This window comes from Devosia sp. BK (genome assembly GCF_032907385.1).
Taxonomy (GTDB): Bacteria; Pseudomonadota; Alphaproteobacteria; order Rhizobiales; family Devosiaceae; genus Devosia.
Window position 1 is genome coordinate 1 of record NZ_JAIMBX010000003.1, and the last position, 57,671, is coordinate 57,671.

A 57,671-nucleotide genomic window follows, 5' to 3' on the forward strand; every position below is an offset into this window, starting at 1 on the left:
CCAATGGTACTAAGTCTCAAGACTTGGGAGAGTAGGTCACTGCAAGGTCTGCTAAAAACACATCCCTCTCTACGATAATCATAACAAAAGCCCCGGTTCGAAAGAACCGGGGCTTTGCTGTTTCTAATGCGATGAAACCGGAAGCACAGCGATGAACGCTGATTTTTCAGCCCAATGCGACAAGTGCTTTGCTCTATGCTGCACTGCGCTCGCTTTCTCTCGTGGCTCTCAATTTGCTCACGATAAGGCCGCCGGCCAACCCTGCCATAACCTAGATGCCGCCTTTCGCTGCACCATTCACGCGCGTCGGGAAGAGCTTGGCTATGAGGGGTGTGAGGCATTTGACTGCCTCGGTGCCGGTCAGCGAGCCTCGGCCATCTTTGCTGGTGAAAACTGGCGCCGCGATCCGACTATCGCGCGGCGCCTCTATGCCAGCTTTTCGCTGCTGCTCCGCGTTCAGGAAATGCGCCGGGCACTCGAGACCGCTGCGGACCTCGAAATCGGCAGGACGCTGCACGAGCGACGGCTTGCCCTCCTCGACACGCTGAACGCGCAGGGCGAGAGCCTTCGCGAAGACATTTCCGACGAGGCGAGCGCGACGCTCAAAGAGTGCCGCGCCTTCCTCAAGAGCCTCGCGCCGCTGCTTTCGGCCTAGGGCGTGTGGGGATTCCGTGATGCCGGACTGCAAACGGCGATTTTCTGCGCTTCCGTTGCTCACGTACCCGAACGTACGCTCCGCTCCGGTTCTCGAAAACCACCTTTTTCGCCTCGTCCTGACGTAAATCCCCAAACGCCCTAAACCAGCTTGCCGCTATCCAATGCGACCATGATCCAATCGCGATATTTTTGGTCTTTGCCTGAGATCTCGGGCGTCACTTTGCTCGCCTCTTCCATGAAAAAGCGATAGTCCCGCCCGCGTTCCTGGCCGGCTAAAGTGTGCATATCTTTGGCGACGTCGATGATCTCTGGCGAAAGTTCACCCAATTGCGTGCCGCGAATGGCCCAATTGACCATATCGTCGCTGGTTCGATCCTTTTCGGACCCGGCCAGAACCCGCACGGCATGGGCGGCAAAGAGGAAGCGATCACCCGTTGGCCGATCATAGCGCTTGTGTTGCTGATAGAGCGTCTCGACCAGAACCGGTGCCTCGGGCCTGCCGAGGCCAATATCTTCCACCGCAATGACACAGAGCCGCGACCAGAGCTTTTCTTCCATCTCCGGGCTCGTGCGAAACATCTCCCAGGCGAGCAGCAGTGCATTATCAACGAGTGCGCGCCGGATCGATTTTTGCAGCGCTGAAATCACCTCATCGGCTGCAAAGCCGCCAGCCGTGGTCGTCCGCTGCCATGGATCCTCTGGTTGCTTGACGGTGATGCTCATTTGCCCGCTGCCCAATCGCAAAGCTGGGTCCAAAGACGATTATAGCCGGCCCATTCGACGAAAGGCGGCGGGGCCCAATGCGGGCCGCAATCCGACGCGAAGGCAACGCTTCGGCCCTTGCCGAAGTCTCCTGCGACGATCAGCGGATCATTGCCGACACTTGCGACGACATCGCCACCTGTCTTAGCCGCAAAGCGGTTGTAACCCAGCAAAGCCGGCCACTCGGCCTCGAGCTCCGCCACGATAGCATGTCCCCCATTCTCGACCTTCGGCACGACGCCTTGCGGCGCCTCTACGCGATCATCGCCGCGCTCGATGGTCACTGGCAGCGCTTCTTCGATAGGCGAGCCCGCATATTGTGCCTTCGCGTCGATCCCCTGGAAGGTCAGGTAGCCGCCGACCATGACGAGACCGCCGCCCTGCGCCACATAATCGCGCACCGCTGCGAGCCGGTTTGGCAGAACTTTGGAGCGCGCAAACGTATCGGGATGGAGGAGCAGCGTACTGGCCCCGATATCAGAGAGGAGCACGCAGTCATAGGTGGCAAGGTCTTCGACCGTGAACGGAAAGTCTCGCGCCGCGACATGGGCGGGCTGATAGGTCACGTCCCAGCCACCGGCTTCGAGCGCTGCCTTGAGCCAGCGGACGCCCTCGGCATATTCGGTGGTCGTAAAGCTATCGAACCCCTTCTGGTGGATGGAATGCACCGTCCAGGATTCCCCAGCGATCAGAATGCGTTTGCTCATGGCATGGCCTCATGTTGGCGCGGGGCAGTGGTTTGCCGCCCGCGTGAAAAATTCAGGTTGGGTCGGCGTGCTGCGCCGGCGGCGCGACGGAATTACGGATGACGAGCTCGACCGGCAGCCGCGTTTCGTCAGGCGGCGGCGTCCCTTCGAGCAGCGCAAGCAAATGTTTGACTGCCAGTTCGCCCATGGCGCCGACCGGTTGGCGAATGGTCGTCAGCGGCGGATCGACGAGTGCGGCGAAAGCCATGTCGTCGAAGCCGACGAGGCTGATGTCGTTGGGGATAGAGAACCCGAGGGCTCGCACGGTCTGGATGACGCCGATGGCGATATAGTCGGAACAGGCGAGAATGGCTGTCGGCCGCGAGGGCGCTTCGAGCAAAACCGATGCGGCCGCCGCGCCATAGTCGCGGCTATAATCGCCGAGAAGGACCCAGCCGGGACGGATCGAAAAACCGGCTTCGTCCATGGCGCGGTTATAGCCGGCGAGGCGTTCGTTGACGCTCATCAGCCGATGCGGCCCGCCGATCAGCGCGATATCGCGATGCCCATGCTCGATGAGGTGCCGTGTCGCCAGATATGCTCCCTCGGCATTATCGACGAAAACGCGGGGCAGGTTGACGCCTTCGATATCTTCGTCGAGCACGACGACATTGGTGCGTCCGGCCAAGAGCGCGGCCAGCGTGCCGTCGTCGACGCGGTTGGTCATCATGATGAGGCCATCGACATGGCTATCGGCCATGCGCCTGATGGCCTTCACTTCCGCGTCCGTGTGGCCTTGGGTCGAGGTGATATAGACCGAATAGCCACTCGCATGCGCCTGGCGCTCGACCGCCGCCGCAAGCTCGGCAAAGAATGGGTTGGCTATATCGGGGGTGACGAGCGCAATCGCTTCGGATTTCCCGGTCGAGAGCCGCCGCGCCAGGAGGTTGGGGCGATAGTCGAGCTTGGCGATCGCTGCATCGATCCGGTCCCGCGTCGCCTGCGGCAGATCGATGCGATTGTTGAGATAGCGCGAGACGGCCGTCGGGGAGACGCCGGCTTCGGCCGCGACGTCGCTCAGGGTTGGCATGGTGCCTCCGCGCTTTGAGACGGCATCCGAGTCACACCGCCCATCCCATGACCATGACAGGCGCGTCGGGTGCGATCCGTGACAGCACTTCGCGGGTGCTTGCGGTATAGTCGACAGCGCCGCCGCGGACGGTCCCGAGGCTGGCGCCCAAAATGTCGGTATAGCCATAGCCATGGGCCAGAAGATCGATCTGCGCCGATTGCACCGGATGGATGGTCGGGTTGAAGGCGACGCTTTCAATGGCGGTGCCGGTGACCGCGGCGCCATCGCGTAGGTGCAGCGTCAGGGCGCCGGGGCATTTGCTATAGGGCGAATGGCTGCGCCGTCCTGCCGCGAGCAAAGTCTTGGCGGCGGGGGAGACGCTATCTTCCTCGAAGCGCAGATTGGGCCAGAGTTCGCGTCCGGGCACGGCGCCGCGCTCGCCGAGATAGGCCGGGTCGAACGGCCAGGGATAAAGGTCGCTGAGTTTGAGCGTGTGGCCCAACGGATCGATCAGCTCTAGCCGATCGCTAGCGGCATATTCAGCGAGGCATTGCCGGCAATGGGCGCAGGGATGGGCTTCGCCAATGGCGATCACGGCGATATTGGTGCCTCGGCTCATGGCGCGGGTGAAAACAAAACCCTCGCCATGGAGCGTATAGCCGAGATGCGTCGTCGGGAATTCGACATTGCCGCCGAGGATGAGATTGCCCGTCTCGGTTTCGAGGCCCACAGCGCCGACGTGAAAGTCGGAAATCAGCGGCTTAGCAATTTCTCGCGCTGCCAGATCGAGCAGCAGGCACATGAGATCGCGCTCGGACTGCAGTCCAAAGCGGCCAACGAGTTCGCTGACCACTGAAGCCGGAATGACCCCGCCTATATTGTCCTGCGGCTGCGATTTTGCAGGCGCGATTGCCGCAAGGATGGCATCGGCAATCGCCGCCTTTTCGGTTTCGCCGATCTTGCCAAGCCGCGCGGGGACAGCCGAGTCAGCGGCAAAAGGATTGACGCTCATCGGGTTTTTGCCGAGAAATTGTGCACAAGTCCTGTGCGGCGCAGGCTTGTGCAAATTGGGTGCGATAGCATTTGACAATCCCCTCGAAACCATCGTTAGATCGGCTATGTAAAGCGCTTTACCAACGATAGGTCAAATGGGTTCTACACTCCTCCGCAATGCGACCGTCCTGACTGTGGATGAGGTCAATACCGTTTATGCCGGTGGGTGGGTGGCATTTCTCGATGGTCGGATCAGCGGTGTCGGATCTGCGAATTTGTGCCCGAACCCCGATGATTTCGACGTGGTCCAGGATCTCTCGGGGCATTTGGTCATGCCCGGTCTCATCAATGCGCATACTCATTCGGCCATGGTGCTGTTTCGCGGCCGGTCGGAGGGGCAAAGTCTTCTCACCATGGAGGGCTGGTACAATTCCATCCGGGAGCCGGAGCTGTCGCTGGTCTCGTCCGATATCGGTCCGGCCGTTGCGCTCTCCTGCGCCGAGATGGCGCTGAGCGGTACGACGACGTTTTGCGATCAATATTTCTTCGCCGAGGAAATCGCCGCCGCCGTCAAGGATGCCGGGCTCCGCGCTGTCATCGCCTATGGCATTGTGCAATTGGGCGACAAGGAGCGTGGCGAGGAAGAACTTGCCAAGGCGACGGACTTTCTCCGCCAGCAGCGTTCGTCCGACGGTCGGGTCATTCCCTGGTTCGGCCCGCATGCGCCCTATGTCGATAATACGGAAGATCTGCTCCTTGCCGAAGTCGCCGTCGCCAATGAATTCGGCGTCGGCTTGCATCTCCATATGGCGTGTGGCCCCGAAGACAATGAAGAGACCGAGCGGCGCTATGGCACGACGGCGGCGGTTGCGCTCGAAAAGCTCGGCTTTTTCAATGGCCGCATCCACGCAGCGCATTGCCTTGATCTGAGCCCCGAGGACATCGCGGTTTTCGCCCGCGCGCCGCACGCTTCAATTTCCCACAATGCGACGGCCGGGCTTCGTTCCGGCCGCGAGGGCATTTGCCCGGTGGTCGATCTCAAGGCAGCGGGCGTCACTGTTGCTCTCGGCACCGACAATGTCGCGGCCAACAATGGCTATGACATGATCAACGAGATGCGGATCGCGGGGCTCGTCGCCTCGCATCGCGAAAGGACGGCGCAGCCAATCTCCAGTGCTGAGCTCGTGCGCATGGCCACCATCGAGGGCGCCAAGGCGCTGGGGCTCGACCATGAGATCGGCTCGCTCGAAGTCGGCAAGGCCGCCGATATCATCGCGATCGATATTTCTGGTGCAGGCTATTCCGAGACACCTGACATCGAGACGCTGCTGGTCTATTCCGGAAGCGGACGGGATGTGCGCCATGTCTTTGTCGCCGGCGAGCAGCTGGTGCAAGATCGGCAGCTCCTGCGTCGGCCCTTGTCCGAGATCAGGGCCGAGTACTCAAACACCTATAGGGATTTCTGGGACCGCGTCGCAGCGGCTCGGAAAGTGGCATAATGGCAAGAAAACTCATTCTCGATACCGATGGCGGCGTCGACGACGCGCAGGCCCTGATGATGCTGATCGCCAATGGCAAGACGCCGGACGCGATCACCACCGTCTTCGGCAATGTCGGTCTCGATGCGGCAACGCGCAATATTCTCACCGTGCTCGAAGTTGCGGGCAAAGGCTCGGTGCCGGTCCATAAGGGTGCCGATCGTCCGCTGACCCAGCCGGTGATCGACGCGAAATATATCCACGGCGAAGACGGTCTCGGCGGCGCCCCGCGCCCCGCAAAGATTCCGGAAGTCGCCAGCACCGATGGCGTCGGCTATCTCGTTGAAACCTTCCGCGCCGCCGCCAAGGCCGGCGAAAAGGTCGATATCCTGATGATCGGCCCGCTGACCAATATGGCGCTCGCCCTTCGCTTGGCGCCCGATATCGTTCCCGGCATCGGCCAGCTCACCATCATGGGCGCTACCGTCTATGGCCGTGGCAACACCACGCCGGCTGCCGAATTCAATATCTATGCCGATCCCGAAGCCGCCGCGATCGTCTTTGGTGCAGATGTCGAAACGCTCGTCGCGCCTTGGGAGCCCTGCGTCACCCATTTCATGACCGGTGATGAAGTCGAAGCGCTCCTTGCCGAAATTCCGGACAGCCCGGAAAAGACTTTTTCCGCCGCGCTTGTCGACCATGCGCGCAAGACCACTGTCGGCTATGGCGGGCCCGATCATTTCCGCTTCGTCGATCCGCTGGCCATTGCCGCTGTTATCGAGCCGGAGCTTGTGACCAAGACCATTCGTGCTTCCGTCGATGTGGCGCTTGCGCCGGGCATCGCGCGCGGCATGACCGTGGTCGATCCTTCAGGCCGCCTCGGCACGCCGATGGTGACCTTGATCGAGGAAGCAAAGGTCGATCGCCTCGTGGCGCTCTACCGCGCGTCCGTTGCCTACCGCGCCACCGCCTGACCCAAGCCTTAAGGGAGCTTCGTCAATGTCCACCCCAACCTTTACCCGCCGCGCCTTTGCCGGCCTCCTTGCCGCCGGTCTCATGACCTCGGTCTCGGCTGGCGCAGTTTTCGCCCAGGAATATACCAAGGAAAACCCGCTCAAGGTTGCCCTCGTCGTCCATGGCAATCTCGGCGACAAGAGCTTCTTTGATTCCGCCGCGGCGGGTCTGGATCGGGCCGAAGCGGAGCTCCCGGTCGATGTCACTGTCATCGAAGCCGGCAATGATCGTGGCCGCTGGCAGCCAGCCCTCGCCGATGCCACCGACCAGGGCTATGACGTCGTCATCGCCGGTACCTGGGAAATGACCGGCTTCATGGCCGAGCTCGCGCCGGACTATCCGGAAACCAAGTTCATCGTTTTCGACGACGCGCCTGATTTCACCGCCGGAAATCTCGGCAATATGCTCGCCATCAATTATCGCGTGTCGACCGCCGCCTACTTGGCCGGTTATGCCGCCGCCAAGATTTCGACCACCGGCAAGCTCGGCGAAATCCTCGGTGTCGAAGGCGCGACCATCCTCGAATTCGCACTCGGCTTCGAGCAGGGCGCCAAGGCCGCCAATCCGGATGTACAGGTGACCCGCGCTGTCGCTGGTTCCTTCACCGATCCGGCCAAGGGCAAGGAACTGGCGCTCGCCCAGTTCGCCCAAGGCGTTGACGTGGTCTTCCCGATTGCCGGCGGCACCGGCATCGGCGCGCTCCAGGCCGCCCGCGACGAAGGCAAGCTTGCCGTCGGCGTCGATAGCGACCAGGCCGAAATCTTTGCTCCGACGGATCCGGCCCAGGCCGATGTGATCTTCACCTCGGTCGAAAAGAAAGTTGGCGATTCCCTCTTTACCGCCCTGCAGCAGACGCTCGATGGCACTGCGCCCTATGGCACCAACCTGATCCTCGGCCTTGCCGATGGCGCCGTCGGCATCGCCAAGAACAGCTACTATGAAAAGCTCGTCCCCGCCGATGTCCGCGCCGAAGTCGACGCCGAGGAGGCCAAGATCATCTCCGGCGAAATCACCGTCGACAGCGCCATGAAGTAAGCGTTCCGGCCCCGCCTGTCCCTCAGGCGGGGCTTTTTCTATTCCAGCGAGGAGACGCCATGGCGCCGCTGCTCGAAGCCATTTCCATCGGCAAGACTTATCCCGGCGGCACCGTCGCTAACGACGGCGTCAATCTTACTATCGCGGCAGGCGAAGTCCATGCCGTCGTCGGCGAGAACGGGGCCGGCAAATCCACGCTGATGAAGATCCTTTTCGGCATCGAACAGCCCGATCGCGGCGAACTGCGCCTCGATGGCAAGCCCGTCTCCTTTGCCAATCCGCGCGATGCCATCGACAATGGTATCGGCATGGTGTTCCAGCATTTCTCGCTGGTGCCGTCCTTCTCGGTCTATGAAAACGTCGTGCTCGGCTCCGAGCCGCGCAATGGCATCAAATTCGACCGCCAAAAAGCGATCGAAGAGGTGCGCGCGCTTTCCGAAAAATTCCGCCTCGCGGTCGATCCTCTGCCGCCCGTTGGCCAACTCCCTGTCGGCCAGCAGCAGCGAGTGGAAATCCTCAAGGCGCTTTATCGGAACGCGCGCATCCTCATTCTCGACGAACCAACCGCCGTTCTTGCACCCCAGGAAGTCGAAGAGCTGTTCGTCGCCGTCCGCGCCCTCGTCGCGCAGGGCCGCACGGTCATCTTCATCGCCCACAAACTGCCCGAAGTCCTCGCCATTTCCGATCGCATCACCGTCATGCGCGCCGGTAAGACGGTCGGCTCGGTGAACGCCAAGGAAGTCACCGAGCAGAGCCTTGCCACCATGATGGTTGGCCGCGAAATTGCCCTACGTGTCGATCGCGCCAAGGGCCGCGGCGATCTCGCCTGCGAGGTCAAGGCGCTCAAGCTCACCGCCGAAAGCGGCGCCCCGATCGCCGAAGACCTCAACCTAAAAGTGCATCAGGGCGAAATCCTCGGCCTTGTCGGCGTCGAGGGCAATGGTCAGGCGGAACTCCTCGAAGCCATTGCCGGCCTCCGCGCAATCGCCGATGGCGTCGTCTATCTCAATGGCGACAAGCTCAACCCGCTCTCGACCCTCGAACGGCGCGAGCGGGGCCTTGCCAGCATTCCCGAAGACCGTATCGCGCGGGGCCTTGCGACCGGCGCCACCATCGCCGAAAACCTCGTCGCCACCCGCCTGGCCGACAAGCGCTATGTCCGCAATGGCCTCCTCGATTTGAAAGCCATCAAGGCCCAGGCCTTAAAACTGATCGAGCGCTATTCCATCCGCGCCGGCGGTCCCGGTTATCCCGTCGGCACGCTTTCGGGCGGCAATATGCAAAAGGTCGTCGTCGCCCGCGAACTCTCCGAGCAACCAAAACTCCTGCTGGTCAATCAGCCGACCCGCGGCGTCGATCTTGGCGCCACCCAGTTCATCTGGAAGTCCCTCACTGAAGCGCGCGATGGCGGCGCCGCGGTGCTTTTGAGCTCTGCCGATCTCTCCGAACTCCTCGCGCTGTCCGATCGCCTCGTCGTCTTTTATCGCGGCAAGATCGTCGCGGCCTTCGTCAATTCCGATGACCTCACCGCCGAAACGCTGGGCACCTATATGCTCGGCCTGTCGAGCCAGGATCCCGAAACCATGCGGGCAGCCCTCCAATGAGCCAGAACTCTCCTTCCCGCTGGGCCATGATTGGCCGCGAAACCGGTCGCGCCCTCACCGCCGTCGTCATTGCGCTGATCGTTGCCCTCGTCGTCATCCTTCTTACCTCGGCCGATCCCGGCGCCGCCTTCCAGACGCTGCTTACAGCGCCGCTTTCGTCCAACCGCACCATGGGGCTCTGGATCGACGACGTCGCCAAACTGACGCTGACCGGCCTTGCCTTCAGCGTCGTCTTTCAGGCCCGGCAATTCTCCATGGGCGTGCAGGGCCAGGTCTATATGGGCGGGCTCTTTGCCGCGCTCATCGCCATGTCGCCCATCGGCGCCACGCCGATGGCCATTCCCGTCGCCATGCTCGCCGCCATGTGCGCGGGCGCCGTCTATGGCTTCATCCCCGGCTATGCCAAGGCGCGGTTCGGTGCGAGCGAGATCGTCTCGTCGCTCATGCTCAATTACATCGCCATTCTTATCGTCAATTACCTGATCCGCGCCCACCTCGCGCCGCAGGGTACGGGCCAGTTGGCGACGGCGAAATTCCCCGATACCGCGATCTATCCCGCCATTCTCCCCGGCACGCGCTTCGATCTCGGGCTTCTGGTGGCGCTGGTGGCCACTTTCGTCGTCTGGTTCCTGCTCTACCGCACCAATTGGGGGCTCAAACTGCGCCTCGTCGGGCACAATCCGAAATTTGCCGAATATGCCGGCATCCGTTCGAGCTTCATCATGGTCTCGGCCATGACCGTCGCCGGTGCCTTTGGCGGCCTCTTGGGCTCCGTCTTCGTCCAGGGCCGCGCCTTCGGCAATCTGGCGCAGAATTTTGACGGCAATCTCGCTTTCGAAGGCATTCTCATTGCCATCGTCGCGCGCTCGCGGCCGCTTGCCGTGCCCTTCGTGGCGCTGGCTTATGGCTACCTCCGTCAGGGCGCCCAGCTCATGGGCATCCGCACCGATGTGCCCACCGAAATGATCTCGGTCGTTCAGGCCATCATCATCCTTCTCGTTGCCTCGTCCTTCTCGCTGCCGGGCAAAAAATTCTTTGCCAATCTCTTCGGCCATAAGACGACACCAGCCTCCGCAGCGGAGGCCGCGAAATGATCGAACTCCTGATGACGGTCTTTTCCGCGACCTTCTTCGTCACGGTCATCCGCACCACGACGCCACTGCTGTTCGCGACCCTTGGCGGGCTCATTTCCGATCTTTCTGGCGCCCTCAATGTCGCGCTTGAAGGCATGATGCTGATCTCGGCGCTCACCGCCGTCATCGTCTCGGTCTATGCGCCCTGGTATGTCGCCGTGCTGTCCGGCATCTGCGCCGGCGGCATGCTCGGCGCGCTCATGGCTTTCTTCCATCTGCGCTTGAAGGCCGACATCATCCTCGTCGGCTTCGCCGTCAATATTCTGGCGACGGGCGGCACCGTCTTCGCGCTCTCCCAGGCCACCGGCGGCGACAAGGGCACGTCGATCAATCTCCAGTCCAAGGCCGTCCCCGCGGTCAATCTCTCCTTCCTGGACGCGGTCCCCGTCATCGGGCCGACCCTCCGCAGCCTCCTGTCGGGCCATTCGATCCTTTCCTGGCTCGCGCTCTTCATGGTCTTTGCGGTCTGGTATTTCCTTTACCGTACGCCCTATGGCCTTTGGCTGCGCGGCGTCGGCGAATATCCGGCGGCCCCAGAAGCGGCGGGGATCAACGTCACCAAGGTGCGGGCTTGGAGCCTTGTTGCCTCGGGCGCTCTTGCCGGCATCGGCGGCGCGCAATTGGCCATGTTCAACTATATTGGCTTTACCCGTGACATGACCGCCGGCCGCGGCTTCATCGCGCTCGGCGCGGTGCTCCTCGGCGCCCGCCACCCGGTCGGGGCCATGCTTGCCGCGCTCCTCTTCGGCATTTTCGAAGCGCTTGCCGTTGTCATGCCCAATCTCTTCAATTGGATCCCCGGCGAAATGATCCAGACCATTCCCTTCGTGGTCACGGTCCTTGCCCTGATCCTTTTCAGCTATCGCGCCCAGCGCGCCCGCCAGATGCGGATCCTGACCAAGATATGACCCTCCCCGACGACCTCATCCTCTCCGCGACCGATGAGGTCGCCATCCGCCAGCATCTCCTGCTGGTATCTTTGGGCAAAAAGCCGGCCGATCTCGCCGTGGAAGTCGGTCGCCTCCTCGCCGTCCATGCCAATGAATGGATGGACAATCAGGAGATCATCATCGCCGGCCGCCGCGTCGCCTATGTCGGCCCGGTGGGCTCCTATCGCGGCGAGGTGGCCAAACGGGTTTCCTATCCCAGCTTCTCTGCCGTACCCGGCTTCGGCGAAGTCCATAAGCACATCGAATCCACCCACATCACGCCCGATTTCGAGGCCGAGCTCGTCCTGCCGCGCGGCAATACCTGGACCTGTGAAGCGAGCCACGAATTCGCCAACGTCAATGGGCCGAAAAATATCGAATTCTGGGAAAAGGCCCGACGCGCCGGCTCGCCTTTAAAAGTGTTCATTCAGCCTGGTTCAGCCGTGCCGCCAACGCCATGGGAGCAGTCGGGCGGCTATTTCGGCTATGATGAGCAGAAAGAATTCCTCTCGGAAAACCTCTCGGTCACCAGCCTCGACGAAGTCATGGATTGGCCCTCGGTCTGGGATCCCACCAATCCGGGCTACGCGCGCATGTGGGGCATGATCCGCGCGACGTTCGAAATGCGCGGCGTCGTCGAAGGCCACGGCAATGGCCTCACCGATCTCCACGACATTTCCGCCTTCGCCGCTGCCGGCCTCTCGTCGGATCACGAAGTCTGGGCGCTCGAAGAAACTTGGGACCGGCTGCTGCGTGGCCTTTTCACCGAACTCCGCCCCTTTTCTTATGACGCCATAATTCCCGGCCTCATCGAAAAGTGCCTCAAGGACTGGTCCAATATCGCCTTCACGACCGACGATCGCAGCGCCAGCGATACGCTGCGCGATGGCGCCACCGACCATAACGTCCGCCACGCGATCCACTATGGCTTGGCACCCGAAATCGCCATCCAATGCGCCACCATCAATCCGGCGCGGCATATGCGCATCGATCAATGGGTCGGCTCGATCACGCCGGGACGCTATGCCGACATAGTGCTTTTGCGCGACGTCCCCTCGATCGACATCGCCCACGTCTATTCCGATGGACGGCTAGTGTCCGAGGGCAAGACCTATACCGGCCCAAAAACCCGCATCGACTGGCCCGATTGGGCTTCGGGCTCCGTCAATATCGGCCGTACGCTGACCGCCGCCGACTTCGCTATCCAGGCCGAACCCGGCCGCACCACCATGCAGGCGGCGATCTCCCGCCCCTTCGCCTGGAACGAGGATTTTGCCGTCGAGACCCTCCCGGTAGAGAACGGCGAAGTGCAGCGCGATCCGGCAAAACTCATCACAAAATGGTCGATGACTGATCGCTACCGTGGCGATGGCGCGGTGGCGTCCATGTTCTGGACCGACGTCGGCCCTGCTGATCCCGAAACCGCCCTGTGCTGCTCGGTCGCCCACGATAGCCATAATATCTGGTGCATCGGCTCTTCGGACGAAGCCATGGCGAAGGCTGTTAATCGCCTCGCCGAAATCGATGGCGGCTATGTCCTCGTCCATCGCGGCGAGGTCGTTGCCGAACTGCGCCTCGAAATCGCCGGCCTCATGACCGCGCGCCCCGCCGAAGCGTTCGATGCCGATATGAAAGCCTTTCTTGCTCGCGCGGACGAGGTCGACTGGGTCTATGCCCCCGCCGCCATGAACCGCTGGAAACCGGGCTTTCCTGAATTCCTGATCTTTGCCACGCTCACCTGCTCGCCCTGGCGCTGGGTGCTCGTCGCCCCATCCGCGCTTTGCCCCGAGGGCTTTGTGAATGTACAAACGGGCGAGACACACAAAATAGTCTGGTGAACATGGATATCAGCGGCACAGGTATTATCGGGACCTTCTTCCATGCGCCGACGCGCGAAAAGCTTGAGGTGCTGGAGAATGTGCTGATCCGCGTCGATGACGCGGGCACCATCACCGATATTCACCCGGCCGGGGATTCCATGCGGACCCTCGTCGAGGCCGAGCTTGGCGATCGGCTCTATCGTCTGCCCGATGGCCATTATGGCCTCCCTGGTCTCGTCGATCTACATATCCACGCGCCGCAATATCCCCAGCTTGGCCTCGCGCTCGATGAGCCGCTCGAAGTCTGGCTGCAGAAATATACGTTCCCGCTCGAAGCCAGATATGCCGATCTCGACTTCGCCCGCGAGCGCTATGCGGTCCTCGTCAGCGATCTCCTCGCCACCGGCACGACGACGGCCCTCTACTTCGCGACCCAGCACGAAGCCGCGACAAAGCTCCTCGCCGATATCTGCATCGAAAAAGGCCAGCGCGCCCTTGTCGGCAAGGTGGTGATGGATGATCCCGCCGCCTGTCCCGAAAATTATCGCGACGAGAGCGCTGAAACCGCGGTGGCCGAAACCCGCGCCGTCATCGAGCATATCAGCAATCACCCCGATAACGGGGCAGGGCGCGTGCTCCCGGTGATCACGCCGCGCTTCATTCCCTCGTGTACCGATGAAGCCCTGGAGGGCCTTGGTGCACTGGCGGAAGAATGCGGCTGCCACGTCCAAACTCATTGCTCGGAAAGCGACTGGGCCCATGGCCATGTGCTCGAGCGCTACGGCAAAACCGACGCGGCTGCCCTCGACGCCTTTGGCCTTCTGACGCGCAAAAGCGTTTTGGCCCATTCCAATTTCCTCACCGACGAGGATATGGACCGCCTCGCCAATCGCGGCGCCGCGGTGGCCCATTGCGCCCTCTCCAACATCTACTTCGCCAATTCCGTCTTCCCGCTTCGGCACGCGCTCGAAAAGGGCGTCCATGTCGGTCTTGGCACCGATATTTCCGGCGGACCCTCCGCTTCGATGTTCGAAGCGGTGCGCGTGACGGTCCAATCCTCCCGCATGCTGGCCGAAGGCACCGATCCCTCGCTTCCGGCAAACGAGCGCGGCCGCCCCAACTCTGCCGTCGATCTCATCACTGCCTTCCATCTCGCCACAGCTGGCGGTGGCATCGCGCTCGATCTTCCCATCGGCCTCATCGCCCCCGGCTACCGCTTCGATGCCCTCGCTATCGACACCACTGCCCATACCGGCGCCATCCGCCTCTTTGGCGAAACCGACCCCAATGCCATCTTCCAAAAACTGATCTATGGGGCCACTCGCCCTAATATCGCGAAAGTGTGGGTCGACGGCCTCGATCGCACCCCTTGATGCCTGAGCCGTCTCATGTCCATGATGGCAAAGGCGATTTGCGGAACGGGTGCCATGGCGACGATGGAGTTCAAGGTTGTGACGGCCAGCTACGATGCTGCCGCCCAGCTCCTCTCCTATACGGCGACGGGCCTCCGCGACGGGCTCCATTTCACCGTGTCCTCGCGCGTCAAATGTTTGAAAGATCCATCGACCAAGGAGCGGCTCCACATGGTCGTGCTCCTCGCCCTCACCGATCATTTCAAGCGCCCCAGTCCCTCGGGACACCGCTGGTAGGGCTTGCACCCGAGCCCGGCTTGGGAATAATCCCCAGCGACAGGTGAGGACCATGGCAGCGCGACAGGACAATTCTGCGACCCGGCTCGACGACGCTGCCCGCGCCGGCTGGCTTTACTATGTCGCGGGCAATACCCAGGAAGAGATCGCGGCCAAGATGGGCATTTCGCGCCAGACGGCGCAGCGCCTGGTCTCGCTCTCGATCAGCGAGGGCCTCATAAAAGTCCGGCTCGACCATCCCATTGGCCGCTGCCTCGACCTCGCCCAGCGCCTCACCGATCGGTTCGGCCTCGTCCAATGCGAAGTCGTGCCGTCCGATCCGGCCTCGGGGTCGACCACGATCGGAGTCGCCGAAGCGGGCGCCGCCGAGATCGAGCGCTATCTCAAGAGCACCGACCCCATCGTCATGGCCATCGGCACTGGCCGCACGCTCAAAGCCGCCATCGAGCAGCTCCAGCCCATGGATTGCCAGCACCATAAGGTCGTCTCGCTCACCGGCAATATCGCCCCCGATGGCTCCGCCGCCTTCTACAACGTGATTTTCAACGTTGCCGATACGGTGAAAGCCCGATCCTTCCCCATGCCCCTGCCGGTCATCGCGTCCTCGGCCAAGGAGCGGCAACTCCTCCACACCCAGGCGATGATCGAAGCGACGCTGACCCTTGCCGCACAGGCCCAGATCACCTTTGTCGGCGTCGGCCATCTCGGCCCCGACGCGCCGCTGCTCCTCGATGGTTTCATCACCGAAGCCGAACATGCCGAACTTTTAAAGGCCGGCGCCGTCGGGGAAATCTGCGGCTGGACCTTTGATGCCGCGGGCGAATTGATCGCCGGCCTCACCAATGATCGCGTCGCCTCCGCGCCCATCCCCAACGGCCCCGTCATCGCCCTCGCCATGGGCCGCAGCAAAGCCGCCTCCATCCGCGCCGCCCTCAAAAGCGGCCTCGCCAATGGCGTTATTACGGACGAAACGACGGCCGCACTTCTCCTTCAGTAAGTGAAAATCCCAAAGAGCAAAAATACCCCGCTTGACACTTTCGCTCAGCTGGTGAACATTTGCTCAAGATGAGAGCAAAAACTCGCTCCGTCCTTGGGAGGATATCAATGAAACTCACACCCCTTTTCGCGGGCGCACTTCTGCTTGCCCTGGCTGGCTCGGCTTCGGCGCAGACCCTGACGATCGCGACGGTGAACAATGGCGACATGATCCGCATGCAGGGTCTTTCGAGCGCCTTCACCGAAGAAACCGGCATCGAACTCAATTGGGTCGTGCTCGAAGAAAATACGCTCCGCCAGAACGTCACGACCGACATCGCCACCAATGGCGGCCAATACGACATCATGACCATCGGCACCTATGAAGCCCCGATCTGGGCCAAGCAGGGCTGGCTGAAGCCACTCGATGGGCTATCCGCCGATGCCGAATATGACGTCGACGATCTCCTCCCCGCCATCCGCGGTGGCCTCTCGCTCGATGGCAAGCTCTATGCCGCCCCGTTCTACGGCGAGAGCTCCTTCATCATGTATCGCAAGGACCTGATGGAAAAAGCCGGCCTTGAAATGCCGGAAGCCCCGACCTGGGAATTCATCGGCGAGGCCGCCCGCGCCATGACCGATCGCGCCAATGACATCAACGGCATCTGCCTTCGCGGCAAGGCCGGCTGGGGCGAGAACATGGCTTTCCTCACCGCCATGTCCAATTCCTTCGGCGCCCGCTGGTTCGACGAAAACTGGAAGCCCCAGTTCGATCAGCCCGAGTGGAAGAATACGCTCGATACCTATCTCTCGCTGATGGCCGATGCGGGTCCCGCCGGTGCTTCATCCAACGGTTTCAATGAAAACCTGACGCTCTTCCAGCAGGGCAAGTGCGGCATGTGGATCGACGCCACTGTCGCCGCATCCTTCGTCACCAACCCGACCGACTCGACCGTTGCCGATCAGGTCGGTTTTGCCCAGGCGCCGGACAATGGCCTCGGCAAGCGTGGCAACTGGCTCTGGGCCTGGTCCCTCGCCATTCCGGCCTCCTCGCAAAATGCCGAAGCGGCCGAGAAATTCATCAATTGGGCGACCGACAAGGACTATCTCGCGCTCGTCGCTGAAAAGGACGGCTGGGCCAACGTGCCTCCGGGCACGCGCACCTCGCTCTATGAAAATGCCGACTATCAGGCCGCTGCGCCATTCGCCGCAATGACCCTGGCCTCGATCAATTCGGCCGATCCGACCAACCCGACGGTCAAGCCTGTGCCCTATACCGGCGTCCAGTTCGTCGCGATTCCGGAATTTGCAGGCATCGGCACCAATGTGGGCCAGCTCTTCTCCGCCGCTCTCGCCGGCCAGATGAGCGCCGACGACGCCCTGGCCCAGGCTCAGGAAGCGACCACCCGCGACATGACCCGCGCTGGTTACATCAAGTAGAATCTTCCCGACTGCCGCCTGGCCGATCGATCCCCTCTTTTGGCCAAGCGGATTTTCAAAGATCCGCTCACACCCACCGGGTTTCCCTCGGACTTGATCCGAGGGCCTCCATCCACTCGGTGAATATTGCGAGTGGTCCTCGGATCAAGTCCGAGGACAGAACGGTGCCTGTGAGGAACGCAGCGCAGAACAAGCGCGCGCCGGGAGAAAGTCACAAAAGAATGGCAACCAAACAAACCCGCGCCCTGGCGCGCACCATGATGGCGCCGGCCGTTATCGTGCTCTTCATCTGGATGATCGTGCCACTGGTCATGACCCTGTGGTTCTCGTTCCAGAATTATAGCCTCATCAATCCGATGATGACGGGCTTCGCCGGCTGGGCCAATTACGTCTATGTCATCGGAGACCCCAGCTTCACTCAGTCCCTGATCAACACGCTCCTCCTCGTCGGCGGCGTGCTGTTCATCACCGTGGTGGGCGGCACCTTCCTCGCGCTCTTGCTCGATCAGCCGATCTGGGGTCAGGGGATTTTACGCATCATCGTCATCTCCCCCTTCTTCGTCATGCCGCCGGTTGCTGCGCTGATCTGGAAAAACGGCTTCATGCATCCGGGCTACGGCATGCTCGGGCATCTCTGGAAATTCTTCGGCCTGCAGCCGGTTGATTGGTTCAACCAGTATCCGCTGTTTTCGGTCATCGTCATCGTCGCCTGGCAGTGGCTGCCTTTTGCGACGCTGATCCTCCTCACCGCCCTGCAGTCGCTCTCGGAAGAACAGCGCGAGGCCTCTGAAATGGATGGCGCCAACGCCGCCAATCGCTTCCGCTACATCATCCTGCCGCATATGGCCCGGGCGATTACCATTGTCATCCTCATTCAGACGATCTTCCTTCTGGGCATCTTCGCCGAAATCCGCGTCACCACCGGCGGCGGCCCCGGCTATGCCTCGACCAACATCGCCTTCCTCGTCTTCCGCACCGGTATTCTCAGCAATGACATCGGCGCCGGTTCCGCCGGCGGTGTCGTCGCCGTCATCATCGCCAACGTGGTCGCCATCTTCCTGATGCGCGCAGTGGGGAAGAATTTGGATGCGTAACAATGGCGAGCACCGTCCCTTCTTCACCTCTCCCTCTGGGGGAGAGGTCGCCCCGCTTGGGGCGGGTGAGGGGGCCTTACTTCAACTTGGTGCGTGGGCAAGGCCCCCTCACCCGTCGCTTCGCGCCGACCTCTCCCCCGAAGGGAGAGGTGAGGCTGCGCCTCTTACCGGTGAAAGGACCTAAAATGGCCCGCCGCGTCTCCGTTCAAACCCGCATCGGCTTCACCGTCCTCGCCTGGGTGATCGCGCTTCTGCTGTTCTCGCCCATCCTCTGGACGCTCCTTACCGCCTTCAAGACCGAAGCCGAAGCCATCGCCTCTCGGCCGACCTTCTTCCCGCAGAACTTCACGCTCGAAAATTTCGGCGCGGTGCAGGAGCGGTCGGATTATTTCAAGCACGCGATCAATTCGATCCTCGTGTCCTTCGGCTCGACCATTCTGGGCCTCATCATCGGCATTCCCGCTGCCTGGTCCATGGCTTTCGCGCCATCCAAGCGCACCAAGGACATCCTGATGTGGATGCTCTCCACCAAGATGATGCCCGCCGTCGGCGTCTTGATCCCGATCTACCTGATTTTTCGCGATCTAAGGCTGCTCGACACGGTCCATGGCCTCACCCTGATCATGACGCTGATCAACCTGCCGATCATCATCTGGATGCTCTACACCTACTTCAAGGAAATCCCGGTCGACATCCTCGAAGCCGCCCGTATGGATGGCGCCGAACTCTGGAACGAGATCACCCACGTCCTTGTCCCCATGGCCGTCCCCGGCATCGCCTCGACGCTGCTGCTCAACGTCATCCTCGCCTGGAACGAAGCCTTCTGGACCATCACGCTGACCTCGGGCCGGGCAGGGACGCTCACCGCCTTCATCTCCTCCTTTTCCTCGCCGCAAGGCCTCTTCCTCGCCAAACTCTCCGCCGCCTCGCTCCTCGCCATTGCCCCAATCCTGCTCGTCGGCTGGTTCAGCCAGAAACAGCTGGTGCGTGGCCTGACGTTTGGCGCAGTGAAGTAAAGGACTGAAAAAAATGGGTTCCATCACCCTCGAACACGTCAACAAGTCCTTCGGCGAAGTCGAGATCATTCCCGATATCTCGCTCGATATCGAGGATGGCGAATTCGTCGTCTTTGTCGGTCCGTCGGGCTGCGGCAAGTCGACCTTGCTGCGCCTCATCGCCGGCCTTGAAGACACGACCTCGGGCAAAATCCTCCTAGACGGGCAGGACGTCACCGACGCGCCGCCCGCGCGCCGGGGCCTCGCCATGGTGTTCCAGTCCTATGCGCTTTATCCGCATATGAGCGTGCGCGATAACATCGCCTTTCCGCTCAAGATGGCGAAAATGCCCCAGGCCGAGATCGACAAGAAAGTCGACTACGCCGCGCGTACCCTCAACCTCGGCTCTTATCTCGACCGTCGCCCGCGGGCCCTCTCCGGCGGTCAGCGCCAGCGCGTCGCCATTGGCCGCGCCATCGTCCGCGAGCCCAAGGCCTTCCTTTTCGACGAACCCTTGTCGAACCTAGACGCAGCGCTCCGCGTCAACATGCGCCTCGAAATCACCGAGCTGCACCAGCAGCTCAAGACCACGATGATTTACGTGACCCACGACCAGGTTGAAGCCATGACCATGGCCGACCGGATTGTGGTGCTCAATGCCGGCAATGTCGAACAGTTCGGCTCCCCGCTCGACCTCTATAAGAAGCCCGCCAATCGCTTCGTTGCTGGCTTCATCGGCTCACCGAAAATGAACTTTGTGGACGGCCCGGAAGCCGCCAAGCACGGTGCCCATTCCATCGGCGTTCGCCCCGAACATTTTAAACTCTCGACCACAGAAGGCGCCTGGAAAGGCACGGTCGGCGTTGCCGAACAGCTCGGCTCCGACACCTTCCTTCACGTCCAAACCGACGGCCTAGGCCTGATGACCATCCGCACCGACGGCGACCAGACTTTTAGCCACGGTGACGTAGTCTATCTGACACCCGACCCAACCCGCATCTATAAATTCGACGCTGCGGGCAAGGCCTTATAAGCCTGCCACACAAACAGCGTCATTCCCGCGAAAGCGGGAATCCCTTGTTGCAAACAGGAGAGAGATTCCCGCTTTCGCGGGAATGACGCCGGGGCAGGGCCGGATGTGAAGAATAGGACGACCAGAATGACCAAACTTGCCGCCGCCACCCTGCCGAGCCTCACCACCGCCGCGGTCCCCGGCTACACCCGCGCCGACCTAACCCCCGGCATCGTCCATTTCGGCGTCGGCAATTTCCATCGCGCCCACCAGGCCGTCTATCTCGACGCGCTCTTCAATATCGGCGAGGGCCACGATTGGGCGCTGATCGGCGCTGGCGTCCGCGACACCGACGAGGCCATGCGCCAAAAGCTCATGGGCCAGGATTGGCTAACGACCGTCGTCGAGCAGGAAGCTGACTCCAGCTCCGCCCATGTCACCGGCGCCATGGTGGATTACCTCAAGCCCGGCGATAGCGCGGCCGTCATCTCAAAACTCGCCGACCCCGCCATCCGTATCGTGTCGCTGACCATCACCGAGGGCGGCTACTATATCGATCCGGCATCGCAAAAATTCGATCCGACCCATCCCGACATCGCCTATGACGCCGCCCATTTCGACGCACCCAAAACTGCCTTCGGCCTGATCCTCGCCGGCCTCGTCGCGCGGAAAAACGCCGGTCTGCAGCCGTTCACCGTCATGAGCTGCGACAACATCCCCGGCAATGGCCACGTCACTGAAAACGCCGTCGCAGGCCTCGCTGCCCTGATCGATCCCGCGCTCGCCAACTGGGTCAAATCTTCCGTCGCCTTCCCTAATGGCATGGTCGATCGCATCACCCCCGCGACCTCCGACCGCGAGAAAAAGCTCCTTGCCGACAATTTTGGGATCGAGGACGCCTGGCCCGTCTTCTGCGAAAATTTCAAGCAATGGGTGCTCGAAGATAATTTCCCGGCCGGCCGCCCGGCGCTCGAAAAGGTCGGCGTTCAGTTCGTCCCCGATGTCGCGCCCTATGAGCACATGAAGATCCGCATCCTCAATGGCGGCCACGCAACCATCGCTTATCCGGCCGGCTTGATGGACATCCACTTCGTCCACGAGGCGATGGAGCATCCGCTGGTCGCCGCGTTCCTTAAAAAGGTCGAGACCGAAGAGATCATCCCGGTCGTGCCGCCGGTGCCCGATACCGATCTCAACGACTATTTCGCGCTCTGCGAAAAACGCTTCGCCAATCCCAAGATCGGCGACACGATTCGCCGCCTCGCGCTCGATGGCTCCAATCGACAACCGAAGTTTATCATTCCGACCGCCTTGGATAGGGTCAATGCTAACGGAATGGTAACAGGCCTTGCCCTCGTCTCCGCACTTTGGTGCCGTTATTGCTATGGAACGACCGACAGCGGCGCGGTCATCGAACCCAACGATCCAAGCTGGGATCGCCTCACCGCACAGGCCAAGAGGGCCAAGGATAATCCCGAAGCCTGGCTTGAGATGGCCGACATCTATGGCGACCTCGCGAAGGCCCCAAGCTTCATCGCAGCCTTCACCAAGTCGTTGAATTCATTGTGGTCAATCGGCGCTAAGGCGACGCTCGAAGCCTATCTCGCCGACCGCCTCTAGCCCCGCCCGCTGCCTTCCGCTAAGCTCCGCCCGGGACGGAGAAGCGAGGGCAGCGTGGGGCAAGACCTCCTTGTGGGAGTGGACGTAGGCACCGGCAGCGCCCGTGCCGGAGTTTTCACAGTCGACGGTAAACTCTTGGGCCGTCACGAAAATCCGATCCTGATGCGGCGCAGCGACGCCAACTTTGCCGAGCACGACAGCGAAGACATCTGGACCGCCGTCTGCCTCGCCGTCCGGTCTGCACTCACTCAAGCCAAGGCCGATCCCGCCGAAGTCGTCGGCATCGGTTTTGACGCCACCTGTTCCCTCGTCGTCCGCGATGCGAACGGCGCGCCGGTCACCGTCTCGAAAGACGGAGAAGATCGTTGGGATACAATAGTTTGGCTTGATCATCGCGCTCTCGAAGAAGCCGATGAATGCACCCGAACCGGCCATGAAGTGCTCCATTATGCCGGCGGCGTCATGTCTCCGGAAATGGAAGTGCCCAAGCTCATGTGGCTCAAGCGCCACCTCCCTAAAAGCTGGGCCCGCGCTGGCCATATGTTTGATTTGGCTGACTTTTTATCCTGGAAAGCCACGGGTTCGCTGGCGCGCTCGCAATCGACCCTGACCTGCAAATGGACCTATCTCGGCCACCAGAAGCCAAGCTGGCGTCGAGACTTTCTGCAGCTCGTCGGCCTCGACGATCTCATTGAAAAAGCTGCACTTCCTGACGTTTCGAGCCCGGTCGGCGACGACTTGGGCCCACTGACTGAAGCCGCCGGCGCCCAACTCGGCCTCACCCAAAAGTGCCGCGTCGGTGCCGGCCTCATCGACGCTCATGCCGGCGCTCTCGGCGTCCTCGGCGCCTTCACGTCCGACGTCGAAACCATCGACCGCCATCTGGCCCTCATCGCCGGAACATCGAGCTGCGTCATGGCTTTATCGGCCGAGGACCGTCCGACCACAGGGGTTTGGGGACCATATTTCGGCGCCGTCCTGCCCGGGGTCTGGCTCAACGAAGGCGGCCAATCGGCCACTGGCGCGCTGCTCGATCACATCATCCGCTGGCATGGGGCAGGGGACGAACCGACCCGCGAAACTCACCTCGCCATTTGCCGTCGCGTCATGGAATTGCGCGAAACCGAAGGCCTCGCCCTCGCTAACCGCTTGCACGTGCTGCCAGATTTCCACGGCAACCGCTCGCCCCTCGGCGATCCCTTTGCTCGCGGCGTCATCTCGGGCCTTACCCTCGACAGTGATTTTGACAGCCTCTGCCGCCTCTATTGGCGCACCTGCGTCTCCATCGCCCTCGGCGTTCGCCACATCCTCGAAACGCTGAATACCCGCGGCTATGCCATCGACACCCTCCATATCACTGGCGGGCATACCAAAAATCCATTGCTGATGGAGCTTTACGCCGACGCTACCGGCTGCACCGTCGTCGAACCATCGACGCCCGACGCAACGCTTCTCGGCATGGCTATGGTCGCCGCCAATGCTGCTGGCCTCTATTCGAGCCTTGATCAGGCGTGTCTGGCCATGCAGCAGGGCGGCACGTCGCGGGCGCCCAATCCGGCAGCCCGGTCGCAATTCGACAGGGACTACCGGATTTTTCTCGAAATGCTGAAGCAGCGCCAAGCTATTGACGCTCTGGAATAATCAGGCGCGGCGGACGCGCGTGAATTTCACAGGCTGCTTCTTATATTCATTGCCAGCGCCCGTTTCAGCCTCGGCAAAAATCTTCATCACCGTCTCGCGGCCATCCACCACCTGACCAAAGGCGGCAAAGCCCTGGCCATCGGGATTGCGGCGTCCGCCGAAATCGAGTTCGGGCTGATCGCCGATGCAGATGAAGAACTCCGAAGCGGCAGAACCGACAGCAAAGCGGGCCATCGAAACGGTCATATCCTTATGGGAAAGGCCAGCCATTTCAGTGGTTTCATGGGCAATCGGTGGATAGGGCGCCGGCCGGTCGTCGGTCGTGTGATAGCCCCATTGCACGACTTCGATCTTGTGCAACGATTGCGGGTTCTGATTTTCATAGGTGACGATGCGATAGGCCTCGGCATCGTTGAGCAGGCCGTCATCGACATAGCGCAGGAAATTTGCCGCCGTAACGGGTGCCTTGGCGTCATCGACGGCAATGGTGAAGCTGCCAAGCGCGGTTTCGAGCAGAACTGAAATGGTCACGTCTTTAATCCGATAAAAGAGAAGCTCCCGCCGGTTGTCCGGCGGGAGGCATTGTTTTTATTCAGCTATTTCAGCGTCGCGGAAGTAGGGGACGTTGAGCGGCGAACGCCAAAAGCCGGTCACCTTGGGGCTCATCATCATATAATTGTAGCGGTGGTACTGCGGCAGGATGACGTGGTCATTCATCAAAATGGCCTCGGCCTTTCGCATATCGTCGCGCGATTCCGCTTCGTCGCCAGTCGCCTTCGCCGCTTCGATTGCGGCATCGTAATCCGGGTTGGACCAATTGGCGAGATTGTTGGCGCTGCCGGTGACGAAGTTGTCGAGGAAGGTCATTGGGTGCGGGTAATCAGCACCCCAGCCCATCTGCGCGATCTGGTACTCGACCTTCTGCACTTCGGGATAGAAGACCTGCCATTCGGTCGCCTGGATCTCGACGTCGATATTGAGGTTTTCCTTCCACATCTGCTGGATGGCTTCGAGCAGCTTTTCGATCGGCGGGGAGGAATAGGTGACGTAGAGCGTCTTTGGAAAACCTTCGCCATTTGGGAAGCCGGCTTCGGCCAGTTCGGCCTTGGCGCCTTCGACATCAGCGGTTTCCGAGAGACCAAAATTATCGCGGCCTTCGGTGAAATCTTCGCCGGCAAGGCTCATGCCCGGGGGCACAAGGCCGAGGGCCGGGGTGTCAGCCGATTGCAGCACGAACTCGATGATCTCGGAGCGATCGATCGCCATCGAAAGCGCCTTGCGCACATGGATATTGTCGAGCGGCGCCTGGTGCGGATTGAAGAAGGCATAGGTGGTGCCGAGAGCGGGAACGATGAGGAAAGCATCGGACTCGACGGAAAGGCGCGGAATTTCGGGCGCCGGGACGGCTTCGATGCCGTCGACATCGCCGGCTTCGAAGGCGGCGAGTGCGGTTGCCGGATCGGGGACCAGGCGGAAGGTCAGCTTGTCGAGGCTGACCGCGTCGGCGTCATAATAGTTCGGGTTCTTTTCGAAGACGACGGATTCGCCCTGATTGAACGCGGTGACGCGGAACGGGCCGGTGCCGATGAAGGTCGCGGGATTGCGCGTCCAGCCTTCAGGGTCGGCCGAAACGACATCTTCGCGGACAGGATAGAAGGTTGGGTAGTTAAGAAGCTGCAGCATATAGGGCACGCGCTGCTTGAGCGTGAAGGTCAGCGTCTTGTCGTCGGGAGCCGAGATCGCAATCGCGCTGGCATCGCCCCCGCCATAGGCTTCTTCGGCGCCGACGATGTGGTAGAGCATCTGCGAGTTCATCGCGCCCGATTTGGGATCGAGCACGCGCTTCCAGGCATAGACGAAGTCCGATGCCTTGACCGGTTCGCCATCGGACCACTTTGCATCGCGCAGGTGGAATGTGTAGGTGAGGCCGTCTTCCGAAACATCCCAGCTTTCAGCCAAAGCCGGTACGACTTCGCCCTCGGGGCTCAGGCGCACGAGGCCTTCGAAAGTGTTGCCGATGATCGGGGCGGCAAAGGTTTCGGCGGTGGTGCCGGGGTCGTATTTGGCGCTTTCATTGTTGACCACATAGGTCAGTGCGCCGGCAGCGAAGGCCGACCCGGCCGAGGCCAGCAGCATTGCCGTTATGAGCGGCAGTACGCGTTTCATCATTGCGTTCTCTCCTTTGTCGGGGATGTTACCCCGTTTGCTTGTTGCGCCAGTTCCCCGGCGAAGTGGCAGGCGGCCAGATGGCCGCCGCCAATATCGGTGAGCTGCGGCTCGACACGCGCGCAAAGCTCGGTGGCGAGCGGGCAGCGGGTGCGGAAGCGACAGCCGGATGGGATGTCGATCGGGCTCGGGATTTCGCCCTGCATCGGCTCGACCGCTCGCGCCGCTTCCGGGTCCGGCACCGGAATGGCCGAGAGCAGGGCGCGGGTATAGGGGTGCGAGGGGCGGTGATAGAGATCGGCAGAGGTCGCGAGCTCGACAATTTTGCCCAAATACATCACCCCGATCCGATCCGAAATATGCCGGACCATGGACAGATCATGGGTGATGAAGAGATAGGTCAGCCCGAGATCAGCCTGCAGGTCTTCAAGCATATTGACGACCTGGGCCTGCACCGAGACGTCGAGCGCGGAAATGGGTTCGTCGCAGATGACGAGATCGGGCTCAAGCGCGATGGCGCGGGCGATGCCGATGCGCTGGCGCTGGCCGCCGGAAAATTCATGGGCGAAGCGCTGGGCGGAATCGCTTGGGAGACCGACGCGGTCGAGGAGGCTCGCGACTTTCTTGCGGCGTTCAGCCGCCGTGCCGATGCCGGCGATTTCGAGGGGTTCGGCAATCAGATCACCGACGCTCATGCGCGGATTGAGCGAGGCATAGGGATCCTGAAAGATCATCTGCACGCGGCGGCGGAAGCTGGATAGCTGACGTTCGGGCGCTTTGGCGACCTCTTGCCCATCGAATAGGATACTGCCTGAGGTTGGCTCGTGGAGGCGAATGACGGTGCGGGCTAGCGTCGATTTTCCGCAGCCCGATTCACCGACGAGGCCAAGCGTCTCGCCTTTCATCAGGTCGAGATCGACACCATCGACGGCGCGAAGCACGGGCCTTGCCGCAAAGGGGGCTGCCGGCAGATGGAAGTGCTTGTGGAGGTCGCGCAGTTGGAGAAGGGGCTTCATCATGCCGCCACCTCGTGAATGGCGTTGACCTTGGGCGCATCTGGGTGTTGCAGCCAGCAGCGCGATTGATGCGCGGCGCCGAAAAGCGGCGGCAGTGCGGCCATGCATTGGGCCATGGCGTGCGGGCAGCGCGGGGCGAAGGGGCAGCCGGATGGGGGCGAGAGCATATTGGGCGGCAAGCCGGGGATCGGTGTGAGCCGCTTATGCGTATCGTCGCGGAGGTCTGGCACGGCGCCCAGAAGGCCGACGGTATAGGGATGTGCGGGACGGGCGAAGAGGTCGCGGACCGGTGCAGTTTCCATGACGAGGCCGCCATAGAGGACCAGCACGCGGTCGGTGACTTCGGCGATGACGCCGAGGTCATGGGTGATCAGGATCACCGACATGCCGAGGCGCCGTTGCAGGTCCTTGAGCAGAGCAAGAATCTGGCGCTGGATGGTCACGTCGAGGGCGGTGGTCGGTTCGTCGGCGATCAGCAGTTTTGGATCGCAGGCGAGCGCAATGGCGATCATCACGCGCTGGCGCATGCCGCCAGAGAATTCGTGCGGATAGGAGCTTAGGCGCTTGGCGGCAGAGGGGATGCGGACGAGTTCGAAAAGTTCGATGGCGCGCGCTCGTGCTTCGGCGGCGCTTGCCTTGCGATGCCGCCGCACCGCTTCCATGACCTGCTCGCCCACGGTGAGCGTGGGATTGAGCGAGGTCATCGGGTCCTGGAAAATGACGCCGATGCGGTTGCCGCGGATGTCGGACAGGGCGTCTTCGTCGAGCGATAGAATGTCCGTGCCTTCGAAGGTCGCCGAGCCGGATTTGATCCGGCCGCCAGCTTTCAAGAGGCGGAGTACCGACATGCAGGTGATCGATTTGCCTGAGCCGCTTTCGCCCACGAGGCCGAGGATTTCGCCTTGTCGCACATCGAAGCTCACGCCGCGGACGGCCTGGACTTCGCCGCGGCGGGTGAAGAACGAGGTTGCGAGATCTCTGACGGAAAGAATGGGGGCGCTCATCGGCTGAGCCTCGGATCAAGCGCATCGCGGAGGCCATCGCCGAGGAAATTGAAGGCGAACATGGTCAGGGAAATCGCGGCAGCCGGGAAGAACAATTGGTGCGGATAGGCACGGAGCGTCTCGACGGCTTCGGACGTCAGCGAACCCCAACTCGCGAGCGGTGGCGTCACGCCGAGGCCGATAAAGCTCATGAAACTCTCGATGAAGATGGCCGAGGGGATGAGCATGGTCAGGGTGACGATGATCGGTCCGATGGAATTGGGCAAGAGGTGCCGTGTCAGGATGCGGGCTGGAGACGCGCCCATGGTGCGCGCCGCCGCGACATAATCCTGGCTCTTGAGGCTGAGGATTTGCCCGCGCACGATGCGCGCCATATCGACCCAGAAGACGGAGCCGATGGCGATGATGATCGAGAGGAGCCCAGAGTCGAACACCACCATCAGCAGCACGACATAAAGCGTCAGCGGAATGGTCGAGATGATTTCGACAATCCTCATCATCACGGCATCGACCTTGCCGCCCATATATCCGGCTATGCCGCCATAAAACACGCCGATGAAGAAATTCACGAGGGTGGCGACGAAGGCGACGGTGAGGGAAATCTGCGCGCCATAGAGCTGGCGCACCAAGATATCGCGACCGAGCTGGTCGGTGCCGAAGAGATAAGTCTTGTTCCAAGCCCAGCCTGTTGGGCGGACTTCCGAGCCGTCTTCAAGCACGAGCCGGGCGGGCAGTTTTGAATAATCGAGCGTCAGGGTCTGATCGCCGAATTCGTAGGGCTGGCTCTTCTTGATGATGTCCTTGCGCCCGCCCCGCAGAAGGCCCAGCATGTTGCCCTCCGCATCGACCTCGTAAAGGTTGAAGTTCGAGGCATTGAGAAAGAAGCGCGTCGTTTCGCCTGCACCGTCTGTAACCGCATAGGTTTCGAAGAAGGGCGGGATATTGGCGAGCTTCAGGTCCTGCTTGTAATAGGTGTGGGGCGAGAGATAGGGCCCGAAGAAGGCCGCGATCACGAGAAGCACGATGAAGACGATGCTGACGACGGCGGGCCTGTTGGCCCAGAGGCGGCGGCGGACTTCCTGACCATAGGTCGGGGCGGGCGGCGGAACGGGCGTCGCCTTTTCGTCGGCCGGGAGCTTGGCCCACATTTCCGGAGATATGTCGGTCATGCGGTGGCCTTGGTCAGTTTGATGCGCGGGTCGAGCCACACATAGAGAAGATCGACGATCAGGATCATTACCATCAGCACGGCGGCATAGAAGATCGTGATGCCCATGATGGCGGTGTAGTCGCGATTGGTGATCGAGAGCACGAACTGCCGCCCGATGCCGGGCAAAGCGAAGATCTGTTCGATGACGAAGGAGCCGGTGATCAGGTTGGCAACGACCGGACCCAGTACGGTCACGACGGGCAGAAGCGAATTGCGGAGGCCATGCTTGATGAGGATTTGCCCCTTGCGCAGGCCCTTGGCGCGGGCTGTGGTCATATAATCCTGATCGAGCGTTTCGAGCAGCGACGAGCGAGTCAGGCGGGACACGAAGGAAATCCAGAAGCCGGAAAGGGCAAAGACCGGCAGAAAATAGCCGCGCCAATCATCGAGGCCGAATGTGGGCACCCAGCCGAGGCGCAGGGCGAAGACGTAGATCGAAACTGTGGCGATCACATAGCTTGGAATGGCGACGCCGAGCGTTGCGATAAACATCACCGTCGTATCCGGCCAGCGATTGCGGTTGAGCGCCGCGATGACGCCCAGCGGCACGCCAAGCGCCACCACGCAGATGACCGCGAGAAGCCCTGTCTGCAGCGTGACGGGAAGGCCAGCGGCGATCATGGAATTGATCGAGACGCCGGGATATTTGAAGGACGGGCCGAGGTCGAAGGTCAGGATGCGGCCGAGATAGTTGAGATACTGCTCCCAGATCGGCAGGTTGAGCCCATATTTGGCATTGAGGGCGGCCGCGATCTCAGGCGCAAGCATGCGTTCGGACACGAATGGTCCACCGGGTACGGCATGCATGAGAAAGAAAGTCAGGGTGACGATCGCCCAGAGGGTGACGAGCATCATGCCCAAGCGATTGAGAATATAGGTGAGCATAAACGACGCCGCTCTGGAAAGCGGTGCTGTAGGACGCCGCAGACTCGAAACATGGTTCTATTGCAGCACCATTAAGCCCCGAATTCAATATCTCAAACAGGCGGCCCATCGCCTCGTTGCGCGCGCCGCAAGCGTTACATGCAGGAACGCGCGCTGGGCGCAGGCATTTGGGAATCCAGATGCCTCACAGTCCATCCTGTCAGTTGTGTACCCATGAATATCATGATCCCCCAAGAGCCGCGCGTTGTTCGGCGTGACCAGCCGATGAAGTTCGGCACTCAGTTTACCGCGACCGGTGTGCGTTTCCGGGTTTGGGCTCCCTATTCCAACGGGGTCGCGCTCAAAATATACGATCTCGATATCACCGTACCGATGAACAGCCAGCCGCGGGATTGGTATGAAGTCGAGATCGAGGGCGCGCAGGCGGGCATGCGCTATCGCTACGTGCTCGAGGATGGCACCGAAGTGCCCGATCCGGTTTCAAGATTTCAGCCAGAAGATGTTCACGGCCCAAGCGAGATCATCGACCCCCACCAGTTCGAGTGGACCGACATCGGTTGGCCAGGCCGGCCATGGGAAGAGCAGATCATTTATGAACTGCATGTCGGCACATTTACCAGGGAAGGCACGTTCCGCGGCGTCATCGATAAGCTCGACTATCTCGTCAAACTCGGCATCACCGCCATCGAGCTTCTCCCCGTTGCCGAATTTCCCGGCAAGTGGAACTGGGGATATGACGTGGCGCAATTGTTTGCGCCCGATTCAAGCTATGGACGGCCAGAGGATCTCAAGGCGCTGGTCAATGCTGCGCACGAAAAGGGCCTCAGCGTCTTTCTCGATGTCGTCTACAATCACTTCGGCCCCAAGGGAAATTATCTCTCCGTCTATACCCCGCTGACGACCGACAAGCACGAAACGCCTTGGGGTCCGGCGATCAATTTCGACGCAGATGGCGCTTCTGTCATTCGCGAATATGTTTTCGCCAGCGCTCGTTATTGGCTCAACGAATATCATTTTGACGGCCTGCGTTTCGATGCCGTCCACGAGATTCACGATAATGGCCCTCGGCATCTGCTGCAGGATCTGGCGGAACAGATCCGCAGCTCGACCGATGGGCGCCATATTCATTTGATGGTCGAGAATTCCGACAATGAAGCGAGCTGGCTTAAAAGGCGCGAGGACACCACGCCATGGCTCTATGACGCCCAGTGGAGCGATGACATCCACCATGCGATGCACAATGCGCTGACGGGCGAAAGCGCCTGGTATTATGCGGACTTTGATGGTCGCATCGACCTTTTGGGACGAGCGCTAGCGGAAGGCTTTTCCTGGCAGGGCGAATATATGGAGCATGAAGGCCGCAAAAAGGGCGAGGCGAGCGCCTTCTTGCCGCCAACGGCCTTCGTCTCATATGCGCAAAACCACGACCAAGCCGGCAATCGGCCGTTCGGTGAGCGGATCAACCATCTAATCCCCGCCGACCGCGTCCGGCTATGGGCCGCGATTTATTTGCTGAGCCCACATATTCCCATGCTGTTCATGGGGGAAGAATGGGCGCCCAAACAGCCTTTCCTGTTCTTTTCCGATGTGGGCGAAGATCTTGCCAATGACATCAGGCAATCGCGGAAGGATGAGCTCAAGAATTTTCCCGAAGATATGGACCGCGGCGATCCGCCCGATCCGATGGCGCGTTCGACCTTTGAAAGCAGCAAGCTCGTCTGGTCCGATCTCGAGAAAGACGAGCATGCCAAGAGCCTTGTGCATTATCGGCAGCTTCTTGCGCTGAGAAAAGAAGAGATCATTCCGCGCCTTGCGGATATCGGCGGCAATGCTGGCAGGTTCGAGCTGCTGGCTAAAAGGGTTCTCAAGGTTGAGTGGACGCTAGGGGATGAATCGGTTTTGACGCTGATCGCGAATTTGTCTGATGAACCGTTCTCGGGCGCCAAAATCTCCGGCGCGGATCAGCTTTGGCTTGAAGGGTCCGCGTCAAAGGATACGATTGGCGCTTGGAGTGCTGTTTTCACTCTCGATCGCGCAGGTTCCTGACCGTAACGAGCGCTGGGCATGCCGCATAGGCGTTGCTGCTCGGCGACATCCGCAGGCCTCTCAAAGCGTCACTGATATTGTTGACATCGTTAGTCATAATTATTAGTGCGGGCTGTGAGGCCACTTTTATGCGCCTCGGTATGGGGGAAACGCATGAACCGCTTCATTGCAGCCTTATTGGCTGTCATCCTTACCGTTGCCCCGGCGCTAGCGCAGGAGACACGCAGCATCACCGATCTGACCGGTCGGACGGTCGAGATTCCAGCACATCCAATGCGGATCGTTTCGCTGCACGATCTCAGCATCACCATCCCGCTGATCGAGCTTGGCGTGCCCCCGATCGGTAGCCATGGGCGGACGACGGCCGATGGAAAGCCGTTCATCCGCGCCAGTGCAGTACTGACAGGGGTCGATTTCGACAATTCCGAGATCAAATTCGTCGGTAATCTGCCTGCTGATATAGAAGCGATCTCGGCTCTTGAGCCCGATCTCATCATCACGACCGAATGGCAGACCGCCCCCGTCGGTCAATTGGAGAAGATCGCTCCCGTCGTTGTCATCGATACCAGCGCTGACGCTTTTGCGGCCTATGAACTTTTGGCCGACATAACCGGCACACAAGAGCGCATGGCTTTCCTCAAGACCCGCTATGATGGCCAGATTGCGCAGATCAAGCGACTGATCGACACGGCCAACATTTCGGTCTCTGTCATTCAGGGCAATGACGGCGCCTTCTATGTCGAGCACACCTATGGCACGCTCGGGCGTGTGTTGCGCGATGCGGGGTTCAAGGCGCCTGCGCTCATCGAGAGCATACCCGAGGGCGGCGACATGATGGTTCCGGCCGACAGACTTCCGGAGCTCGATGCAGACTTTGTCTTTGCCACTTACCGCACGGACACGCTCGAAACCCCTCAAACGTCCAATGAGAAGCTAAACGCCGTTGTCCCCGACTTCTGCCAGTATCTGACGGCGTGCCAGAACCACCAGCTGATCACCATTCCGCGCGAAGAAGCCTCGTCCAACTCCTTCTATGCGCTCGGAGCCATCAGCTACATGCTGATCTCCAACATTTCGGGCCGAACCTTCGTGCCCTATGCCGGCCAATAGGACCTAAGTGGCGCGGCACCCAAGTGTCGCGCCATGCTCGCCCACCGTCGCAGCATCGTCGCATCGCTAACGCTGCGGAACCCGGCCCACGTCTCGTCGTTTGCCCTTCAGTTGAAGGGTTTACGTCATGCGCAACAAATTTGAGACACTGGCACGGGCAGGCTATGCTGCTCGTGGCGTTGTTTATATTCTCCTTGGCGGTCTCGCCTTCATGTCAGCTTTAAATGGCGGCGGGGGCACGGAAGACTCCTCAGGAGCGCTCTCGCATGTCTTGCAATTCCCCTTCGGTCGCGTGCTTCTGGGCCTGATTGCCATCGGTCTTGCCGGTCACATCGCCTGGCGCCTCGCGCAAGGATTTCTGGACGCCGACAATGTCGGTACGGACGGCAAGGGTCTTGTCGGGCGCGTCGGTTCGCTGATCAGCGCAGGCGCCAATGTTTTCCTTGCGCTCACTGCTGCGCGCATGGCGTTGGGGCAAGGGGGCGGCAGTAGCGGTGGTGGCGGGGAATCCGAGGCCTCGGCCTGGCTCCTCCAGCAGCCGTTCGGCCCTTTCCTCCTTGGCCTCGTCGCTATTGGTGTCATCGGCGCGGGTCTTGTTCAGATCGGCAAGGGTGTCACACGGAAATATCGCGATCGGCTCGATCTTCCATCGTCGCCCAAAGTGCTCGACTTTGCATGCTTGTTCGGTCTGGTTGCGCGCGGGGCTTTGCTCGCCATCGTCGGTGGGTTCGTGGCTTATGCGGCTTTGACCGTTTCGCCCGAGCAGGCTGGCGGAATTTCGGATGCTCTCGATTATGTCTACGCGCTGCCCTTCGGGCGTTGGCTTTATGGCACTGCGGCTCTTGGCCTCGTCGCGTTTGGCTGCTATTCCATCATCCAGGCAGTGTACCGCCACATGAATGCGCCAAGCCTTGCTGATGTGAAGCAGGCGCTTCCTGGTTAGATCTTCCCGAAAATTTACCCTTATTGGGGTTGGGTCGAGACGATCAAGCTGATACCACACGCCCCAATCGGTCTTACGTCGACTCCTGCCTGTCTGTTCAGGCGGGTGAGACGAAATCAAAGTTAGGAAATTTTTTGCAGGTTCAGGTACGCGACAACAACGTCGAACAAGCCCTTCGTGTCCTCAAGAAGCGCCTTCAGCGCGAAGGCGTCTTCCGCGAAATGAAGCTCCGGAAGTATTTTGAGAAGCCCTCGGAAGAGCGCGTCCGTAAAAAGGGTGAGGCCGTTCGCCGCGCCCGCAAGAATGCTCGCAAGCAGGCTATCCGCGAAGGTTTGATCGCGGCTCCCAAGCGCCCGGTGCGCACCGATGGTCGTCCGTCGCCCCGCTAAGGCATAACCCAGGGCCCGCCGGCATAAGGTCGGCGGCCCTAGGCTCTCTTCCTTCTTATCCATCGGATCGGGGCTTTGCCTCCCAGTATTCCGATGTCGCGGTTTAGCCTCGTTATGGGCTGTCCGCCAACTGATGCGCTCAGCGTCGCTTTGCCCAGTTACTGCAATAACCATTCCCGATCTTTAAGTTCACATCGTGAATGTAATTGTCCGCGACCTGCGGTTCTGCAGTCGCTTGGCAATGCGGCTTAGTTCCACAAAGAACATGGGTTATATGAACACAGAAGATGGTTGTATTATCACCGATATTGGGTACATTGAGGTTGTGTATGTAGATTGCCTTAACCGCACCCTATGAACCAACTTCCTGGCTGATGAAAAAAACTGTCGATTGGACGGCTGAACGTCAAAGGTTTCGGGCCGTTACTGAGACCACCAATTTGATCGCTTGGGCGACTGATTTGAATGGTGAATGCTTTTACCTCAGCCCGGAATGGTTTCATTTCACCGGTGCTGACGCTGATCAAGGGATCGGCCTTTCCTGGCTGAGCCTTGTTCATCCAGACGATGCCGGAAAGGTCCGGCGCAGCTTCCTCCACGCTCATGATACGCAGACTGCTTATGGCGCGGCCTTCAGGCTGGCGCGGGCGGATGGCGATTATTCGAGCGTCTGGGCCGTGGGCCTACCAAAATTCGGCGAGAATGATCAGTTCGAAGGATTTTACGGCACTGTTTGCCCGATCCAGGACTATCAAGAAGAAGAGCCGCGTGAGGAAGAGCCGCAGCCACGCGGCAAATACGCCATCACCGAGCGCGAACGGGAAATTCTGCGACTGATCTCTTTCGGCAATACCAGCGATACCGTTGCTTCGATGCTCGGCATCACCAGCCGGACTGTGGATACGCATATTGCCAATGCGGGGGCGAAGCTTGGTACGTTCAACCGCGTTCATGCGGTCGCTACGGCCCTTCGTAAAAACCAGATCTAGCGCTTTTTGAAACTAGTTTAGGCGTGAGACTGCGTTCACGTCTACGTCCATTGCAGAAAACCAGCAATTGACACGACGTCGAATCGCGCCAGATACGGAATATTCCGTACCAAGAACCCACAATATCTCGAAGAATCCGCGTTAAGCATACTGACAATCTGCGTCATGACGGCTTTCGATCGCAGCGCTTCTGGAATATCGCGCCAGCGTCAGGCTCCGATTTAGTTAACAACTGTTAACGTTTTTCTTTCCAGTTGGCAAATCGAAAGCGTTCAGACGGTCACAATTAGTGTTGTGCTCTTTCTGTCTGGGTTTTCGGTGGTACCGATCTTTACGCGCCTCTGGCGTAATGGCTTCGTTATCGGTGTTGTTCAGTGGCTGGCGACAGTCCTTGCTTTCTGCTGGGCCCGTCTTCTCACCCAGCCTCTTCGCCATTGCATTCCGGCATTGCTGTGCTTCTCCGCGCTGACAGGCGTCGCCGTCGCAGCGTCGCCCGGTTGCACTTACGTCAATTCAGGTGTGATGAACTATTCGGGTCCGCCATCCACCGCGGGACTGTTGCTTACGACGCAAGTTTTTTATGCCGGCGACGAAATTCGCTTTGCCTATACGAGCAATCCAGCCAAAGCCGGCGCAGTATTGCAAATCCTATATACCAACATCTTGCCCGCAACGATTCTTGGGGCGACCGTTACCAATGCCACCAATACCAGCTATGTCATCAATGGAACAATTGCGGCGACCGGCTCCGCCCTGCTGCAAGCGGCCCATGTCGATGCGACGGCCGCCCTAAGCCAGTCGAACCGCGTTACTGTCTCGCTCACCTGCAATCCGGCGCCCGCGCCGACAACACTGGCCGTTTCGGGCCCAAGTCAGTCGTTTTTTGGTCAGCCGGTTCAGTTTCAGGCAAGCGCGAGTTCGATTGGTGGAACACCCACGGGTGATGTGGTTTTCTCGATCGGCGGGGTGCAGCAGTCGCCGGTTGCCTTGACCAACGGCGTTGCGACCCTATCGCGTTCGGATTTGCCGGTCGGCACATATGCGGTGACCGCGAACTATCTCGGGAATGCGAACTTTGGTGGCGCAAGCGGCACGCTGGCCGGAGGGCACGGGGTCGCACTAGCGGCGACCACTACGACCGTCGCTTTAAATCCAACCCCAAGCGCTTATGGCCAGTCTGTTACTTTGACGGCTCAAGTCAGTGCGACTGCGCCCAGCGTGTCGACGCCCACCGGCACGGTGGTGTTTTCCATCGATGGCGTCGATCAGCCGGCGGTCGCTTTGCAGGCGGGCACGGCGACCTTCACGACCACAGCACTTGCCGCCGGCACGCGGTCTATCATTGCCAAATATTCGGGCTCATCGGGTCATGCTGCCAGTGTTTCGAGCCCAGCTTACCGGTCCGTCACGCCTGCAGCGACGACGACTACGCTCAGTCTTTCGCCAAATCCGAGCACTTTTGGCCAGGCCGGCACAATTACCGCCACTGTCGAGGCCTCCCAGATCACGCCGGTGGGCACCGTGGTTTTCACCGTCGATGGCGTTGCCTATGCGCCGGTCAGTCTTGTCAGCGGCAAAGCCAGTATCGCCATGCCGCCGCTTGGTGTCGGGACACATGCCGTGTTGGCGACATATCATCCCACGAGCAATTTCACCGGCTCCAATACGTCGGCTTCCCAGCAGGTCGATCAAGCGGCCACCACTGTCCAAGTCACGGGTCCGGGTGCCGTGGTCTATGGTCAGCAGGCAACCTTCGGCGCAACGGTCACCTCCGCTGGCGGCACGCCGACTGGGACGGTTACCTTCAAGATCGACGGTGTTGCGCAGACGCCGGTGCCTGTCGTCGGCGGTGCTGCGAGCTTCACCGCACTTAATCTTTCCGGCGGCGGACACGTCGTGGAAGCTCACTATGGAGGCTCCACCAATTTTAAGTCGGGGGATGGGGTCTTGTCGGGCGGACAGGTCGTTTCGCCGGCCTCGACCACGACCACTTTGACCATGGGTTCGGCAAGTAGCCAGTTTGGGGATACGCCGACGGCGGTCGCTCGCGTTTCGTCGGTCGCAGGTGCTCCCGGTGGCAGGGTCGTCTTCAGTATTGATGGCGTCCCGGGGCCAGACGCCCCGCTCGTTGGTGGAGAGGCGACGGTATTGCTGTCGGGCCTTGCGATTGGCGATCGCAGCATCACCGCCGCCTACCAAGTGTCCGACAGCTTTTCGGCCAGCGTTTCAGGCGCTGTCGCGCACACCGTCAGTAAAGCGACATCCTCCGTTTTGTTGACCGCGACGCCCGAGCCAACTGTAACCGGGCAGGCAGTGACCTTTACGGCCCGTGCCTCCACGCCAGGCGGCCCGGCAACGGGGTCGATAATATTCACTATCGACAATCAGCAGGTTTTGCCCGGGGTGACCCTCGTCAATGGTGAGGCGACACTCACGCGTTCCTCGCTGGCAGTGGGTAATCATACCGTATCGGCAGCCTATAGCGGGAGTGCCACCGCTCTTTCTGCAACTTGCTCGCTTCCGGGTGGGCACACTGTTGGCCGTGCCGCCACGACCACCACGATTTCAAGCAATGCTGCGAGCGGGGCATTTGGCGCCGCTGCGGTGTTCACCGCTCATGTCGAAGCGCTCGCGCCTGGCGTCGGCACTCCGACCGGGAGCGTCACCTTCTCGCTCAACGGGGCACAGCAGCCGCCGCAGAACCTCGTCAATGGCACGGCAGTCCTCTCCCTGCCGAGCCTTGCGGTGAACACGTATACCGTAACTGCCGTCTATAGCGGGGATGCAGGCTTTATCCAGAGCACCGATACGCTCGCCAGTGGCTACCAGTTGCGCCCTGCCGATACTGCTCTGAACCTCACCGTTTCACCTGAACCCAGTCGGTTCAAAGATGAAGTCACGCTTCGTGCAGAGGTGACATCCCTAGGTGGTGTGCCAACGGGCGATGTGACCTTCATGGCCGACGGGCAGTCTCTTGGTTCGGCGGAGCTTCACGCAGGTGTTGCCTTGGCCAAGACGACAACTCTTGCCGTCGGGCAGCGGCAGATTACGGCAAGCTATGCTGCAACGACCAGCTTTAGCGCGAGCCCAGTGGCCAGTGTACAGCATCAGGTCAACAAGGCTTTGACTTCGACGGAGGTCACCACCTCGGCGCCTTCAATTACGCTAGGCGGGACTGTGACCTTCTCCGTCAAGGTCAACTCCACAGCCGCAACGCCGACAGGCACGGTCGATGTTTACATCGACAATACGCTGGTCGCGGACGATGTGTTGCTTACAGCAGGTATGACGAGTGTTTCCGCCACGCCGTCTTCCGTCGGCACTCATGTTATCAGGGTTGAATACTCTGGAGACGCTGATCTCGAGCAGTCCACGGGCATTCTCGCCGGTGACCTGCACATTGATAGGGCGCTGGTTTCGCTAAGCGTATCAGCGAGTGCCAATGCGGTCGCCTATGGGCAGTCCGCGACCCTTTCTGCCGATATTTCCTCAGCGGGCGGGCCGCTTTCTGGTGACATTGTCTTCGATATCAATGGGACGAGGTACCAGGCTCCGATCACGAATGGCAGGGCGGAACTGACCGTTCCGACGCTGGAGCCAGGATTTTATCTCGTCACTGCCAGCTATGCGCAGACGTCCGATTTCCAAAGTGCAACCGCACCATTGGCGGGTGGTTTGACCATCCAGCGGGCTCCATCTGCGCTGACCGTTGTCAGCTCTTCCCCCGTATCAGTCTACGGGGCCAGTCCGACGATCGAGGCGCGCCTCAATACAGGTTCTCTTGCGCCAACCGGCACAATATCCTTCACGGTGGACGGCTCGCCAAGATCTGCCGATTCATTTGCCAATGGCGTGGCGGTGTTGAGCCTTTCTGGCCTCGATGTCGGCAATCACACCATCTCGGCCAGCTATTCGGGCGATGGCCATATCCTGCCTGCGACAGACGCTCTGACTGGCGGACACACGGTTACCCCGGCGAGCACCGTCATGGCTTTGTCCGCGACGCCTTTGACTGCGGAATTGGGGACTGCCGTCGAGTTGGTGGCTGAGGTAACCGGCGTGCGGACGCCGTCAGGCAACGTGGTCTTTATGGTCGATGGGACCTCTTATGGCGCCCGTTCTCTGGTTGGCGGCAAAGCGCGACTGACATTGAGCGCTTTGACAGTCGGTTCGCACGACGTCAGCGCCTCCTACGCCACGCAGAACAATCATGACACCTCCAGCGCGACGCTGGCGACCCCTGTCGTCATTACGCATAAAACGACGACGCTTGGAATTTCCGGCCCCCCTGCGCCTCTTCATGTCGGCGAGCTGGCCACGTTCCGTGCAGACCTGACGGCGGGTGCATTTACCCCCACCGGCACGGTCGATTTTATCATAGATGGAGATATCTCGGCGCCGCTCAGAAGGCCCCTCGTGAATGGCTCCGCCACGCTCGATTACGCATTTATGTCTGGCGGCAATCACACTGTGGAAGCGGTTTATGCCGGTACGCATGAATACGGTCCTGCGCGCGACGCGCTTGCTGGCGGGCAGGTCGTTGTCGCGGCTGCCACCAGCACGGCTTTATCCTTGCCCGCCGCACCTTTGCGCTTTGGCGATCCGATCACTGCCACAGCCGTCGTTACTGCCCTGACTGCGGGGGCGGGAACACCGTCGGGTATCGTCGAATTTTTGGTCAATGGGACTGTTGTCGGCACCTCGGCCCTTGTGGGTGGCTCTGCGGACTTCGACTTACCGGCATTGTCTGCGGGACAATATGTGGTCATCGCCCGCTATGTCGCGGGTCGAGACTATGGGGCAAGTTTTGACGAGCGCATTGGCGTCACCATCGAACGAGCGATTCCAAGCGTTGCCCTTGTTGTCAGCCCGAGCCCCGCCACTGCCGGTCAGCCCGTGGTGTTTGGACTCACGGTCGCTGCGCCTGGCCTGGTTCCGCCAAGCGATGTCACCTTCAGCGCTCCCGGCATGTCTCCGGCAACGGTCCAAACCAACGCGTCCGGCAAAGCTTCTTACTCAACAGCGTTCCCAAGTGCTGGAAGCTTCACCGTCGCTGCCGATTTCAGCGGAACATCAGATATCTCGCCGGCCAGCGCTTCTGCTGTGCTTGTGGTCGACCCTGCGCCAATCAGTGTCACGCTCGTCTCGCATGTTCCCCCCGGCGAAGTCGGAGCGGACTATTTCGGTTCGGTCACTGCCGTCGGTGGTACAGGGCCTTATTTTGTCAAACACGGCACCGGGTTTCCGCCGGGTCTGCAGATGGACGCGGCAACGGGGCAGATTACCGGGCGCCCCTTGTCTGCGGGATCGTACACCTTCGACGTCGATGTGCTCGATGCAAACGACCAGCCGGTCACCACAGGCAGTTATTCGATCACCATCGTCGTTCCCGTCGCGGTGCTCATCACGTCAAGTCTTCCACCAAGCGGTGTCGCTGGAATCCTTTATCAAAGTGTAGCGCCTACCGTCACGGGCGGCGCTGGCGCTTATTTGTTCGCGCTATCGGGGGCACCATCGGGGATTAGTGTGGATGCAACGACTGGCATTGTCGCAGGGACCACGCGCCAAACCGGAACGTTCAACCTTGTCCTGACCGCGACCGACACCAATGGTGTTGTGGGCAGCAGAAACTATCCGGTGACCTTCACCGCGCCAGTGATCGCGGCGTCGGCCAACATGCCCGCAGGCGAAGTGGGCGTTGCCTATCCCGGCGGTTCCATTACTGCATCCGGAGGCGCTGAACCCTACACCTATGCGATCGGTGCCGATCCACTGCCGCCCGGGCTGGTACTCGATGCAGATACAGGCGCCGTGACCGGTATTCCCTCAGCCGCAGGGACCTATCCGGTGACGTTCACAGTCACAGACGCCAACGGTTTTTCCGGGCAGGCATCGGCTTCGTTCGTCACCACCGTGGTGCCCGTGGTCACACTGCCGGCAAGCCTGCCGCCGGCACGAGAAGGGCAACATTATCTCCAGTCGATCGCTGCGGTTGGCGCGACGGGTCCCTATACCTACAGCGTCTCAGCGGGCAGCCTGCCATTGGACCTGCAGCTCGATACCACGACGGGCTTGTTGTCTGGCATACCGAGCCAATCGGGCACTGCTGACTTCACAATCACTGCCACCGACAGCTCCTTGCCTGTGCCGCGTGTTGGTACCCAGCGCTACACCTTTGCAATCGACGCTGCCTCGGTGCTCACGATGACGCCGCCGCCTGCGGTGGTCGCAGGCGCGGCATATTCCCATGCCTTCAATGCCACGGGTGGCTCTGGAAGCTACACCTATCAGATTGCTTCAGGCACGTTGCCTCAAGGCCTCCAATTCGATCCGCAGACCGGCTTGGTCTCTGGAACCACGACCGACGTCGGCAGTCATGCCCTTATCGTCGCGGCGACCGATACCGGCTCCGGTAACGTATCGAGCCAAGGCTTTGCTCTGGTCGTGGTTCCGCGATCCGTCGTGGTCTCGATCTCAGGGACCTCTGCCGCATTTGGCGCTGCTTTCTCGGCAAATCTGACGGCGACGGGCGGGCAGGGCACTTACACCTTCACCAGCCCCGACAAACCAGCGTGGCTATTCCTTACAGCAGCCGGTGACCTTACGGGCACACCCGACACTGCTGGCTCTGTGAGCTTCGATGTCGAGGCCAAAGATGCAAATGGCTTCATCGGCACTGCCGTAATTACCCTGGTTGTCGCGCCGCCGGTGCTTTCGCTTGGCGTCCTCAGTGATACTGCCCACGAAACCACTCGCCCCTATAGCGCGACGTTTTCGATAGCGGGGGGCGTCGCGCCTTATAGCGTGGTCCTGAAGGGAGGAACGCTTCCGCCCGGTTTGACGCTTGGTGCCACGGGAACAGTTCAGGGGACATTGTCCGGTACGCCATCGCTCGTCGGCACATATACCTTTGACATCGAGGCTCGCGATGCCAATGGCTTCACTGTCGAGCAGGGCTACACCATCATCATCAGCAGCCATCTGGGCACTGCCATATTGAATCCGACCCTGCCAACTTGGATTGCGGGCGAGCCTGGGTCTGGCACGGCAGGAGTGACCAATGGGGGCGGCAGTTTCACCTATGTGAGCTCGGACCTGCCTGTTGGTCTCAGCCTCGACCCGGTCACGGGCGACATTTCAGGGACACTGACAACGGCCGTGACCTACACGTTTACGGTGACCGCGACAAATACCTTGACCGGTCTTGAGAATAGCCAAAATTATTCGCTCTCCGTCGTTCCCCCGACCTTCACCTCGGCAAGTGCGCTGGCAACTGGTACCGCGGGGACGTCCTATTCTGCTCAGATCGCCGTCAGCGGTGGTTCTGGCATCTACACTTTTGGCGCAGCCACGGGGCTGCCGACAGGTCTGTCCTTTGATACGGCGACAGGGACATTGTCCGGCACACCGACTGAAGCGGGTGCCTTCTCCATCGTCGTTTCCATCCGCGACAGCAATGGTTTCAACAGCACCGCGACCTATGCGCTGCAGGTCGACGCGCCGACGATTACGCTGGCTGGCGGCAGCCTCACCGACACGATACTGGCATCGCCATTTGCGCCCTATCAGTTCGCCGCGTCAGGCAATGGTGCTGGGGTGCTCAAGTTCTCGTTGAGCGCAGGAACGCTTCCGCAGGGCCTTGCTCTTGCGGAAGACGGGACGCTCTCTGGCTCTGCGACTGCCCAAGGCAATTTCTCGTTCGAAATAACTGCGACCGACGCAAATGGCTTTACCGGTTCGGCGCTATTTGATTTGACGGTACTCAGCAATGAAAGCGGCGCCCTCAGCTTCTCCGGTGCGTTGGCGGATTGGCCTTTCAAGCAACTCGATACGCGCAGCGTTGCGGCATCAGGCACGCCTGTCGCGATTGTCAGCTATAGCGTCACCGCTGGTGCTTTGCCGCCGGGTGTCAGCCTCGCGCCAACGACTGGTATGCTCAGCGGAACGCCCACGGCGGCGGGACCTTTCCGTTTCGAAATCACGGTGAAGGACGGCGACTATTTCAAGTCCCATACCTTTGACCTGAACGTGGCTCCCCCAGGATTGAGCTTGAGCGGTAGCGTCCCGCTGTCGGGTCGTGTGGGTGTGCCCTATACCGCCGATGCGGATGCGACGAGTACATTATCCGGCTCGAGCTTCGTCTATCGACTGATCAATGCGCCGCCCGGCCTCTCGATCGATGCATCCGGCGCGATCACGGGCACGCCGACAACCGATGGCTCGTTTACCTTCACTATCCAGGCGACCGATGGAGACGGTTTTTCCGTCAGTCAGGGCCACACCCTCGTCGTTTCTGAGGCGTTCATTCCACTCGCGCTCCCCGCTAGCCTTCCCGATGCCGAAAATGGCGTGCCCTATTCCGAGCTGGTCCAGCCAACCAATGGGACTGGCCCGTTCACGTTTCAGATTGACGCGGCCCCTGACCTTCCTCCCAATCTGTCGATCGATAATACCAGCGGCTTGCTTTTCGGTACGCCTTCGGCCGACGGCCAATTCTCCTTCACGATCACGGCCACAGACAATCTGGGCAATAGCGGTTCTAAAACCTACACCTTGACGATTGCGCCCGCAGGCGCCAGCACGCCGAGCGTGACGACCGTCAACCTCACGCCATCCTCCTCAAGCCCCGTGGTGGGGGAGCGGGTGGTCTTGAGTGCGGAGGTGCTGTCGTCGGGCGGTATTCCGGGTGGTACCCTGGTCTTTAAATCCAACGGCGCGACGATTGGCAGCGAGCTTCTCGACGCTCAGGGCCGCGCGGAAATCGAGTGGCCGATCGGGCTTGCTTCGCAAACGGTGGAGGCCGAATATCTCGGTGCCTCGGGCTTTCTGGGCTCCAGTTCCGCACAGCTTACCGTGTCGGCCACAGCAGCAGCCACGGAAGCCAGCATCAGCGGCAATCTCTCGATCAGCCGGCATGACGATAGGCTTGTGGTTGTCGCAAGCGTCGGGCGACTTGCGCCTTCAAGCGGTCCGGTGAGTGCCGGCACTCTTAAATTCTACCTGGATAATGCGCCCATCGACTCTGGTCCGGCCGTTGGAGGGACGCGCACGCTGATTAGCACATTGGATCCTGGGCTTCATATTCTACGCGCGGAGTTTGAGCCAGACGACCCAGCGCTCGACCTTGGCGCATCCGCAGAGGTGAACATAACCGTCAGTGCAGACACGGTGGTCACCGTCACGGGTCCGGCCTCGGCAATGGAAGGCGCGACGTCCACATTCGTGGCCACCGTCGATCTCGTGCCGGCCCATGCGTTAGACGCCATTGGCGATGTGGAGTTCTTTGCCGGAACAACGAAGCTCGGCGAGGAGACACTCGTGGGCGGAGAAGCAACATTCTCGACCGATGAGCTGCCCGTCGGTACTCATGACATATGGGTGAATTACCCGCTCCATCACGTGTTCCGCGCCAGTACATCGCCCCGCATGGCCCATCGTGTCATGCACGTCTCGACGGTATCTGAAGACTCGTTTACCGATCTTTCGCTCTCAACTGCGTCGCCGGTCATCAGCCAAATGATCACGATGAGGGCTGAAATAACCGCGCTGTCTGGGTTGATCCCGACTGGCGACGTCGAGTTCGTGGCGCAGCCGTCAGGCACTGTGCTCGGCAGGAGCGCAGTTGATGCCATAGGTGTTGCGAGCCTTGATTATGCATTTTTCGATCTCGATACGCGGAACATTGAGGCGCGATACCTTGGCGAGGGGAACTTCAATGCGAGTTCAGACACCTCGCCGGTCGTTCCGGTGAGTGCGCCGACCAAGCTCAACCTTTCAGCGTCAGCGCCCAGAACACTTGTTGGCGAGACGGTCACATTGACGGCCGAAGTCGAGCGACAGGCACCCGCCAGCGGCCTGCCATCCTCCGCAACGATAGAGTTCCTAGCCGATGGCAGTGTGATCGGAACATCGGTGACCAACGGCGCGAGCTCAGCGACATTTGTCACACCGCCTCTCGCCGCCGATACAGCGTTCACGGCGCGATATCTTGGTCCACTCAATCTGATCGATGCTGCAAGCCAGTCGGCGGTCCTCAACCAACCCGTCGTCCGCGACGATGTCGATCTTGCGGTCGATGCCACCAATAATGGCACCGATTTCGTCATCGACGTTACGTTGACACCTGTCGCTCTAACCGGTCGCACGCCCATCAGAACACTGAAACTTCGTCACGCCGACGGACTCTTTGCCGATCAGGTCATCACGCTTGCAGGGCCGACCGCGCAGTTTTCCGTTCCCGAAACCCTTTTTGGCCCAGGCGTCCATACGCTTTTAGTCAGTTATGACGGGGACACCTATTTCAATGCGGCCAGCGCCCAGATCAACCATCAGGTCATGGGCGATACGACGGTAAGCTTCACCATTTCGCCTAACCGTCCCGTTCCCGGCGCTCTTGCCACCCTGTCGGCGCGCGTTTTCTCGCTATCGGGCAGTGGCATGCCCACGGGATCAGTCCTGTTCCGCTTCGCCAGCAGCACTTGGAGCGATCAGGTTTCAGCTAACCTTGTGGGTGACCACGCAACGGCCAGCATGGTCTTTCCGGACGCGACGGAAGGCGACATGACGGTCATCTATTCGGGAGACGCCGTCTATCAATCAAACGCCGCTGCGCCGCTTCGGCGCCGCATCGTCATGATGTCGGGCCTTGAAGCCACAAGCACCGCTCTCTCGACCTCGGCCGCTGCAGTGGGCGTGGGCCAGCCCGTAACCTTTACGGCTGCCGTGCAGACGCCAACTGGTTCGCCGTCGGGGTCTGTAGTGTTTTATAGCGGCAACATTCTCTTGGGGCGCGCCACGCTTGGCGGGGGACTAGCGCAATATACCGTGCCCGGCTTTGCGTCCGGCACGCATTCGATCATCGCCTATTATGGCGGCACGGCGCTCCATGCCGCGAGCCAGTCACCAGCGTTGAGCCAGCGCGTGATCGGCGCCGATGGCGTCAGTTTCTCGATGAGCACACGTCCCGAGGCTTTCGTCGCGCTCGGTCAGCGGATCGAGGTGATCTATACGCTCGTTGCGACGGGTGGTGTCGATCTGACGGGCCTCGGCGTTAGTTCCGCGGCTATGGCGGTGGCGTGTCCGTCGGATAGTCTGGCAGCCTTTGCTACCATGGTCTGTACGGGGTCATATACGATCACCGAAGCCGACATGCAGGCCGGCCGCGTTGATCTGCCTGGCACAGCGGTGGTCGATGGGATCGGCGCAATCGTCTCGGGAACGTCGATCACCTTGCAGGCGACGGCAGTCGCCGAACAGTTCGCCACGATGACCGAAGAGTTCATGACGACGCGGCAAAAGCTCGTGGCAACAGCTCTTCGTCTCCCTGATATTTTTGATCGACGCCGCATTGCGCCCGGCCGGCGCCCCGGCACAGTCATTGCGCGGGCCGATGGCACAAGCCAGATCCTCGGCTTCACCTCGAGCCTAGCTGACGTCATGAGTTGGGGCGCGGCAAAGGCTGCAGAAAATCTGGCAACTTCGGTCGCGCTGGAGCCCCTTCCGGTCAATATCTGGATCGACGCGCAGATGACGCTGCATGCGCAAGCCGGTGTCGATACGCACTGGGGTGACTTCTCGACCCTCGCCATTGGTGTTGACTACCTGCTCGGCGATACTGCGCTGCTCGGCGCAGTGTTGCAGGGGGATTGGATGCACGACAATTCCAGCAAGGGGTCAGTGAGCGGCACCGGTTATCTCGCAGGCATCTATGGTTCAGTGGCCCTCTCCGAGCACCTCTCCCTTGATGGCAGTCTTCTCTATGGCCAATCGCAGAACGAGGCGGTTGCGGAAATGTTTGGCCAATATTTCGCTGGCTCGTTTGGCACGGAGCGGTTCCTTGCCAATCTCGATCTGAGCGGTTTTTGGGAGCACGACGCCCTCACCATCCGGCCGAGCGTGCTTATGACGCTTTCAAGCGAAGATGGTGGCGACTATCTCGTGCGCAACGAGACCGGGGATGCCGTTCTGGTCGAAATCGAGCGGCAGACGGAATTCAAGCTGGGCCTGGGGAGCGCCTTTGAATACGGCATCGATTTGGAAGGCGGGCACGTCCTGACGCCAAAGGCAGAGATCGAACTCGGGCTGTCTGGCAGCGTTCTTGGCGATCTCAGTGTCGACAGCCGCCTCTATGGTCGCAGCACGGTGGGCTTTGGCTATTCGAGCCCAAATGGGCTCACGCTCAACGGCGAATTGGGTGCAGATCTTGATGCGACGGGGTTCCGTTCCGTGACAGTCAGGGGCGGCATAGGCGCAAAGTTCTAGGCGATTTCTGAACTATCCGCTTCGCCTATGACCAAGCATCCAGCCTTCGATCTCGCTGATTTGCGGGGTATCCGGCGCGCCGTCATAGCGCCCTCCGTCGACCACATCGATCATGCCAATTAGACCGACAAGAGAATCGAAGCGGTCTTCCGCATGCGGGTCTTCGCCGAAGCCCGTCGCGATCAATGGCAGTATTGCGCCTGGCTTCACGTGGGGTTTTTCCATGAACCAATGGGCGAAACTATCGGCAAATCTGACGCGATCGCCTTGCTTTCGCTTGCTCCAGCCGCGTTTGGGAAAGCCGATTTGGCTATAGATATCGCCGGGATAAGTTTCAGCGATGACAATGTCATTGGTCCGGACAAGCTCGTGCAAAGGCCCGTCGAAGGGCCATAGTGCGATGCGATCGAGGTTGGGAATGATGAGCTCCTGCCAGCCGGAGATGGCGGCTTTGCCAACTTGGTTGCCGCCCATGGTCCAGAAGAGGCTTGCGGCGGCTGGTCGTTCGTTGCTGGCGCGTTCGCAGAGGCGGAGGAGGTCATCCCAGGCCGTTAGGCCTAGCGCGGCGAGGAGATGGGCTCGCTTCGCGTTGCCGGGGCGTGCGGGATAGAAGGGGCGGTGAATTCCGATTTCTTGAGGCGTTGCGGCGACGTCGAGCCAGGTCGGCCACTTGCCCTCTCCAATGGAATTCAGGAATTCTCGAAAGCCCGTTATGCCGGCAGCTTTTGCGTAAACTGCTGGTAAACCTATCGAAAAATCGACGCCTATAAGGAGTGCGCCGTTTTCGCGCTTTCGTTTTGCCAGTCTTTCGAAGAACGTTTCGGTGCTGCCGACGGGTTCGGGTGCGGTAATTTGCCAGCCGCTCTCTGTCCGGCAAGCGAGGCTCATCCAGCGTTTGGATGGGGTTTTGCTCCAATCGCAATGTGCGATCAGGCTCACATCGGCTGAGATGTTTTGTGGAGGTCGAATGTTCGGCAATCGAGAAGCGCACTCCACGGGACTAAAACAGAGAAGGCCCGCAGTGCTGCCTGCGGGCCTTTTTCTGTTAGCATTCCGTTAACATCGACGCGCGGTTAAGCGCGATTAGAACGCGTAATTGACACCGGCGCGGATGACGCTGAAGCGCTGGCCGATTTCGCGGCTGCCGCCGGGGAGACCATTGTAGGTCTGGTTGCCGAGATCGACATAGAGGTACTCGGCCTTGACCGAGAGATTGTCGGTGGCCTTGGCTTCGATACCGACGCCGGCGGTCCAGCCGAAATGGGTGGCGTTCTGCGAGGTGGTGACGCCGCCATTGAGGACCTGGGACGTGCCGCGACCGAAGGCGGCGCCGAGGGTCACGAAGGGCATGACCTGACCGAAGGTGCCACCGGCGCGAGCGCGGGCGGTGCCAAACATGTCGAGCTTGCTCTCGAACGTGCTGCCGTTGCCGAGTGGCTCGCTATAGGCAAGGTTGGCCCACTGCAGATCGGCTTCAGCGCCGACGACGAAGCCGCCCATATCCATGTTGAAGCCGAGCTGGCCGCCGGCGGTCCAGCCGGAGCTGTTATTGTTGGTATTATTGATCGCGGGGCTGGTGGTAGTATTGCCCCAGAGGTAGCCGCCGTTTACGCCGGCATAAAAGCCGTTCCAGTCCGCAACGGACGTGGAGGAAAACATGGTGGACGTAGCGGGGGCGCCGCCGCCGTTCCAGCCCAGGTCGGCTGCGCTCGCAGACGCGGTAAGCGTCAGAAGGGCTGACATCACAATGGCTGAGCGTTTCATTCGGGCCTCGTCGAAAATGAGCCTTAACATCAAGGCCCAAAATCGTCCGAAGGTCTTAACGACGGGGTAAGGAATAAGGTTAACGCTGAAGGTTTTATGTTTTTGTGAAGGGGTTTGTTAGGGCAGGGGACAAGTCGGCTCGCCCGCTGCCTGTGCGAAATTCTGGCGCCAAAACAAAAACGCCACCCCGAAGGGCGGCGCTTTCAAATTCAAATTGTTCGCAAAAACCTAGTTGCGCGCCGGTGGCGCTGCAATCAAGCCTTCACGCTGTGCACGCTTGCGAGCCAGCTTGCGGGCGCGACGGACGGCCTCGGCCTTCTGGCGAGCCTTCTTTTCAGAAGGCTTCTCGTAATAGTTGCGCAGCTTCATTTCGCGGAAGACGCCTTCGCGCTGCAGCTTCTTCTTCAGGGCGCGCAGCGCCTGGTCAACGTTATTATCGCGAACGACTACTTGCAAAGGTCAACTGCCCCTTCAAAACTTGGCAATGTGCTAGGATGGAAGCGCCGGAGCCGCAGAGCCACGTCGCCGACCAGCAGCGCCGGTCACCGTGGCGGGGTCTATAGAGTAAGATTGCGGCTCTGTCCACTGTAAAAGCCGCCGAATACCGCCCAAAACTGGCTCAAGACTCCTACGCTCAACCAACGCGAGCGCCATCACTGTCTTGCTCGCAGCAAGCCGGCATTCTACGTCTTGCCTGACTTAAGGAGACCACCATGTTCCAGCCGCTCGTCCTCGTTCCCGGCCTTCGCTGCGATGCCTATCTCTGGCATGCCGTGATCGAGCGTCTCGACGAGCGCGTGGCGCCGGTGGTGGCCGACGTTTCGCGCGACGATAGCGTTGCTGGAATGGCTGCGCGGATCCTTGCCGCGGCGCCGCCGCGCTTTGCCCTCGCGGGGCTTTCGATGGGCGGCTATGTGGTTCTCGAGATCATCCGCCAGGCGCCCGAACGCGTGACCCATCTGGCACTGCTCGATACCAATGCGCGGCCCGATAGCGAAGAGCGCAAGACTGCACGCCGGACCGAAATGGAACTCGTCCGCCAAGGCAAATCGGCGCTTGTCTCCCGCATGGGTCTGCCGAACCTATTGGCGCCGATCCATCTCGATAGTCCCATCGCCGAAGCCGTCCACGCCATGACGCTGCGGGTCGAATCCGAAGTCTATCTGCGCCAGCAAAACGCGATCATGACCCGCATCGATTCCCGGCCGTTCCTCGGGCAAATTGCCGTGCCGACCTTGGTCGGCGTCGGGGCCGAGGACAAGCTGATCCCGCCTGAACTGTCGGAGGAAATGGCGGCGATGATCCCAGAGGCCAAGCTCGCCATCTTTGCCAATGCCGGCCATATCCCGACGCTCGAAGCGCCACAGGCGGTGGCCACCGCTATGCGGGAATGGTTGGCCCGGTAGTTTTTACTGTTCCTGAGGGATAGTCTGCCTGCGAGGCGTCTAGTTCCCACCGGGCTTCCCTCGGGCTTGACCCGAGGGTCTCTCGCCTACGCCTGAATGACTGTGGCTTCCGAACTGGCCCTCGGGTCAAGCCCGAGGGAAGTGCAGTGGGTGGGAGGTCTTCGAGGACAGGGATGGGAGCGACGCGTTTTGCCTTCGGTGAGGAAAGCTCCAGCGTTCGCTGGAGCAAAGACTAGTTCGCCCGTACGATCCGATTTATGTGCCCCATCTTTCGACCCGGACGCGCCTCGGCTTTGCCGTAGAGGTGGGGTTGGGTGTCGCCATCGATGCCGCCGGGGACAATATCGACCTCGTCGCCGATCAGGTTCTGCATGACCACATCGGCATAGCGCTGCGGATCGCCGAGCGGCCAGCCGGCAACGGCGCGGATGTGCTGTTCGAACTGGTCGGTGAGGCACACTGCTTCAGTCCAGTGGCCGGAATTATGGACGCGGGGTGCGATCTCGTTGACGACGAGGCTCGGGCGCTCGCCGCCGATGACGAAAAACTCGACGCCAAGCACGCCGACATAATCGAGGGCAACGACGATGACCTTGGCGAGCATGGCCGCATGTTTGGCAATGCCCGGCGCAATCTCGGCGGGAACCGTCGAGGTGAAGAGGATATGGTCGCGATGGACATTTTCGGCCGGATCGAAGGCCCGCACGGTGCCATCCGCGCCGCGCGCCACAACGACAGAGATTTCCTTTTCGAAATCCACAAAACCTTCGAGCACCAGCGGATGGGGCTTCAAATCGGCAAAGGCTGATGCCGCGTCTTCCGGCGCCCGCAGCACGCGCTGCCCCTTGCCGTCATAGCCAAGCCGCGTGGTCTTCAGAACTGCGGGAAGGCCAATCGCAGAGATCGCGTCATTGAGCTCATCGCGCGAATGAACCGCGCGATAGGGCGCGACCGGAATATTCTTCGAGGCCAGAAAGCTCTTCTCGGCCAGCCGATCCTGCGAGATCGCCAAAGCATTGGCGCCTGGCCGCAGCGGCTTCAAACTCGCGAGAATTTCGGCTGTTTCTGCCGGCACATTCTCGAATTCATAGGTGATGACATCGACTGCTGTCGCGAAGGCCCTCAGCGCTGCTGCATCGTCATATGCCGCCACGGTCTTCAAGGGCGTCACATCAAAGGCGGGGCTTTGCGGATCGGGGCAATAAATGTGGCTCTTGAGCCCAAGCTTTGCCGCCGCGAGGGCCAGCATCCGGCCCAGCTGACCGCCGCCCAAAATGCCGATGGTGGCGCCGGGGCGCAGTGCCGCAAAAGTGTCTGCCAAGAGTTCTACTCGAGATCGGAGGGGAAATGCGGCACGGCCTTGGCCTGCCGTTCGCGATGCGCGTCGAGCCGGTCGGCCAATTCGTCATCATTGAGGGCCAGAACGGCCGCAGCCAAGAGAGCGGCATTGATCGCGCCCGGCTCGCCGATGGCGAGCGTGCCGACGGGAATGCCGCCAGGCATCTGCACGATGGAATAAAGGCTATCGAGCCCGCTGAGTGCCTTGGAGCGCACCGGCACACCGAAGACGGGCAGCGGCGTCATCGCGGCGATCATGCCCGGCAGATGCGCGGCGCCGCCAGCCCCGGCGATGATGATCTTGATGCCTTCGGCGCGGGCATTGGTGGCAAAATCCACCAGCCGCTCGGGCGTCCGATGCGCCGAGACGATCCGCGCCTCATATTCGATTTCAAGGGATTCGAGCGTTTCGGCGGCAAGACGCATGGTCGGCCAGTCCGATTGACTGCCCATGACGATGGCCACAGGTGGCTTGAGCATGGCGGTGTCTCCCCTGCCGCTCCGCAAAAAACGCATCTAACTCAAAATCGGGGACCGCTCAAGCCGGGGAGGGGCGCTCTGCGACTTTTCAGGCGATGATATCGGGCAGTAAAATGTTTTCGAGCTGGGTAATACGGTCTTTCAGCGCCAGTTTGCGCTTCTTGAGCCGCTGCACGAGCATTTTGTCGGAAAATTGCGACTGCGTCAGCGTGTGGATCGCCGCGTCGAGATCCGCATGCTCCTGCCGCTTTGTCGCCAGTTCCAGCCCGAGTTGGGCCTCTTGTTCCTTGCTGAGCTGCAGCATGACCGGAAAACCCTGCTCCCACTCACCTTTGGTTAACGCATCACACCTTGTTTTGCATCTGATTTCGATGAGCTGCCCATCTGTGCTCGACAAACCATGAAAGATTTGTGACCATGGTCCTCGTCCACGATGTCTAAGGAGTTGTCTATGACTACTGAAGGCCACATCGCAGCGCTGGAGCGGCGCCACCAGGAACTGGACCGGCAGATTCAGGCAGAGATGCAGAATCGCCAATATGACGACCTGATGGTTTCCACGCTGAAGCGAAAAAAGCTCGAAGTAAAAGACGAACTGTCGCGTTATTCCGAAGCGCAGCATTAATCGGTCGGACGACCATCTATCACTGAATTCTGAGGGTCACGGATTTTCCGCGGCCCTTTTTATTTGGGCATGGCAACACCTTCGCGATGTTTGGCGCCCGCCAAAGCGAAGCCGAAATATTTAGGATTAACACCCTCTTAAGGCCGTTTCTTCATTGTCTTCCCAAAACGGCACACCCGATTCGTGCCTTTTGCCCGCAATCAGCTTTGGGATAGGCATGACGCGCGTTCTTGTGGTCGATGACGATCCGGTCCAACTCCGGCTTACTGCCGAAATTGCCAATCGAGCCGGCTTCAAGCCATTGACGGCGACGGGGGGCGAGCAAGCCCTCGCTATTCTGCGCGACGATCGCAAGATCGGCGCGATGATCCTCGATCTCGTCATGCCCGATCTCGACGGCATGGGGGTTATGTCGGTGATGCGGGCCGAGGGACTCACCACGCCGGTGATCATCCAGACGGCCAATGCCTCGCTCGAAACTGTCATCTCGGCCATGCGCCAGGGCGCCGCCGACTATTTCGTCAAACCCGTTTCGCCCGAGCGCCTTATCATCTCGCTGCGCAATGCGATGAAGCTCGATACGCTCGAAGCGGCTATCCGCTCCGACACGGCCAAGCGCAGTGGCACGCTGACCCAATCGGACATGATCGCGACGGCACCAGCCATGGCCCGCGTGTTGACGCTTTCGGGCAAGGCGGCGAAAAGCCCGATCCCTGTGCTCATCGAGGGCGAAACCGGCGTCGGCAAGGAAATGGTCGCGCGCATCATTCAGGGCATGTCCGACCGGGCGGGAAAACCGTTCGTCACCGTCAATTGCGGCGCCATCCCGCCCAATCTCGTTGAATCCATGCTCTTCGGGCACAAGAAGGGGGCCTTTACCGGCGCCATTGCCGACCAGACGGGCAAATTTGCCGAAGCCCATGGCGGGACGCTGTTCCTCGATGAAGTGGGCGAATTGCCGCTCGAAACGCAGGTCAAACTGCTCCGCGCCTTGCAGGAGGGCGAGATCGAACCGGTCGGCGCGGCGCGGTCAGAGCGTGTCAATGTGCGGGTGATATCGGCCACCAATCGGCGTCTCCTCAACCTCGCCAAATCGGGCGAATTCCGCGAGGACCTGTTTTACCGGCTCAATGTTTTCCCGATCTATGTGCCGCCGTTGCGCGAGCGTATGGAAGACCTGCAAAATCTTACGACGCATTTCGTCGCTCGCCTTTCGGCGGAAGCCGGCAAGCGCGTCGTTGGCGTGACGCCCAAGGCGCTCGATCTGCTCGCCTCCTACGATTGGCCGGGCAATGTCCGCCAGCTTGAAAACGCCATCTATCGCGCCATCGTCCTTGCTGACTCGGCCTTTCTTGAGCCCGAGGATTTTCCGCAGATTCTCGCGCAAGCTGCCGGCCGCGACGAGGCTTATCGCGCGACCGAGCGCGCCCCGGTCTTGGCGGCGCCCATTCATATCGATACCGCTCCGGCTCGGCCGCGACCTGAGCCCGAAATCGAGCCGATGCAGGATCGCTTCCTCAGTTCGGCAGGGGATCTGCGTGCGCTTGGCGATATCGAGCGCGAGGCTATCGCCTTTGCCATCGACTATCACGGCGGCCGCATGTCGCGGGTCGCAAGGGCGCTGGGGATCGGCCGCTCGACGCTTTACCGCAAGCTCCACGAATACGGCATGGCCGAGGGGCTGATCAGCGACGCGGCTTAGGCGGGAAAGCGCTGCAAGGCCGCGTTGCAAAACGCCGCCTTGCGCATAACGCCCCCGTTCTTTAGAGACCGCCCTAAATCGTAACGCATAGTCGTCCTCATGGTGAGGTGCGGAGCGCAGCGTAGCCTCGAACCACGAGGACGCGGCACGCGCTCCTTGAACCACACCCTCGTCCTTCGAGGCTTGCCTCCGGCAAGCACCTCAGGATGAGGACTACTAAATTTCAAGGGCTCCCCATGATCCGCCTCGAAAGCATCGGCAAGCAGAACGGCAAGCAGATCGTCTTTATCGAGGCATCGGCAACGCTGCTCAAGGGCGAAAAGATCGGTCTTGTCGGGCCCAATGGCGCGGGCAAAACGACGCTTTTCCGCATGATCACCGGAGAAGAGCAGCCCGATGAGGGCCAGGTTTCGGTCGAGCGCGGCACGACCATCGGCTATTTCAGCCAGGATGTTGGCGAAATGAGCGGGGTCAGCGCGGTTGCGGCCGTCATGGACGGCGCCGGCCCGGTCAGTGAAATTGTCAGGGAAATGCGCGCGCTCGAAGCCGATATGGGTGATCCCGATAAGGCCGACGAGATGGACGCCATCATCGAGCGCTATGGGGAAATCCAGCACCAGTTCGAAGAGCTCGACGGCTATTCGCTCGATGGCCGCGCGCGCGAAGTGCTCGATGGCCTCGGCTTTTCGCAGGAAATGATGGATGGCGATGTCGGCGCGCTGTCGGGTGGCTGGAAGATGCGCGTGGCGCTTGCCAAGATCCTTCTCATGCGCCCCGATGCGCTACTGCTCGACGAACCCTCGAACCACCTCGATCTCGAAAGCCTGATCTGGCTCGAAGAGTTTTTGCAGAATTATCAGGGCGCTCTCTTCATGACCTCGCACGACCGCGAATTCATGAACCGGATCTGCACGAAAATCGTCGAGATCGACGCCGGCGCGCTGACGACCTATTCGGGCAATTACGAATTCTATCAGCAGCAGCGGGCGCTGGCCGAAAAGAACCAGCAGGCCCAGTTCGAGCGGCAGCAGGCGATGCTCGCCAAGGAACTCGATTTCATCGCGCGCTTCAAGGCGCGCGCCAGTCATGCGGCGCAGGTGCAGAGCCGGGTGAAAAAGCTCGACAAGATCGACCGTGTCGAGCCGCCCAAGCGCCGGCAGACTGTCGATTTCGAATTCCGCCCGGCACCGCGCTCGGGCGAAGACGTGGCGCTTCTGAAGGGCGTGTCGAAAAGCTATGGCTCGCGCTCGATTTATGACGGGCTCGATTTCCACGTCCGCCGTCGCGAACGCTGGGCGATCATGGGCATCAACGGCGCGGGCAAGTCGACGCTGCTGAAACTCGTTACCGGCACCACCGATCCAGATGACGGGTCGGTCTCTCGCGGTCCGTCGGTGAAGATGGCCTATTTTGCCCAGCACGCCATGGATGTGCTCGATGGCGACCTGACCGTCTTCGGCCAGCTCGAATATTCGTTCCCACAGGCAGGCCAGGCTCCGCTGCGTGCGCTGGCCGGCGCCTTCGGCTTTTCAGGCGACGATATCGAAAAGAAGTGTCGCGTGCTTTCGGGCGGCGAAAAGGCGCGTCTCGTCATGGCGATGATGCTGTTCGATCCACCGAATTTTCTGGTGCTCGACGAGCCGACCAACCACCTCGATATCGCGACCAAGGAAATGCTGATCACGGCGCTGAGCAATTATGAGGGCACCATGCTCTTCGTCAGCCACGATCGCCATTTCCTCGCCGCGCTCTCCAATCGCGTGCTGGAGCTGACGCCCGAAGGCGTGCACGTCTATGGCGGTGGCTATACCGAATATGTCGCCTCGACCGGCCGCGAGGCACCCGGTCTCCATAGCTGAGGCGCGACGCTAGCGCTGCACGGCCGAGCGGGTGCGCCTCAAGTCGGCGCTGGCGAGGGCGATGGCCAGCAGCGCCAAAGCCGGCATGAGGATGACGAGCGCGCTGCGGGCTTCGGGGAAGAGCAGCGTGCCGGCAAGCGAGGCGAGGAAACCGCCGCCCATCTGAAAGAAGCCGGTCAATGCTCCCGCTGAACCGGCAATTTCGCCAAAGCCTGACATGGCGGCGGCGGTGGCGCTGGGGCTGATGCAGGCAAGCGACAGCATCCAGAATCCCACGGGGACCATGACAGCCAGAACCTCATTGGGCCAGATGCGCGGGGCTATGGCGTAGCCAAGGCCCGAGAGCCCGATGAGCACCAGACCGATGGCGACCAGTTGCCAGCCATCGACGCGCTTGGCGAGGCGCGCGGCAATGAGATTGCCGGTGATGAACGAGCCCGTCTGGATCAGCATGGCCATGGCGAACTGGAAGGGCGTGAGGCCGATCTGATCGATGAGCACGAAGGGCAGGAGCGCGGCGGAGGCGTAAAAGCCACCAAAGGCGGCCGCCAGCGTACCGGCGGGGAGTAGAAAGGCCGGGGCGCGGAGGAGGCGTCGATAATTGCCGAGGATTGTGCGCGGATTGAGCGGGACGCGCCGGTTGGCAGGGAGCGTTTCGCGTGCGGAAAAGCCCAGAAGCGCGATAATGGCGAGGCCGAAGCCGCCCATGACGACGAACATCAGGTGCCATGAGCCGATCGCAAGAAGCGCTGTGCCGAGTGTCGGGGCGATGGCCGGGGCGACGGTGAGAACGAGGTTGATCAGGGTGAGGATGCCGATGGCTTCGCGGCCGATGAAGAGATCGCGGACCATGGCGCGCGACAGCGCTA

The 57,671-nt window shown here is 60.8% G+C and carries 44 protein-coding genes (1 of these 44 running past the window's edge); 27 read left to right on the plus strand and 17 right to left on the minus strand.

From position 1 onward, the window contains the following. Positions 1 to 151: 151 nt before the first annotated feature. The gene (locus tag DevBK_RS15640; RefSeq protein WP_317186123.1) at positions 152 to 655 is read left to right on the plus strand and encodes a hypothetical protein; all 504 of its coding nucleotides are present in this window, start codon (positions 152 to 154) and stop codon (positions 653 to 655) included. Positions 656 to 795: 140 nt separating this feature from the next. Here the strand turns inward: DevBK_RS15640 and DevBK_RS15645 are convergent, their stop codons facing one another. From DevBK_RS15645 to DevBK_RS15660, 4 genes are read right to left on the minus strand one after another with little or no spacing between them, the layout of a single operon-like run. After that, entirely contained in the window at positions 796 to 1,380 is a 585-nt protein-coding gene (locus tag DevBK_RS15645; RefSeq protein WP_317186124.1) for an AAA family ATPase, read from the minus strand. After that, positions 1,377 to 2,126 (minus strand): glutamine amidotransferase, encoded by a 750-nt coding sequence (locus tag DevBK_RS15650; RefSeq protein WP_317186125.1) that lies wholly within the window; start codon positions 2,124 to 2,126, stop codon positions 1,377 to 1,379. Before DevBK_RS15650 ends, DevBK_RS15645 begins: the two co-directional genes overlap by 4 nt. Before the next feature lie 52 nt (positions 2,127 to 2,178). After that, on the minus strand, positions 2,179 to 3,195 hold the full coding sequence (locus DevBK_RS15655; protein ID WP_317186126.1) for a LacI family DNA-binding transcriptional regulator: 1,017 nt from the start codon (positions 3,193 to 3,195) through the stop codon (positions 2,179 to 2,181). Between the two features lie 31 nt (positions 3,196 to 3,226). Continuing rightward, the gene (locus DevBK_RS15660; RefSeq protein WP_317186127.1) at positions 3,227 to 4,189 is read right to left on the minus strand and encodes a hypothetical protein; all 963 of its coding nucleotides are present in this window, start codon (positions 4,187 to 4,189) and stop codon (positions 3,227 to 3,229) included. 136 nt (positions 4,190 to 4,325) lie between these two features. Between DevBK_RS15660 and DevBK_RS15665 the strand changes: the two genes are divergently transcribed. From DevBK_RS15665 to DevBK_RS15740, 16 genes are all read left to right on the plus strand, one after another. Further along, a complete protein-coding gene (locus tag DevBK_RS15665; RefSeq protein WP_317186128.1) occupies positions 4,326 to 5,669 on the plus strand; it encodes an amidohydrolase in 1,344 nt (447 codons plus the stop codon). Further along, positions 5,669 to 6,622 carry a nucleoside hydrolase gene (locus tag DevBK_RS15670; protein WP_061909732.1) on the plus strand — a complete coding sequence of 318 codons (954 nt, stop codon included), beginning with the start codon at positions 5,669 to 5,671 and terminating at the stop codon, positions 6,620 to 6,622. Before DevBK_RS15665 ends, DevBK_RS15670 begins: the two co-directional genes overlap by 1 nt. A gap of 25 nt (positions 6,623 to 6,647) precedes the next feature. Further along, complete coding sequence (locus DevBK_RS15675) at positions 6,648 to 7,697, plus strand: BMP family protein (RefSeq protein WP_317186129.1); 1,050 nt, start codon at positions 6,648 to 6,650, stop codon at positions 7,695 to 7,697. A gap of 59 nt (positions 7,698 to 7,756) precedes the next feature. Then, entirely contained in the window at positions 7,757 to 9,301 is a 1,545-nt protein-coding gene (locus DevBK_RS15680; RefSeq protein ID WP_317186130.1) for an ABC transporter ATP-binding protein, read from the plus strand. Then, positions 9,298 to 10,395: an ABC transporter permease gene (locus tag DevBK_RS15685; protein ID WP_317186131.1), complete on the plus strand. Its 1,098-nt coding sequence runs from the start codon at positions 9,298 to 9,300 to the stop codon at positions 10,393 to 10,395. Before DevBK_RS15680 ends, DevBK_RS15685 begins: the two co-directional genes overlap by 4 nt. Next, positions 10,392 to 11,342 carry an ABC transporter permease gene (locus tag DevBK_RS15690; RefSeq protein WP_317186132.1) on the plus strand — a complete coding sequence of 317 codons (951 nt, stop codon included), beginning with the start codon at positions 10,392 to 10,394 and terminating at the stop codon, positions 11,340 to 11,342. Before DevBK_RS15685 ends, DevBK_RS15690 begins: the two co-directional genes overlap by 4 nt. Continuing rightward, complete coding sequence (locus DevBK_RS15695) at positions 11,339 to 13,201, plus strand: adenine deaminase (RefSeq protein ID WP_317186133.1); 1,863 nt, start codon at positions 11,339 to 11,341, stop codon at positions 13,199 to 13,201. The genes DevBK_RS15690 and DevBK_RS15695 overlap by 4 nt, the downstream gene beginning before the upstream one ends. Positions 13,202 to 13,203: 2 nt before the next feature. Beyond that, positions 13,204 to 14,556: a guanine deaminase gene (guaD, locus tag DevBK_RS15700; RefSeq protein WP_317186547.1), complete on the plus strand. Its 1,353-nt coding sequence runs from the start codon at positions 13,204 to 13,206 to the stop codon at positions 14,554 to 14,556. A gap of 15 nt (positions 14,557 to 14,571) precedes the next feature. Next, positions 14,572 to 14,832: a hypothetical protein gene (locus tag DevBK_RS15705; protein ID WP_062629109.1), complete on the plus strand. Its 261-nt coding sequence runs from the start codon at positions 14,572 to 14,574 to the stop codon at positions 14,830 to 14,832. Positions 14,833 to 14,884: 52 nt separating this feature from the next. Next, positions 14,885 to 15,829, plus strand: coding sequence for a sugar-binding transcriptional regulator (locus DevBK_RS15710; protein WP_317186134.1), 945 nt, complete (start codon positions 14,885 to 14,887; stop codon positions 15,827 to 15,829). 107 nt (positions 15,830 to 15,936) lie between these two features. Continuing rightward, a complete protein-coding gene (locus tag DevBK_RS15715) occupies positions 15,937 to 17,247 on the plus strand; it encodes a sugar ABC transporter substrate-binding protein (RefSeq protein WP_317186135.1) in 1,311 nt (436 codons plus the stop codon). A gap of 221 nt (positions 17,248 to 17,468) precedes the next feature. After that, on the plus strand, positions 17,469 to 18,341 hold the full coding sequence (locus DevBK_RS15720; protein WP_317186136.1) for a sugar ABC transporter permease: 873 nt from the start codon (positions 17,469 to 17,471) through the stop codon (positions 18,339 to 18,341). 185 nt (positions 18,342 to 18,526) lie between these two features. Further along, complete coding sequence (locus DevBK_RS15725; RefSeq protein WP_061909716.1) at positions 18,527 to 19,357, plus strand: carbohydrate ABC transporter permease; 831 nt, start codon at positions 18,527 to 18,529, stop codon at positions 19,355 to 19,357. Between the two features lie 13 nt (positions 19,358 to 19,370). After that, positions 19,371 to 20,369, plus strand: coding sequence for an ABC transporter ATP-binding protein (locus DevBK_RS15730; protein WP_317186137.1), 999 nt, complete (start codon positions 19,371 to 19,373; stop codon positions 20,367 to 20,369). Positions 20,370 to 20,495: 126 nt separating this feature from the next. Continuing rightward, positions 20,496 to 21,968 carry a mannitol dehydrogenase family protein gene (locus tag DevBK_RS15735; protein ID WP_317186138.1) on the plus strand — a complete coding sequence of 491 codons (1,473 nt, stop codon included), beginning with the start codon at positions 20,496 to 20,498 and terminating at the stop codon, positions 21,966 to 21,968. 54 nt (positions 21,969 to 22,022) lie between these two features. Next, a complete protein-coding gene (locus DevBK_RS15740) occupies positions 22,023 to 23,609 on the plus strand; it encodes an FGGY-family carbohydrate kinase (RefSeq protein ID WP_410494086.1) in 1,587 nt (528 codons plus the stop codon). Here the strand turns inward: DevBK_RS15740 and DevBK_RS15745 are convergent, their stop codons facing one another. Genes DevBK_RS15745 through DevBK_RS15770 form a run of 6 tightly spaced genes read right to left on the minus strand, consistent with a single transcriptional unit; the run spans position 23,610 to position 29,890 of the window. After that, positions 23,610 to 24,140: a peptidylprolyl isomerase gene (locus DevBK_RS15745; protein ID WP_317186140.1), complete on the minus strand. Its 531-nt coding sequence runs from the start codon at positions 24,138 to 24,140 to the stop codon at positions 23,610 to 23,612. It lies immediately after the preceding gene. 57 nt (positions 24,141 to 24,197) lie between these two features. Continuing rightward, positions 24,198 to 25,778, minus strand: coding sequence for a peptide ABC transporter substrate-binding protein (locus DevBK_RS15750; protein ID WP_317186141.1), 1,581 nt, complete (start codon positions 25,776 to 25,778; stop codon positions 24,198 to 24,200). Next, the gene (locus tag DevBK_RS15755) at positions 25,775 to 26,794 is read right to left on the minus strand and encodes an oligopeptide/dipeptide ABC transporter ATP-binding protein (RefSeq protein WP_317186142.1); all 1,020 of its coding nucleotides are present in this window, start codon (positions 26,792 to 26,794) and stop codon (positions 25,775 to 25,777) included. The genes DevBK_RS15750 and DevBK_RS15755 overlap by 4 nt, the downstream gene beginning before the upstream one ends. Beyond that, the gene (locus DevBK_RS15760; RefSeq protein ID WP_317186143.1) at positions 26,791 to 27,795 is read right to left on the minus strand and encodes an ABC transporter ATP-binding protein; all 1,005 of its coding nucleotides are present in this window, start codon (positions 27,793 to 27,795) and stop codon (positions 26,791 to 26,793) included. Before DevBK_RS15760 ends, DevBK_RS15755 begins: the two co-directional genes overlap by 4 nt. Continuing rightward, on the minus strand, positions 27,792 to 28,964 hold the full coding sequence (locus DevBK_RS15765) for an ABC transporter permease (RefSeq protein WP_317186144.1): 1,173 nt from the start codon (positions 28,962 to 28,964) through the stop codon (positions 27,792 to 27,794). Before DevBK_RS15765 ends, DevBK_RS15760 begins: the two co-directional genes overlap by 4 nt. Next, positions 28,961 to 29,890, minus strand: a complete 930-nt coding sequence (locus DevBK_RS15770) for an ABC transporter permease (protein ID WP_317186145.1) — start codon at positions 29,888 to 29,890, stop codon at positions 28,961 to 28,963. The genes DevBK_RS15765 and DevBK_RS15770 overlap by 4 nt, the downstream gene beginning before the upstream one ends. Positions 29,891 to 30,103: 213 nt before the next feature. On the opposite strand from DevBK_RS15770, the gene treZ reads away from it, so the two are divergent. From treZ to DevBK_RS15800, 6 genes are all read left to right on the plus strand, one after another. After that, a complete protein-coding gene (gene treZ, locus DevBK_RS15775; protein ID WP_317186146.1) occupies positions 30,104 to 31,936 on the plus strand; it encodes a malto-oligosyltrehalose trehalohydrolase in 1,833 nt (610 codons plus the stop codon). A 153-nt stretch (positions 31,937 to 32,089) separates the two neighbouring features. Next, entirely contained in the window at positions 32,090 to 33,046 is a 957-nt protein-coding gene (locus tag DevBK_RS15780) for an ABC transporter substrate-binding protein (protein ID WP_317186147.1), read from the plus strand. A 127-nt stretch (positions 33,047 to 33,173) separates the two neighbouring features. After that, a complete protein-coding gene (locus DevBK_RS15785; RefSeq protein WP_061909697.1) occupies positions 33,174 to 33,989 on the plus strand; it encodes a DUF1206 domain-containing protein in 816 nt (271 codons plus the stop codon). Positions 33,990 to 34,123: 134 nt separating this feature from the next. Next, positions 34,124 to 34,378, plus strand: coding sequence for a 30S ribosomal protein S21 (rpsU, locus tag DevBK_RS15790; RefSeq protein WP_082460827.1), 255 nt, complete (start codon positions 34,124 to 34,126; stop codon positions 34,376 to 34,378). A 374-nt stretch (positions 34,379 to 34,752) separates the two neighbouring features. Continuing rightward, positions 34,753 to 35,367: a PAS domain-containing protein gene (locus tag DevBK_RS15795; RefSeq protein WP_061909693.1), complete on the plus strand. Its 615-nt coding sequence runs from the start codon at positions 34,753 to 34,755 to the stop codon at positions 35,365 to 35,367. Positions 35,368 to 35,661: 294 nt separating this feature from the next. Continuing rightward, the gene (locus DevBK_RS15800; protein WP_317186148.1) at positions 35,662 to 47,628 is read left to right on the plus strand and encodes an Ig-like domain repeat protein; all 11,967 of its coding nucleotides are present in this window, start codon (positions 35,662 to 35,664) and stop codon (positions 47,626 to 47,628) included. A gap of 12 nt (positions 47,629 to 47,640) precedes the next feature. Here the strand turns inward: DevBK_RS15800 and DevBK_RS15805 are convergent, their stop codons facing one another. The 3 genes from DevBK_RS15805 to rpsU (DevBK_RS15815) all read right to left on the minus strand — a co-directional run bounded on the left by DevBK_RS15805 (position 47,641) and on the right by rpsU (DevBK_RS15815) (position 49,848). Continuing rightward, a complete protein-coding gene (locus DevBK_RS15805) occupies positions 47,641 to 48,516 on the minus strand; it encodes a DUF429 domain-containing protein (protein WP_317186149.1) in 876 nt (291 codons plus the stop codon). A gap of 195 nt (positions 48,517 to 48,711) precedes the next feature. Then, complete coding sequence (locus tag DevBK_RS15810; protein ID WP_062629127.1) at positions 48,712 to 49,392, minus strand: outer membrane protein; 681 nt, start codon at positions 49,390 to 49,392, stop codon at positions 48,712 to 48,714. 228 nt (positions 49,393 to 49,620) lie between these two features. After that, positions 49,621 to 49,848, minus strand: coding sequence for a 30S ribosomal protein S21 (gene rpsU, locus DevBK_RS15815; protein WP_061909685.1), 228 nt, complete (start codon positions 49,846 to 49,848; stop codon positions 49,621 to 49,623). Positions 49,849 to 50,105: 257 nt separating this feature from the next. Between rpsU (DevBK_RS15815) and DevBK_RS15820 the strand changes: the two genes are divergently transcribed. Continuing rightward, on the plus strand, positions 50,106 to 50,798 hold the full coding sequence (locus DevBK_RS15820) for an alpha/beta fold hydrolase (RefSeq protein WP_317186150.1): 693 nt from the start codon (positions 50,106 to 50,108) through the stop codon (positions 50,796 to 50,798). Between the two features lie 232 nt (positions 50,799 to 51,030). On the opposite strand, the gene DevBK_RS15825 is transcribed toward DevBK_RS15820, so the two are convergent. From DevBK_RS15825 to DevBK_RS15835, 3 genes are all read right to left on the minus strand, one after another. After that, positions 51,031 to 52,119, minus strand: a complete 1,089-nt coding sequence (locus tag DevBK_RS15825; RefSeq protein ID WP_317186151.1) for a 5-(carboxyamino)imidazole ribonucleotide synthase — start codon at positions 52,117 to 52,119, stop codon at positions 51,031 to 51,033. Positions 52,120 to 52,124: 5 nt separating this feature from the next. Next, positions 52,125 to 52,616 (minus strand): 5-(carboxyamino)imidazole ribonucleotide mutase, encoded by a 492-nt coding sequence (gene purE / locus DevBK_RS15830; RefSeq protein ID WP_061909679.1) that lies wholly within the window; start codon positions 52,614 to 52,616, stop codon positions 52,125 to 52,127. Positions 52,617 to 52,704: 88 nt separating this feature from the next. Continuing rightward, the gene (locus DevBK_RS15835) at positions 52,705 to 52,920 is read right to left on the minus strand and encodes a YdcH family protein (RefSeq protein WP_061909677.1); all 216 of its coding nucleotides are present in this window, start codon (positions 52,918 to 52,920) and stop codon (positions 52,705 to 52,707) included. A gap of 147 nt (positions 52,921 to 53,067) precedes the next feature. On the opposite strand from DevBK_RS15835, the gene DevBK_RS15840 reads away from it, so the two are divergent. From DevBK_RS15840 to DevBK_RS15850, 3 genes are all read left to right on the plus strand, one after another. Continuing rightward, entirely contained in the window at positions 53,068 to 53,241 is a 174-nt protein-coding gene (locus tag DevBK_RS15840; protein ID WP_082460829.1) for a YdcH family protein, read from the plus strand. A gap of 217 nt (positions 53,242 to 53,458) precedes the next feature. Next, positions 53,459 to 54,943, plus strand: coding sequence for a sigma-54-dependent transcriptional regulator (locus DevBK_RS15845; RefSeq protein WP_061909819.1), 1,485 nt, complete (start codon positions 53,459 to 53,461; stop codon positions 54,941 to 54,943). Between the two features lie 236 nt (positions 54,944 to 55,179). Beyond that, the gene (locus tag DevBK_RS15850) at positions 55,180 to 56,802 is read left to right on the plus strand and encodes an ABC-F family ATP-binding cassette domain-containing protein (RefSeq protein WP_061909675.1); all 1,623 of its coding nucleotides are present in this window, start codon (positions 55,180 to 55,182) and stop codon (positions 56,800 to 56,802) included. Between the two features lie 9 nt (positions 56,803 to 56,811). On the opposite strand, the gene DevBK_RS15855 is transcribed toward DevBK_RS15850, so the two are convergent. Then, on the minus strand, positions 56,812 to 57,671 hold the 3' portion of the coding sequence (locus DevBK_RS15855) for a multidrug effflux MFS transporter (protein WP_317186152.1). Its footprint extends 331 nt past the window's final position; only the last 860 of its 1,191 coding nucleotides appear in the window; its start codon lies beyond the right edge, outside the window; the stop codon is at positions 56,812 to 56,814.

Coding starts and splice junctions, on each gene's coding strand:
- DevBK_RS15640 (WP_317186123.1), top strand. CDS start 152: ATGAACGCTGATTTTTCAGCCCAATGCGACAAGTGCTTTGCTCTATGC.
- DevBK_RS15645 (WP_317186124.1), bottom strand. CDS start 1,380: ATGAGCATCACCGTCAAGCAACCAGAGGATCCATGGCAGCGGACGACC.
- DevBK_RS15650 (WP_317186125.1), bottom strand. CDS start 2,126: ATGAGCAAACGCATTCTGATCGCTGGGGAATCCTGGACGGTGCATTCC.
- DevBK_RS15655 (WP_317186126.1), bottom strand. CDS start 3,195: ATGCCAACCCTGAGCGACGTCGCGGCCGAAGCCGGCGTCTCCCCGACG.
- DevBK_RS15660 (WP_317186127.1), bottom strand. CDS start 4,189: ATGAGCGTCAATCCTTTTGCCGCTGACTCGGCTGTCCCCGCGCGGCTT.
- DevBK_RS15665 (WP_317186128.1), top strand. CDS start 4,326: ATGGGTTCTACACTCCTCCGCAATGCGACCGTCCTGACTGTGGATGAG.
- DevBK_RS15670 (WP_061909732.1), top strand. CDS start 5,669: ATGGCAAGAAAACTCATTCTCGATACCGATGGCGGCGTCGACGACGCG.
- DevBK_RS15675 (WP_317186129.1), top strand. CDS start 6,648: ATGTCCACCCCAACCTTTACCCGCCGCGCCTTTGCCGGCCTCCTTGCC.
- DevBK_RS15680 (WP_317186130.1), top strand. CDS start 7,757: ATGGCGCCGCTGCTCGAAGCCATTTCCATCGGCAAGACTTATCCCGGC.
- DevBK_RS15685 (WP_317186131.1), top strand. CDS start 9,298: ATGAGCCAGAACTCTCCTTCCCGCTGGGCCATGATTGGCCGCGAAACC.
- DevBK_RS15690 (WP_317186132.1), top strand. CDS start 10,392: ATGATCGAACTCCTGATGACGGTCTTTTCCGCGACCTTCTTCGTCACG.
- DevBK_RS15695 (WP_317186133.1), top strand. CDS start 11,339: ATGACCCTCCCCGACGACCTCATCCTCTCCGCGACCGATGAGGTCGCC.
- guaD (WP_317186547.1), top strand. CDS start 13,204: ATGGATATCAGCGGCACAGGTATTATCGGGACCTTCTTCCATGCGCCG.
- DevBK_RS15705 (WP_062629109.1), top strand. CDS start 14,572: ATGTCCATGATGGCAAAGGCGATTTGCGGAACGGGTGCCATGGCGACG.
- DevBK_RS15710 (WP_317186134.1), top strand. CDS start 14,885: ATGGCAGCGCGACAGGACAATTCTGCGACCCGGCTCGACGACGCTGCC.
- DevBK_RS15715 (WP_317186135.1), top strand. CDS start 15,937: ATGAAACTCACACCCCTTTTCGCGGGCGCACTTCTGCTTGCCCTGGCT.
- DevBK_RS15720 (WP_317186136.1), top strand. CDS start 17,469: ATGGCAACCAAACAAACCCGCGCCCTGGCGCGCACCATGATGGCGCCG.
- DevBK_RS15725 (WP_061909716.1), top strand. CDS start 18,527: ATGGCCCGCCGCGTCTCCGTTCAAACCCGCATCGGCTTCACCGTCCTC.
- DevBK_RS15730 (WP_317186137.1), top strand. CDS start 19,371: ATGGGTTCCATCACCCTCGAACACGTCAACAAGTCCTTCGGCGAAGTC.
- DevBK_RS15735 (WP_317186138.1), top strand. CDS start 20,496: ATGACCAAACTTGCCGCCGCCACCCTGCCGAGCCTCACCACCGCCGCG.
- DevBK_RS15750 (WP_317186141.1), bottom strand. CDS start 25,778: ATGATGAAACGCGTACTGCCGCTCATAACGGCAATGCTGCTGGCCTCG.
- DevBK_RS15755 (WP_317186142.1), bottom strand. CDS start 26,794: ATGATGAAGCCCCTTCTCCAACTGCGCGACCTCCACAAGCACTTCCAT.
- DevBK_RS15760 (WP_317186143.1), bottom strand. CDS start 27,795: ATGAGCGCCCCCATTCTTTCCGTCAGAGATCTCGCAACCTCGTTCTTC.
- DevBK_RS15765 (WP_317186144.1), bottom strand. CDS start 28,964: ATGACCGACATATCTCCGGAAATGTGGGCCAAGCTCCCGGCCGACGAA.
- DevBK_RS15770 (WP_317186145.1), bottom strand. CDS start 29,890: ATGCTCACCTATATTCTCAATCGCTTGGGCATGATGCTCGTCACCCTC.
- treZ (WP_317186146.1), top strand. CDS start 30,104: ATGAATATCATGATCCCCCAAGAGCCGCGCGTTGTTCGGCGTGACCAG.
- DevBK_RS15780 (WP_317186147.1), top strand. CDS start 32,090: ATGAACCGCTTCATTGCAGCCTTATTGGCTGTCATCCTTACCGTTGCC.
- DevBK_RS15785 (WP_061909697.1), top strand. CDS start 33,174: ATGCGCAACAAATTTGAGACACTGGCACGGGCAGGCTATGCTGCTCGT.
- DevBK_RS15795 (WP_061909693.1), top strand. CDS start 34,753: ATGAAAAAAACTGTCGATTGGACGGCTGAACGTCAAAGGTTTCGGGCC.
- DevBK_RS15805 (WP_317186149.1), bottom strand. CDS start 48,516: ATGAGCCTCGCTTGCCGGACAGAGAGCGGCTGGCAAATTACCGCACCC.
- DevBK_RS15810 (WP_062629127.1), bottom strand. CDS start 49,392: ATGAAACGCTCAGCCATTGTGATGTCAGCCCTTCTGACGCTTACCGCG.
- DevBK_RS15820 (WP_317186150.1), top strand. CDS start 50,106: ATGTTCCAGCCGCTCGTCCTCGTTCCCGGCCTTCGCTGCGATGCCTAT.
- purE (WP_061909679.1), bottom strand. CDS start 52,616: ATGCTCAAGCCACCTGTGGCCATCGTCATGGGCAGTCAATCGGACTGG.
- DevBK_RS15835 (WP_061909677.1), bottom strand. CDS start 52,920: ATGCTGCAGCTCAGCAAGGAACAAGAGGCCCAACTCGGGCTGGAACTG.
- DevBK_RS15840 (WP_082460829.1), top strand. CDS start 53,068: ATGACTACTGAAGGCCACATCGCAGCGCTGGAGCGGCGCCACCAGGAA.
- DevBK_RS15845 (WP_061909819.1), top strand. CDS start 53,459: ATGACGCGCGTTCTTGTGGTCGATGACGATCCGGTCCAACTCCGGCTT.
- DevBK_RS15850 (WP_061909675.1), top strand. CDS start 55,180: ATGATCCGCCTCGAAAGCATCGGCAAGCAGAACGGCAAGCAGATCGTC.